At 38.7% G+C, this 57,671-nt stretch carries 51 protein-coding genes (2 of these 51 running past the window's edge); 26 read left to right on the top strand and 25 right to left on the bottom strand.

Translation table 11 applies throughout. From position 1 onward, the window contains the following. Positions 1-360 carry the 3' end of a glutaminase gene (locus ACT53H_RS05580; RefSeq protein ID WP_348896060.1) on the top strand. It extends 963 nt beyond the left edge of the window, so 360 of the gene's 1,323 nt are visible here — the last part of the coding sequence; its start codon lies beyond the left edge, outside the window; the stop codon is at positions 358-360. Here the strand turns inward: ACT53H_RS05580 and ACT53H_RS05575 are convergent. Beyond that, complete coding sequence (locus ACT53H_RS05575; protein ID WP_476008824.1) at positions 327-1,115, bottom strand: AraC family transcriptional regulator; 789 nt, start codon at positions 1,113-1,115, stop codon at positions 327-329. The two genes, ACT53H_RS05580 and ACT53H_RS05575, sit on opposite strands and share 34 nt — an antisense overlap. Positions 1,116-1,220: 105 nt before the next feature. Here ACT53H_RS05575 and ACT53H_RS05570 point away from each other — a divergent pair, with 105 nt between their 5' ends. Then, a complete protein-coding gene (locus tag ACT53H_RS05570; RefSeq protein ID WP_296519275.1) occupies positions 1,221-2,441 on the top strand; it encodes an MFS transporter in 1,221 nt (406 codons plus the stop codon). Positions 2,442-2,507: 66 nt separating this feature from the next. Here the strand turns inward: ACT53H_RS05570 and ACT53H_RS05565 are convergent, their stop codons facing one another. Further along, positions 2,508-3,653 (bottom strand): aldose epimerase family protein, encoded by a 1,146-nt coding sequence (locus ACT53H_RS05565; RefSeq protein WP_476008823.1) that lies wholly within the window; start codon positions 3,651-3,653, stop codon positions 2,508-2,510. A 192-nt stretch (positions 3,654-3,845) separates the two neighbouring features. Here ACT53H_RS05565 and ACT53H_RS05560 point away from each other — a divergent pair, with 192 nt between their 5' ends. Next, a complete protein-coding gene (locus ACT53H_RS05560) occupies positions 3,846-4,292 on the top strand; it encodes a hypothetical protein (RefSeq protein ID WP_174739652.1) in 447 nt (148 codons plus the stop codon). 12 nt (positions 4,293-4,304) lie between these two features. Here the strand turns inward: ACT53H_RS05560 and ACT53H_RS05555 are convergent, their stop codons facing one another. Next, complete coding sequence (locus ACT53H_RS05555) at positions 4,305-5,180, bottom strand: LysR substrate-binding domain-containing protein (protein WP_081399678.1); 876 nt, start codon at positions 5,178-5,180, stop codon at positions 4,305-4,307. A gap of 184 nt (positions 5,181-5,364) precedes the next feature. Between ACT53H_RS05555 and ACT53H_RS05550 the strand changes: the two genes are divergently transcribed. From ACT53H_RS05550 to ACT53H_RS05535, 4 genes are all read left to right on the top strand, one after another. Then, on the top strand, positions 5,365-6,114 hold the full coding sequence (locus ACT53H_RS05550; protein ID WP_004794009.1) for an SDR family NAD(P)-dependent oxidoreductase: 750 nt from the start codon (positions 5,365-5,367) through the stop codon (positions 6,112-6,114). 77 nt (positions 6,115-6,191) lie between these two features. Beyond that, positions 6,192-7,493 (top strand): MFS transporter, encoded by a 1,302-nt coding sequence (locus ACT53H_RS05545; protein WP_174727761.1) that lies wholly within the window; start codon positions 6,192-6,194, stop codon positions 7,491-7,493. A gap of 19 nt (positions 7,494-7,512) precedes the next feature. Next, on the top strand, positions 7,513-8,358 hold the full coding sequence (locus ACT53H_RS05540) for a transketolase (protein WP_476008905.1): 846 nt from the start codon (positions 7,513-7,515) through the stop codon (positions 8,356-8,358). 10 nt (positions 8,359-8,368) lie between these two features. Further along, complete coding sequence (locus tag ACT53H_RS05535; RefSeq protein ID WP_476008822.1) at positions 8,369-9,373, top strand: transketolase family protein; 1,005 nt, start codon at positions 8,369-8,371, stop codon at positions 9,371-9,373. A gap of 80 nt (positions 9,374-9,453) precedes the next feature. Here the strand turns inward: ACT53H_RS05535 and metH are convergent, their stop codons facing one another. Beyond that, positions 9,454-13,140, bottom strand: coding sequence for a methionine synthase (gene metH, locus ACT53H_RS05530; RefSeq protein ID WP_476008821.1), 3,687 nt, complete (start codon positions 13,138-13,140; stop codon positions 9,454-9,456). A gap of 463 nt (positions 13,141-13,603) precedes the next feature. Between metH and ACT53H_RS05525 the strand changes: the two genes are divergently transcribed. Both ACT53H_RS05525 and ACT53H_RS05520 read left to right on the top strand, forming a co-directional pair. Continuing rightward, positions 13,604-15,235: an inorganic phosphate transporter gene (locus ACT53H_RS05525; RefSeq protein WP_004794004.1), complete on the top strand. Its 1,632-nt coding sequence runs from the start codon at positions 13,604-13,606 to the stop codon at positions 15,233-15,235. 164 nt (positions 15,236-15,399) lie between these two features. Beyond that, complete coding sequence (locus ACT53H_RS05520) at positions 15,400-16,734, top strand: D-serine ammonia-lyase (RefSeq protein WP_476008820.1); 1,335 nt, start codon at positions 15,400-15,402, stop codon at positions 16,732-16,734. Between the two features lie 46 nt (positions 16,735-16,780). Here the strand turns inward: ACT53H_RS05520 and ACT53H_RS05515 are convergent, their stop codons facing one another. From ACT53H_RS05515 to ACT53H_RS05495, 5 genes are all read right to left on the bottom strand, one after another. Further along, positions 16,781-18,328 (bottom strand): hypothetical protein, encoded by a 1,548-nt coding sequence (locus tag ACT53H_RS05515; RefSeq protein ID WP_174741456.1) that lies wholly within the window; start codon positions 18,326-18,328, stop codon positions 16,781-16,783. A gap of 555 nt (positions 18,329-18,883) precedes the next feature. Beyond that, the gene (locus tag ACT53H_RS05510; protein ID WP_004793999.1) at positions 18,884-19,048 is read right to left on the bottom strand and encodes a hypothetical protein; all 165 of its coding nucleotides are present in this window, start codon (positions 19,046-19,048) and stop codon (positions 18,884-18,886) included. A gap of 109 nt (positions 19,049-19,157) precedes the next feature. After that, the gene (locus ACT53H_RS05505; protein WP_476008819.1) at positions 19,158-20,162 is read right to left on the bottom strand and encodes an SUMF1/EgtB/PvdO family nonheme iron enzyme; all 1,005 of its coding nucleotides are present in this window, start codon (positions 20,160-20,162) and stop codon (positions 19,158-19,160) included. Further along, positions 20,159-21,835: an arylsulfatase gene (locus ACT53H_RS05500; protein WP_476008818.1), complete on the bottom strand. Its 1,677-nt coding sequence runs from the start codon at positions 21,833-21,835 to the stop codon at positions 20,159-20,161. Before ACT53H_RS05500 ends, ACT53H_RS05505 begins: the two co-directional genes overlap by 4 nt. A 170-nt stretch (positions 21,836-22,005) precedes the next feature. Beyond that, the gene (locus ACT53H_RS05495; RefSeq protein WP_013198625.1) at positions 22,006-22,623 is read right to left on the bottom strand and encodes a rhomboid family intramembrane serine protease; all 618 of its coding nucleotides are present in this window, start codon (positions 22,621-22,623) and stop codon (positions 22,006-22,008) included. Positions 22,624-22,780: 157 nt separating this feature from the next. On the opposite strand from ACT53H_RS05495, the gene nfuA reads away from it, so the two are divergent. Together nfuA and ACT53H_RS05485 are read left to right on the top strand one after the other, a co-directional pair. Next, positions 22,781-23,419, top strand: a complete 639-nt coding sequence (gene nfuA, locus ACT53H_RS05490; RefSeq protein WP_004793993.1) for a Fe-S biogenesis protein NfuA — start codon at positions 22,781-22,783, stop codon at positions 23,417-23,419. Positions 23,420-23,588: 169 nt separating this feature from the next. Next, the gene (locus ACT53H_RS05485; RefSeq protein WP_174742162.1) at positions 23,589-25,853 is read left to right on the top strand and encodes a TonB-dependent siderophore receptor; all 2,265 of its coding nucleotides are present in this window, start codon (positions 23,589-23,591) and stop codon (positions 25,851-25,853) included. Positions 25,854-25,876: 23 nt separating this feature from the next. Here the strand turns inward: ACT53H_RS05485 and ACT53H_RS05480 are convergent, their stop codons facing one another. Beyond that, positions 25,877-26,884 (bottom strand): hypothetical protein, encoded by a 1,008-nt coding sequence (locus ACT53H_RS05480; RefSeq protein WP_476008817.1) that lies wholly within the window; start codon positions 26,882-26,884, stop codon positions 25,877-25,879. Positions 26,885-26,910: 26 nt separating this feature from the next. Next, positions 26,911-27,936: an alpha/beta fold hydrolase gene (locus tag ACT53H_RS05475; RefSeq protein WP_476008816.1), complete on the bottom strand. Its 1,026-nt coding sequence runs from the start codon at positions 27,934-27,936 to the stop codon at positions 26,911-26,913. A gap of 285 nt (positions 27,937-28,221) precedes the next feature. Here ACT53H_RS05475 and ACT53H_RS05470 point away from each other — a divergent pair, with 285 nt between their 5' ends. Further along, positions 28,222-28,836 (top strand): carbonic anhydrase, encoded by a 615-nt coding sequence (locus tag ACT53H_RS05470; RefSeq protein ID WP_004793989.1) that lies wholly within the window; start codon positions 28,222-28,224, stop codon positions 28,834-28,836. Positions 28,837-28,871: 35 nt separating this feature from the next. Here ACT53H_RS05470 and ACT53H_RS05465 read toward each other — a convergent pair whose 3' ends face one another. Next, complete coding sequence (locus tag ACT53H_RS05465) at positions 28,872-29,495, bottom strand: arylesterase (RefSeq protein ID WP_004793988.1); 624 nt, start codon at positions 29,493-29,495, stop codon at positions 28,872-28,874. Positions 29,496-29,539: 44 nt separating this feature from the next. Between ACT53H_RS05465 and ACT53H_RS05460 the strand changes: the two genes are divergently transcribed. Together ACT53H_RS05460 and ACT53H_RS05455 are read left to right on the top strand one after the other, a co-directional pair. Next, complete coding sequence (locus ACT53H_RS05460) at positions 29,540-30,232, top strand: ABC transporter ATP-binding protein (RefSeq protein ID WP_107881114.1); 693 nt, start codon at positions 29,540-29,542, stop codon at positions 30,230-30,232. Between the two features lie 3 nt (positions 30,233-30,235). Continuing rightward, complete coding sequence (locus tag ACT53H_RS05455) at positions 30,236-32,695, top strand: ABC transporter permease (RefSeq protein WP_476008815.1); 2,460 nt, start codon at positions 30,236-30,238, stop codon at positions 32,693-32,695. Position 32,696: 1 nt separating this feature from the next. Here ACT53H_RS05455 and ACT53H_RS05450 read toward each other — a convergent pair whose 3' ends face one another. Then, a complete protein-coding gene (locus ACT53H_RS05450) occupies positions 32,697-33,506 on the bottom strand; it encodes a rhomboid family intramembrane serine protease (RefSeq protein WP_107881116.1) in 810 nt (269 codons plus the stop codon). Between the two features lie 76 nt (positions 33,507-33,582). Between ACT53H_RS05450 and mtgA the strand changes: the two genes are divergently transcribed. Both mtgA and ppk1 read left to right on the top strand, forming a co-directional pair. Beyond that, positions 33,583-34,260: a monofunctional biosynthetic peptidoglycan transglycosylase gene (mtgA, locus tag ACT53H_RS05445; protein WP_004793982.1), complete on the top strand. Its 678-nt coding sequence runs from the start codon at positions 33,583-33,585 to the stop codon at positions 34,258-34,260. Between the two features lie 105 nt (positions 34,261-34,365). After that, positions 34,366-36,447, top strand: coding sequence for a polyphosphate kinase 1 (gene ppk1 / locus ACT53H_RS05440; RefSeq protein ID WP_004793981.1), 2,082 nt, complete (start codon positions 34,366-34,368; stop codon positions 36,445-36,447). Positions 36,448-36,491: 44 nt separating this feature from the next. On the opposite strand, the gene ACT53H_RS05435 is transcribed toward ppk1, so the two are convergent. Then, a complete protein-coding gene (locus ACT53H_RS05435; RefSeq protein WP_151963413.1) occupies positions 36,492-36,635 on the bottom strand; it encodes a hypothetical protein in 144 nt (47 codons plus the stop codon). 57 nt (positions 36,636-36,692) lie between these two features. On the opposite strand from ACT53H_RS05435, the gene ACT53H_RS05430 reads away from it, so the two are divergent. Beyond that, positions 36,693-37,283, top strand: a complete 591-nt coding sequence (locus ACT53H_RS05430) for an SPOR domain-containing protein (RefSeq protein ID WP_476008904.1) — start codon at positions 36,693-36,695, stop codon at positions 37,281-37,283. A 29-nt stretch (positions 37,284-37,312) separates the two neighbouring features. Here the strand turns inward: ACT53H_RS05430 and oxyR are convergent, their stop codons facing one another. From oxyR to rubA, 4 genes are all read right to left on the bottom strand, one after another. After that, positions 37,313-38,221: a LysR family transcriptional regulator OxyR gene (gene oxyR, locus ACT53H_RS05425; protein ID WP_004793979.1), complete on the bottom strand. Its 909-nt coding sequence runs from the start codon at positions 38,219-38,221 to the stop codon at positions 37,313-37,315. A 6-nt stretch (positions 38,222-38,227) separates the two neighbouring features. Beyond that, a complete protein-coding gene (estB, locus tag ACT53H_RS05420) occupies positions 38,228-39,172 on the bottom strand; it encodes an esterase EstB (protein ID WP_216069874.1) in 945 nt (314 codons plus the stop codon). 53 nt (positions 39,173-39,225) lie between these two features. Then, positions 39,226-40,407: a rubredoxin reductase RubB gene (rubB, locus tag ACT53H_RS05415; RefSeq protein ID WP_174728558.1), complete on the bottom strand. Its 1,182-nt coding sequence runs from the start codon at positions 40,405-40,407 to the stop codon at positions 39,226-39,228. Between the two features lie 94 nt (positions 40,408-40,501). Continuing rightward, entirely contained in the window at positions 40,502-40,666 is a 165-nt protein-coding gene (gene rubA, locus ACT53H_RS05410; RefSeq protein WP_000760495.1) for a rubredoxin RubA, read from the bottom strand. Between the two features lie 435 nt (positions 40,667-41,101). Between rubA and ACT53H_RS05405 the strand changes: the two genes are divergently transcribed. Continuing rightward, positions 41,102-41,542 (top strand): SRPBCC family protein, encoded by a 441-nt coding sequence (locus ACT53H_RS05405; RefSeq protein WP_005303353.1) that lies wholly within the window; start codon positions 41,102-41,104, stop codon positions 41,540-41,542. Positions 41,543-41,594: 52 nt separating this feature from the next. Here ACT53H_RS05405 and ACT53H_RS05400 read toward each other — a convergent pair whose 3' ends face one another. Then, positions 41,595-42,083 carry a YqiA/YcfP family alpha/beta fold hydrolase gene (locus ACT53H_RS05400; RefSeq protein WP_004793973.1) on the bottom strand — a complete coding sequence of 163 codons (489 nt, stop codon included), beginning with the start codon at positions 42,081-42,083 and terminating at the stop codon, positions 41,595-41,597. 258 nt (positions 42,084-42,341) lie between these two features. Here ACT53H_RS05400 and lysS point away from each other — a divergent pair, with 258 nt between their 5' ends. The 5 genes from lysS to cysN all read left to right on the top strand — a co-directional run bounded on the left by lysS (position 42,342) and on the right by cysN (position 48,434). Then, positions 42,342-43,871: a lysine--tRNA ligase gene (lysS, locus tag ACT53H_RS05395; RefSeq protein WP_476008814.1), complete on the top strand. Its 1,530-nt coding sequence runs from the start codon at positions 42,342-42,344 to the stop codon at positions 43,869-43,871. A gap of 186 nt (positions 43,872-44,057) precedes the next feature. Beyond that, positions 44,058-45,503: a capsule assembly Wzi family protein gene (locus tag ACT53H_RS05390; protein WP_476008813.1), complete on the top strand. Its 1,446-nt coding sequence runs from the start codon at positions 44,058-44,060 to the stop codon at positions 45,501-45,503. 254 nt (positions 45,504-45,757) lie between these two features. Next, entirely contained in the window at positions 45,758-45,889 is a 132-nt protein-coding gene (locus ACT53H_RS05385) for a hypothetical protein (protein ID WP_081309848.1), read from the top strand. Then, positions 45,882-46,790, top strand: coding sequence for a sulfate adenylyltransferase subunit CysD (cysD, locus tag ACT53H_RS05380; RefSeq protein ID WP_000140408.1), 909 nt, complete (start codon positions 45,882-45,884; stop codon positions 46,788-46,790). The genes ACT53H_RS05385 and cysD overlap by 8 nt, the downstream gene beginning before the upstream one ends. Positions 46,791-46,820: 30 nt before the next feature. Further along, a complete protein-coding gene (gene cysN / locus ACT53H_RS05375; RefSeq protein ID WP_476008812.1) occupies positions 46,821-48,434 on the top strand; it encodes a sulfate adenylyltransferase subunit CysN in 1,614 nt (537 codons plus the stop codon). A 52-nt stretch (positions 48,435-48,486) separates the two neighbouring features. Here the strand turns inward: cysN and ACT53H_RS05370 are convergent, their stop codons facing one another. After that, positions 48,487-49,035 carry a DUF2239 family protein gene (locus ACT53H_RS05370; protein ID WP_476008811.1) on the bottom strand — a complete coding sequence of 183 codons (549 nt, stop codon included), beginning with the start codon at positions 49,033-49,035 and terminating at the stop codon, positions 48,487-48,489. Between the two features lie 222 nt (positions 49,036-49,257). Here ACT53H_RS05370 and ACT53H_RS05365 point away from each other — a divergent pair, with 222 nt between their 5' ends. Further along, complete coding sequence (locus ACT53H_RS05365) at positions 49,258-49,770, top strand: hypothetical protein (RefSeq protein ID WP_004793963.1); 513 nt, start codon at positions 49,258-49,260, stop codon at positions 49,768-49,770. 41 nt (positions 49,771-49,811) lie between these two features. Here ACT53H_RS05365 and ACT53H_RS05360 read toward each other — a convergent pair whose 3' ends face one another. From ACT53H_RS05360 to ACT53H_RS05350, 3 genes are all read right to left on the bottom strand, one after another. Beyond that, positions 49,812-51,149, bottom strand: coding sequence for a CitMHS family transporter (locus ACT53H_RS05360; protein WP_004793962.1), 1,338 nt, complete (start codon positions 51,147-51,149; stop codon positions 49,812-49,814). 569 nt (positions 51,150-51,718) lie between these two features. Further along, positions 51,719-53,044 (bottom strand): polyamine export protein PaeA, encoded by a 1,326-nt coding sequence (gene paeA, locus ACT53H_RS05355; RefSeq protein WP_004793961.1) that lies wholly within the window; start codon positions 53,042-53,044, stop codon positions 51,719-51,721. Between the two features lie 112 nt (positions 53,045-53,156). Then, positions 53,157-54,146: a LysR family transcriptional regulator gene (locus ACT53H_RS05350; RefSeq protein WP_004703082.1), complete on the bottom strand. Its 990-nt coding sequence runs from the start codon at positions 54,144-54,146 to the stop codon at positions 53,157-53,159. A 587-nt stretch (positions 54,147-54,733) separates the two neighbouring features. On the opposite strand from ACT53H_RS05350, the gene ACT53H_RS05345 reads away from it, so the two are divergent. After that, on the top strand, positions 54,734-56,338 hold the full coding sequence (locus tag ACT53H_RS05345; RefSeq protein WP_004793960.1) for an isocitrate lyase: 1,605 nt from the start codon (positions 54,734-54,736) through the stop codon (positions 56,336-56,338). A gap of 58 nt (positions 56,339-56,396) precedes the next feature. Here ACT53H_RS05345 and ACT53H_RS05340 read toward each other — a convergent pair whose 3' ends face one another. After that, positions 56,397-56,867 (bottom strand): copper resistance protein NlpE, encoded by a 471-nt coding sequence (locus tag ACT53H_RS05340; protein WP_005303368.1) that lies wholly within the window; start codon positions 56,865-56,867, stop codon positions 56,397-56,399. A 187-nt stretch (positions 56,868-57,054) separates the two neighbouring features. Further along, a complete protein-coding gene (locus tag ACT53H_RS05335) occupies positions 57,055-57,378 on the bottom strand; it encodes a hypothetical protein (protein WP_174728281.1) in 324 nt (107 codons plus the stop codon). 202 nt (positions 57,379-57,580) lie between these two features. Between ACT53H_RS05335 and ACT53H_RS05330 the strand changes: the two genes are divergently transcribed. Continuing rightward, a protein-coding gene (locus ACT53H_RS05330) for an urease accessory protein UreD (protein WP_476008810.1) crosses the window boundary here: on the top strand, positions 57,581-57,671 show its 5' portion. Its footprint extends 785 nt past the window's final position; only the first 91 of its 876 coding nucleotides appear in the window; the start codon lies at positions 57,581-57,583; its stop codon lies off the right edge, out of view.

Genomic DNA, 57,671 nt, shown 5'->3' with positions numbered 1-57,671 from the left:
AAAGACGCATCATTAAGTGTGTATGTGCTTCGAGGTGTATTGAAATTTACCGAAGCTGAAATGTTGTTGCGCATTTTACAAGATGAGACAACTGATCAAAGCACAATCGTTATTGATTTAACTCAGATTTCACTGATCCACGATGTGGGTAAACGTATGTTCTTAGAAGGTGTAGATCGTCTGATTGATGATGGCCATACCCTTGTTTTAGTGGACCCTGAACAACGATTAGATCATGCCAGAACAGCGAAAGATCGTGAGTTGCATGTCTACCACGATTTTGATGATTTGCTCGAAAAGCATGAGATCCGCACTAAAAAAAAGACTTATAGCGACATCGCGGCACTTCTAAATTGCTGAGGTGTTTTTCCTAGGTGTCGCTTAAACATCGCACTGAACGCGCTGGGGTTTGTGTACCCCAGCGACTCTGAAACTTGAGCAATAGATTCACCATTCGCAATTTTACTTAACGCAAGTGCAATATGCATTTGCTGGACCCATGCCCGATACGATAGCCCTGTTTCTTTTTGGAACATGCGCATTAGGGTTCTAGAACTCGCACCAATCTCGTCAGCCCAATCTGTTAAGTCTTTTGAATGGTCAGGAGTATGTAATAACTCTTGGCAAATTTTTAATAACCGTTTGTCTTTCGGCCAAGGAATCTGGATAGGCAATAAATTGGCACGATGAATTTCTTCAAAAATCAAAATTTGTAAAGAACGGGAAAGTTCTTGAGATGTCGCTGTATTTGGCGTGTTTTCTCGCTCAATTTCATTTAAACGAATCAAAAGCTCATGCAACAAGTTGCTTACCCGAATAATAAAGCAATGCTGACCCATTAGAGCGGCTGCATTTACTTCAACCAACGCCGTATTTAACTTCACGTGACTTAGTGAAATCACACTGTGCTCGACATGAGCAGGAATCCATAAGGCACACATCGGCGGCACAATCCAGACATTGTTCGGTGTAAACACCTGAATATTTCCTGTGGATGCATACAAAAACTGCGCACGTGTATGGGTATGGGTAGGAGTGATTTCTCGATAAGAATGCTCAGAAGATAGCCCAATCACAAGTTCAGACAAATCAGACTGAATAAGAGAATCGGACATAAAATATCCTAAAAATTGTCACTTATACAATGATTATTGGAAGATAACTTTATAAGCGACAATTTACAATAAGCATCTTACTTAGAATATTGGAGTTTTTCAGGTATGACGTCTTCAATACAATTGAAAGATGGTATTGCCAATACCGTTGCAAATGATCAGCCTCAAGGAATGATTATTAAAATTGTAGGCGCTGTGGCGGTCGCACATTTACTGAATGATTTGATTCAAGCAGTGCTACCCGCTATTTATCCAATGCTAAAAGCAAACTTTTCGCTGAGTTTTGCTCAAGTTGGCCTGATCTCATTTGTATATCAAATTACAGGTTCGTTGCTTCAGCCTTGGATTGGACTTTATACCGATAAACATCCAAAACCGTATCTTCTCCCACTCGGAATGATGGTCACATTCTGCGGCATTATCTTGTTAGCATTTTCACCAAGCTTTGCAGTGTTGTTATGTGCATCTGCACTTATTGGAGTAGGCTCTGCAACTTTTCACCCTGAAGCTTCACGGGTGGCACGAATGGCATCGGGTGGACGCTTTGGTACAGCCCAGTCGACTTTTCAGGTGGGTGGAAACACAGGTACTGCCATTGGCCCATTGTTGGCAGCTTTACTGATTGTACCGTTTGGGCAGCATGCAGTTGCGGGCTTAGTGATATTTGCACTTTTAGCGATTTGGGTTTTATTTGGCGTAAGCCGTTGGACGGTGAGTCATGCTAAAAATCAGGTAGCTACACGTGCAAACCAAGCACAAAGTAAATTGCATGGCCGTAAGCTGATCATTGCTTTGAGCACAATTAGTTTATTGATGTTTGCTAAATTTACCTACATTGCCAGCATTAGTAACTACTTTACTTTTTATCTTATTCAAAAGTTCCATATCAGCATCCAGACTGCTCAATTGCATTTATTTGCCTTTTTAGCAGCTGTTGCTTTAGGTACATTTGCTGGTGGCCCAATTGGAGACAAAATTGGCCGTAAAGCTGTAATTTGGGTTTCATTTGTTGGTATGGCGCCGTTTGCATTAATGATGCCGTATGCAAATTTATTTTGGACAACAGTTTTCTCAATTATTGCAGGTTTGGTGTTGTCGTCTGCTTTTGCTGCCATGGTGGTTTACGCACAAGAAGCTGTTCCAGGCCGTGTGGGTATGATTGCCGGTTTAATGTTTGGACTCATGTTCGGGGTAAGTGGTATTGCCGCAGCAGGGTTAGGGCATTTAGCAGATGTTAACGGTATTGAGTGGGTATTTGGATTATGTTCATTCTTGCCATTACTTGGATTTGCAACCGCATTTTTACCAAACACAAAAGTTAAATAAATGAAAAGACTCTCAGTCATATTCAACTGAGAGTCTTTTTTAAATAACGTGAGTTCCAATTAAAAACTATTTTTGAATACCAAACTTAAATACGGTGACACTGTTATAAGTTTGATTTGGGTTCAAACGTGTAGACGGGAAAGTCGGTTGATTCGGGCTATCTGGAAAGTGCTGCGTTTCTAATGCCAGCGCGTCTGCCTGTCGATAAAGCACACCATTTGCACCAACAATATTTCCTAATAAATGATTCGCTGTATACATTTGAACACTTGGTTCAGTGGTTAAAACCTGCATTGTTCGTTTAGATTTTGGGTCAAAAACATGAGCAGCAAGATTTAATTTCCCTTGAGACTTTTGATTAATTATCCAAGTTTGGTCATAGCCATATCCATACGCCAATTGCTGATTATTCGCTCGAATATCTTTCACAATCGCCTTAGGCGTCCGAAAATCAAAAGGTGTACCTGCAACCGAAGCTATTTCACCTGTTGGTAAAGAGTTTTGATCGGTTACCAATATACGGTCTGCATTGAGTTGTACCACATGATCTAGTACACCATAAGGGTTATTGCCAGCGCCTGACAAATTGAAATAACTGTGGTTGGTTAGATTGACGACTGTAGGCTGATCAGTTTTGGCCTTATATTCAATTTGGAATTCATTTCGATCTGAAAGACTGTAGATCACTTCTACATCTAATTTTCCGGGAAAACCTTGATCTCCATTTGGACTAGTTAACTTCAGAGAAGCTTTAACGGTTTCACCTTTAGAAACGAGGGGCTTAACTTGCCAAATACGTTTATCAAAACCCGGATTACCGCTATGCAATGAATTCGGTCCATTATTCTTTTCAAGATTATACGTTTTTCCATCTAAGCTAAATTTAGCATTACCAATACGGTTAGCATAACGACCAATTAATCCGCCAAAATGAATCCCTTCCTTGGTATCAGTGACTTCATAGCCTTTTAGATCATCAAAGCCCAAAACGATATTGTTTTTTTTACCTTGTGCATCGGGAGTCAAAATCTGTGTAATTACACCACCGAAACTGATAAATGATACGGAGATACCATTGTTATTACTCATGGTGTATAGATCAACTTTTTGACCGTCTTGAGTTGTACCATATGGCTTTACATTTAATGTTGCTGCATTTGCAAGTTGTGCAAAGCTATAAATCGTAACACCTAAAATTGCTAATTTTTTCATGCTTATACTCTATTTTTTAATAGTAAGACTGGATGAATATAAGATTGATTTTTCATCTTTTTAAAGAAGTTTTTATTATAGATAGTGTTAATAACAATGGAGCTGTTAATGCTAAATATTGAAAAAACTGGTTCAATTTACGCTTATAAAGAAATTAATCTTATGAGCAAAATTCGACGGTAAGTTATTTTTATGAATCATCCCGACTCGGTTTTAAAATTTTCACTTGGTCTAAATAGTCTCTCGTTTGATGTAGACAGCCAACACATTCACCTTGAGCAGGGCTTAGGTTTTGTTAATTCAAAAAGTATTCGTCATGGCATTGTTGATGAGCTTGCTATCGAAAAGATGATTTATCTTATTGAGGAAATCATCGAGTCTCAGCCACTTAGAAATTTAAATATAAGTAGTGTAGCTGTTACGTCTGATGCTGCTATGACACAACTCAGTGATTTATTTTTTAGTACTAGAAAGCAAATCAGCCGTATCGAGCTTGAGCATGGATTCAATGATTTTATTGAGCGTTTAAGCTACTACACAAGCCAAGTAGCTCCAGATCAGCTTTATGTTTTTACCTACTTTGTATTTGTTCGAGAGATGATGCATCACTTAAGAGTTGAGGAAATTCAAATCGTTTAAGAAATGACTTTCTCAATCTGCCAACTCATCATGAATCCAGTTTAAAAATAGCTCAATTTTAGGAATAAATTGATGTGTTCGCGGATACACCAAATGATGAGCAGAAATAGGAATTGATAGCTCATCTGCGAAAACTCTAACCAACTTTCCAGATTCTAAGTAATTTTGAGTGAGTAAATTACTTTCCAAAACAAATCCTAGTCCGTGTGTGGCTGCCTCAAGTGACATATAAGAGCGGTCAAAACTCAAAGTGTAGGGAAACTCAGGAATACTTAGACCCTGATGGGCAAACCATTGTGGCCAAGTAACCAAGGTTGAGCGCGATAAAATCAGTTCTTTTTTTAATAAATCTTGAGGTTTATTTACTGGACTACGTTCAAGTAGTTTGGGGGATGCAAGTACTTCTAGCTTTTCATTACGAATCGTTCTGATTTCTACGCCTGTCCAGTTGGGCAAACCATGACGGATATCAATGTCAATCTTGTCACGGGTAAAGTGCAAATTTTCATATGAACATGACAAGTTGACCTGAATCATTGGGAACTTTTCTTTAAATGATTCAAGGCGTGGCAATAACCAAAGCAAACCAAAACTTGGAGATGAATGAATGTATAAACTGTCTTTCGGGCTTTTATCGGCAGCTTTTTCAGTGGCTAACATCAGGTTATGCAAAATGGTCGTGACATCTTGAAAATAGCGTTCGCCAGAAGGAGTCAGCGTCACACCACGGGCACCACGAATAAATAAACTCTGCCCAATCATTTCTTCAAGCTTAGCAATTTGGTGACTCACTGCTGATGGCGTGAGATTTAAATTCTCGGCTGCCTTGGCAACATTGCCGAAACGGGCGGTTTGTTCAAAAGCCTGTAATGTTTTAATTGAAGGCATCTGATTGAAATTGTTTTCACTGCTATCCATGAAATGATCCGTTTTTATCCCTAAAAGTTATTTAAAAATAGCATAGGCATGAATTTTTTTCATGCCTTGTTGAATTCGAGCTGATTGCTGGTCTTGGTAAAAAAAGAGATTCTAAGTCAGAACTCAGGATATAAAGCGTAAAAGAGGATTGAACATGTTACTACAAGGAAAAGTGGCATTAATTACCGGTGCAGCATCAGAACGTGGAATTGGGCGAGCAACTGCAGAAATCTTTGCACAACAAGGTGCTAAAGTCATTATTGTTGATTTAGATCTTACTCAAAGCCAAAACGCGGCAAAGGCAATTGGTGAAGGACATTTAGGTCTTGCTGCAAATGTTGCAAATGAAGAACAGGTCAAAGCAGCTGTTGAACAAGCACTACAGCACTACGGCAAGATTGATATTTTAATTAACAATGCAGGGATTACTCAGCCAGTTAAAACACTCGATATTCAGCGCAATGACTATGACCGTATTTTAGATGTTAGCCTGCGCGGAACACTGATTATGTCTCAAGCTGTTATTCCATCCATGAAAGCAAATGGTGGTGGAAGCATTGTGTGCTTATCTTCAGTTTCAGCGCAACGCGGCGGTGGTATTTTTGGCGGGCCACATTATAGCGCTGCCAAAGCAGGGGTATTAGGTCTGGCAAAAGCGATGGCTCGTGAGTTTGGTCCCGACCAAATTCGTGTAAATTCACTTACTCCGGGTCTAATCCATACTGATATTACTGGCGGTTTAATGAATGATGACCGCCGTCACGACATTCTTGCTGGTATTCCACTAGGGCGTTTAGGCAAAGCGCAAGACGTTGCAAATGCAGCATTATTTTTGGCAAGTGATCTGTCAGCTTACTTAACTGGCGTAACACTCGATGTAAATGGTGGCATGCTGATTCATTAAGGCTTGTCATTTAAAAACTAAAAATAGAATGATGGTCACAAGAGGATACTGTGGCCAAATGTAAAGGGATTCGCATGATGGATACAGTATTTTCATCTGAAGTAGATACGGTGGTTCGTAAATCTGCCTATCGAAAAATTGCATTTCGGCTCATGCCATTTTTAATGCTTTGTTATTTTTGTGCCTATTTAGATCGAGTAAATGTGGGTTTTGCCAAGCTCCAGATGATGAGCGATTTACAGTTTAGTGAAGCTGTATATGGGTTAGGCGCAGGGATTTTCTTTATTGGTTATTTTCTTTGTGAAGTACCAAGCAACATCGTACTCCATAAGGTAGGGGCAAGACGTTGGATTGCCCGTATCATGATTACTTGGGGCATTTTGTCAGGTTGTTTTGCCTTTGTTCAAACCGAATGGCAATTTTACACCTTACGTTTTCTGCTCGGTGTTGCTGAAGCTGGTTTGGCTCCGGGCTTGTTGCTTTACCTCACTTATTGGTTCCCGTCTTACCGCCGTGCACGTATGACAGTTCTTTGGTTTATCGCGATTCCAATTTCGGGAATGATTGGTGGGCCACTTTCAGGCTTAATCATGGACCGAATGAGCGGTGTACATGGTTGGTTTGGCTGGCAGTGGATGTTTCTTATTGAAGCCATTCCTACTGTACTTGTTGGCCTATTGGTACTCGCTGTTTTAAAAGATTCAGTTCAAGACGCCAACTGGTTAACCCAAGATGAAAAAAACTTGGTGAAGCAAGAGCTTGCTCAAGATAACCAGCACAAAGAAGGTCATGCGAGCGTTAAAGAGTTTGTCGCAGATAAACGCTTATGGTTACTGGCAGGCATTTACTTTTGTGTAGTGATGGGCCAATACGCTATTACCTTTTGGCTACCAACTCTTATTCGCAACTCAGGCATTAGTGACAACTGGCATATCGGTTTGCTCACCAGCCTGCCTTATATGTGTGCCATTGTGGTCATGATTTTGGCAGGGCGTAGCGGTGATCATTTTCAAGAGCGCCGCTGGCACTTAATTATTCCAATGTGTGCAGGTGCTATAGCACTCACATTTGCGACCTTATTCGCTTCAAATCTAACGCTCTCTTTAATTTGCCTTTGCATCGCAGCCTCAGGTGTGCTGACGGCATCCTCTTTATTCTGGATGTTACCGACCAACTTTTTGGGTGGTGTTTCCGCAGCGGCAGGTATTGCAGCCGTCAATAGCTTCGCCAACCTCGCAGGCTTCTGCTCGCCTTATTTAATTGGTTGGGTCACCACCAACACAGGTTCAAATGCAATCGGCATGTTCTTAATCACAGCAGTATTAATTTTCGGTGCCAGTCTGGTTCTGCGTGTTCCGGCAAAACTGGTCAATCGTTAATAAGGAATAGTAAATGACAATATTAAATATTGATAAATCAGGCCAAATTGCAGAGTTGCAACAACATGCCTACCACATTCGCCAGCATGCTTTACGTATGGGGCAAGTACAAGGCCAAGGCTATGTTGGACAAGCTTTGGGTGCAGCAGATCTACTGGCAGTATCTTATTTCCATGCTATGAAATATCAGCCAGAAAACCCTGAATGGGAAGGTCGTGACCGTTTTTATCTCTCTATTGGGCACTATGCAATTGCACTCTATGCAGCCTTAATTGAAGCAAAAATTATTCCGCTTGAAGAACTTGAAACTTATGGAGCAGATGACAGTCGTCTACCGATGTCGGGCATGGCTTCATATACACCAGGTATGGAAATTACAGGTGGTTCATTGGGGCATGGTCTTGGAATTGCAGTCGGCGCATGTTTAGGACTGAAACAGAAAAAGTCGGATGCTTTTGTATATAACTTACTTTCCGATGGAGAGCTAAATGAAGGCTCAACATGGGAAGCTGTAATGTCTGCTTCTCATTGGAAACTAGATAACTTGATTGCGATTATTGATGTGAATAATCAGCAGGCAGATGGGCACTCCAGCGAAATTTTAGCGTTTGAGCCCATTGTAGACCGTTGGCAGTCATTTGGTTGGTACACCCAACGCGTAGATGGCAATGACGTGGAAGCTTTACTTAAGGCATTCGACCAAGCACGAAACCATGAGGGAACATGCCCACGTGTCATTATTTGTGACACCAAGATGGGTAAGGGCGTGTCGTTCTTGGAAAGCCGCGAAAAAACTCACTTCATTCGTGTTGATGAACATGAATGGGATGACGCTTTAAATATTTTGACCCACTACGGACAGTAAGGAATACACCATGAGCCAGTTAGCCAATCCTCCTAAGAAAAAACTAACCACTTCGGCAATGATTGCTTCTATTGCTGCCGCGGGACAACCGACCAAACCTGCACCATTCGGACATGCACTGAATGCCTTGGCAAACGAGCGTGACGATATTGTGGGGTTGTCAGCAGATTTATCCAAATACACTGACCTACATATTTTTGCTAAAGAAAATCCAGACAAATTTTTCCAAATGGGCATGGCAGAACAACTTTTAATGAGCGCAGCAGCAGGACTCGCTCGTGAAGGATTTGTTCCTTTTGCGACCACCTATGCCGTGTTTGCATCACGCCGTGCCTATGACTTTATTTGTATGGCGATTGCAGAAGATAACCTCAATGTCAAAATTGTGGCAGCACTTCCGGGGTTAACTACGGGCTACGGCCCAAGCCATCAGGCAACGGATGATATTGCGATTTTTCGCGCTATGCCGAACTTGATGGTTATCGATCCATGTGACGCCTTGGAAATCGAACAAGCGATTCCTCAAATTGCTGCTCATAATGGCCCTGTATATATGCGTCTATTGCGTGGGCAGGTTCCATTAGTACTCGATAAATACAACTACCAGTTTAAATTGAGTAAGGCACAGGTGATTAAACCGGGTAAAGACTTACTCATCATTTCCACTGGTTTATTGACCATGCGTGCGCTTGAGGCAGCCGAAGAGCTTGAAAAAGAGGGCATTGAGGTTTCAGTGTTGCATGTACCGACCATTAAACCTTTAGATGAACAAACCATTTTGGATGAAGTCGCCAAAGGTGGCCGACCTGTTTTAACTGCCGAAAATCACTCAGTCATTGGCGGCTTAGGCGAAGCTGTCGGGTCCTTACTCCTAAGAAATGGACAACATCTCCGTTTTGACATGATTGGTTTACCAGATGCATTTTTAGATGCAGGAGCATTACCCACTTTGCATGATCGCTATGGTATTTCAACTGAAGCAGTTAAAGAGAAGATTAAGGCACATTTGAAGTAAAAAGATTAAATTTTCAAATTGAAAAGGGCGTGATGGAATTTCCTTCACGCCCTCTTTTTTAAACAGGGTTATTTAATAACTTAAGCAATCGAATCATCTAAATTCGGCCCTAACCAGCGTTTTGCCTCATCAAGTGTCCAACCTTTACGTTTTGCATAATCTTCAAGTTGGTCTTGAGAGATTTTACCTACGTTAAAGTATTCACTTTGTGGATGAGAATAATAGAAACCACTTACAGAAGATGGTGGCATCATTGCAAAGTGTTCAGTCAGTTTAGTACCGATTTTGTTGGTAGAGTCTAACCAGTCGAACAACACTGCTTTTTCAGAGTGCTCTGGGCAAGCAGGGTAACCTGGTGCAGGGCGAATACCGACATATTTCTCTTTAATCAGTTCTTCATTGGTGAGCTGTTCATCCGCTTTATAGCCCCAGAACTCTTTACGAATGCGTTCGTGTAAATGTTCAGCAAAAGCTTCGGCAAAACGGTCGGCTAGTGATTGAACTAAAATTGCAGAGTAGTCATCACCTTTGGCTTTGTATTCATTTGCCAGTTCTTCTGCACCAAAAATCGATACAGTGAATCCGCCTAAGTAATCTTGTTGCTCACGGTCAGTACGAATGTAATCTGCCAAAGACAAGTTTGGTTTACCTGTGACTTTGTCAGATTGTTGACGTAAGTGTTCAAAAGTATGCGTAACATTTTGACCCGCTTCATCAAATACGCTGACGGTGTCCGCATCAGTGCGCTGAGCGGGGAACATACCAAATACAGCACGTGCATCAAAAAGGTTGTTGTCGATAATATCTTTCAACATTGCTTGAGCTTGGTTGTACAAATCTGTTGCAGCTTCACCAACCACTTCATCTTCTAAAATTTTCGGGAACTTACCTGCCAAGCTCCAAGAAATGAAGAATGGTGTCCAGTCAAAATATTCTACAAGTGTTGCAAGTGGGTAATTGGTTAAGACCTGTGTTCCCAAAAGATTTGGTTTTGCCGGAACATAACTCTCATCAATTTTAAAGCCATTTTGAACAGACTCTGCATAAGTTAGCTTGGCAGCTTTAGGCTGTTTGTTGGCTAAGCGCTCACGAATTTTGAGATATTCAGCACGGTGCTCTGCAATAAAGTTTCCACGCATTTCTTTTGAAAGCAGGGTAGTTGCAACACCCACCGCACGTGATGCATCGGCAACATAAATCACCGCATCGTTTTGGTACTGAGGATCAATTTTTACTGCTGTATGTGCTTTTGAAGTTGTTGCACCACCAATCAATAAAGGAATGTTAAAACCTTTACGTTGCATCTCTTTTGCAACAAATACCATTTCATCTAAAGATGGGGTAATCAGACCTGATAACCCGATGATGTCACATTTTTCATCAATTGCAGTTTGTAAGATTTTCTCGCAAGGCACCATCACGCCAAGGTCAACAATGTCGTAACCATTACAGCCCAGTACAACACCCACAATATTTTTACCAATATCGTGCACGTCGCCCTTAACCGTTGCCATCAGGACTTTACCTTTAGATTGGCTACCTGTTTTTTCAGCTTCAATGTACGGGTTGAGCCAAGCCACAGCTTGCTTCATAACACGTGCAGATTTCACAACCTGTGGTAAGAACATTTTGCCTGAACCGAACAAGTCACCAACAACGTTCATACCGTCCATCAAAGCGCCTTCGATTACATCTAAAGGACGTTTGGCTTTTAGACGGGCTTCTTCGGTATCTTCATCGATGTATGTGGTAATACCTTTGACTAATGCATATTCAAGACGTTTTTCTACAGGTTCGTTACGCCATTCAAGGTTTTCTGCTTCGCGTTGAGCACCACTATGTCCACGGAACTTTTCAGCCACTTCAAGTAGTTTTTCGGTCGCAAGTTGACCAGATTCACCTTGGTTCTGGTTTAAAACAACATCTTCAACTGCATCTTTGAGTTCTTTTGGAATATCGTCATAAATGGCCATTTGACCGGCATTTACAATCCCCATGGTCATGCCTTGTTTGATGGCATGGTACAAGAACACAGAGTGAATCGCTTCACGAACAGGCTCATTTCCACGGAACGAGAATGAAACGTTCGATACACCACCAGAAATCATGGCGTGAGGCAAGTTCTGTTTAATCCAACCTGTGGCTTCAATAAAATCGACGCCATAGTTATTGTGTTCTTCAATACCAGTTGCCACCGCAAACACGTTCGGGTCAAAAATAATATCTTCAGCAGGGAAGCCTACATCGTTAACCAAAACGTCATAAGAACGTTTACAGATTTCGCGTTTACGCTCAGCAGTGTCGGCCTGACCAGTTTCGTCAAAGGCCATCACAATAATTGCAGCACCATATTGTCGACACAGGCGAGCTTTTTCGACAAACTCGTCATAACCTTCTTTTAACGAAATCGAGTTAACAACCGGTTTACCTTGTACACATTTTAAGCCAGCTTCAATGATTTCCCATTTTGATGAGTCAATCATGATAGGCACACGTGAAATATCTGGCTCAGAGGCTACAAGGTTTAAGAAATGTACCATCGCATTTTGCGAATCGAGCATCCCTTCATCCATGTTAATGTCGATAATCTGAGCGCCAGCTTCCACTTGTTGCTGTGCAACTTCCAAAGCTTCTGCAAAGTTTTCTTCACGAATTAAGCGTAAGAATTTTTTTGAACCAGTAACGTTAGTACGTTCACCCACGTTAACGAACAATGAGTCATCATAAATATTAAATGGTTCTAAACCACTTAAGCGGCAAGCTGGCTTAGTTTCAGGAATTTGACGTGGTGCAATGTCTTTTACAGCATTGGCAATAGCACGAATATGGTCTGGTGTCGTACCACAGCAACCGCCGGTAATATTGATCAAACCACTTTCTGCAAATTCTTTTAAGAAGGCCGCAGTTTGTTCAGGTGTTTCATCATATTCACCAAATGCGTTTGGTAAGCCAGCATTTGGATGAGCAGAAATAAAAGTATCAGCAACATCAGACACGGTTTTAACGTGAGGACGCATAGCATCTGCACCAAGTGCACAGTTAAAACCAATTGAAAGTAAGTCACCATGGCGTACAGAGTTCCAGAACGCTTCGGCAGTTTGACCTGTTAAGGTACGGCCTGAGGCATCGGTAATGGTCCCTGAAATCATGAGTGGTAATTCATGACCAATTTGCTTAAAGACTTCTTTCACCGCAAAAATTGCAGCTTTACAGTTTAATGTATCAAAAACGGTTTCAATCAGAATGATATCTGCACCGCCTTCAATCAGCGCATGAGTTGCCTCAATATAGTTTTCTTTTAGTTCATCAAAAGTAATGTTACGAAAGGCAGGGTCATTTACATTCGGTGAAATTGAACAGGTACGCGATGTTGGACCGAGTACACCTGCCACAAAACGCGGTTTATCTGGAGTTGAATATTTTTCACAAGCTGCTTTAGCTAAACGTGCTGCTTCACGGTTAATCTCTGGAACAAGATCTTCCATGTGGTAGTCAGACATGGAAACACGTGTGCCGTTAAAGCTGTTTGTTTCAATAATGTCTGCGCCTGCATCAAGATAAGCTTCATGAATACCTTGAATGATTTCGGGTTGAGTCAGCACAAGAAGGTCATTGTTACCTTTTAGGTCATGTGCCCAATCGGCAAAACGCTCACCACGGTAGTCGGCTTCTTCTAGTTTATGGCGTTGAATCATGGTACCCATCGCACCATCAATAATCAGAATGCGTTTGGCAAGAAGCGCTTTTAGGGTGGCAAGCGTGGACATATAAAACCCCGATATTGTACAAATTTAAAAATGCGGCGCTATTGTAACAGAATAGTTGCGCATTTGATGAGCTATAACGACCCGTCATTCACTTGTAATAGATTCATTAAAAAACGGCTTTTATGACAAATGAAGACTGTTTTTTCATCAAATATTCATAAAATGATCATGATATTGAAATATTTCATCTCCAATATTCCGTTTTATGACAATTGTTCTGTTTAAAAAACAAGCATTCGAGTGATTTTTTATATATTTTTGCTTTAAAAATAGTCATAAATAAGGAAGATGTAAATTGATTTAAATTATTGTATTTTAATAAAAAAATAAATTTTATAGAGGAAAGGTGCATCAAATGAGGTCAAAATATGAAAAATTGACTTCATCAGGCGCTGCTTTGTCATATAATTGTCATAATTTAATTTAAGAATACAGAGGATTTTTTTATCCTCTTACCGTCTGCATGAATTCTAATCTACCCCCTGTTTCGGATTCAAAACTTGCGGCAAACCTGCAAGTCAAATCGACGAATGTGCATGTCCCGACACCTAAGTTTTTTATGCCGGTGTTTCTGACGATTATTGTTGCAACACTTATTTATATTGGATTTCAGGTGAGTGCTGATTTAGCACATGTACCACCTTTGAGTCTTTATTCGGTTATCCTTTTATCTACTGCACTCTTGATTGCTTTAGGCTTTGAGTTTGTAAATGGCTTCCACGATACTGCAAATGCAGTAGCAACAGTGATTTACACCAATGCTTTACCTGCACCAGTTGCAGTCATGTGGGCAGGTTTTTGTAATTTTCTTGGGGTAATGGTTGCAAGCGGCGCAGTCGCTTACGGCATTATTGCATTGTTGCCTGTTGAACTGATTATGAACATGGGTAGCGGTGCAGGTTTCGCAATGGTTTTTGCGCTCCTTATTGCTGCAATTCTCTGGAACTTAGGTACTTGGTTCTTGGGTATTCCTGCTTCTAGTTCTCATACCTTGATTGGTTCAATCTTGGGTGTGGGCATTATGAACCATCTGTTGAGTGCATCGACTGGCGTAACCACCAGTGGTGTTGATATGGATCAGGTGATTAAAGTCGGTAAGGCATTATTATTTTCGCCTTTAATTGGTTTTGCTTTTGCAGCGATTGTTTTCTTGTTGGTTAAAACTGTTTTTAAACGCCAATTAGAATTATTCCAACCGCCAGAAGGTAATAAACCACCACCAGCAATCATTCGTGCAATTTTAATCTTTACCTGTACAGGTGTAAGTTTTGCACATGGTTCTAATGACGGTCAAAAAGGTATGGGTCTCATCATGCTGATTTTGGTTGGTCTGGTGCCGTTGGCTTATTCATTAAATAAAAACCTTGATACACAACAAGTTCAATCATTCCATCAGCTTTCTTCTCAAACTGCCGTATTTTTGAATCAAAATCAGCCAGAATTAACCGATGAAAAAGCGCGTGTTATTCTGACTAAATATATTCAAACTAAAGAGCAAACTCCAGAAGTAGTGCCTGCATTGGCAAGCATGACTGACCACTTGGGTGAGCGAGTTTCTAGCTATAACAACTTAAAAGACATTCCAGAAGCTGCAATTAGCGAAATTCGTAATGACATGTATTTAAGTACAACCTCGTTTAAGCGTTTGGATAAAGCGAATGCATTACCAAAAATGGATCAGTCACAAGAAAAACTTGTGAAAGAATACCGTAGTAGCTTAGATTCATTCTTACAATACATTCCAACTTGGGTGAAAGTAGCAGTTGCTTTGGCACTTGGCTTAGGCACCATGGTAGGTTGGAAACGTATTGTTGTGACTGTAGGTGAGCGTATTGGTAAGCATCATATGACTTATGGTCAGGGGATGTCTGCTGAGCTTGTAGCAATGAGTACAATTGCTGCTGCTGATGGTTTAGGTATGCCTGTTTCAACAACACACGTTTTAAATAGTGCTGTTGCAGGTACCATGGTCGCGAATAGATCAGGCTTAAACTTCAATACAGTTAAAACAATTTTATCTGCATGGGTATTTACACTTCCTGCAACAATCTGTTTATCAGGCGGTTTGTACTGGTTATTCTTACAGTTTGTATAAAAGCATTTAAAACATTAAAGCCACTGTACACAGTGGCTTTTTTATTTGTTTCTTTTTTAAGTTCAGTCTATTTTCATGTACATTCAATTATAAATTAACAAGTCGTTATAGAGCATTAAGCAGCTTTAAAAGCTGGGCTTAAAACTTTGATATCAGGATAGATTATGGATGCTGTTAAAATAGATCAGCTAAAACAACAATTCCCACTTATTGAGACACTGCAAGCCTATCAAGAGATATTTTGGTTTACACCTCATCGCTATCCTTTAATAGAAGCTTTAGAAAAAGTTGGACTCACAGCAGACGATGTAAGTGACGCGGAAGCAAGGCTAGCGCGTTTTGCGCCTTATTTAGCAAAAGTGTTTCCTGAAACTCAAGCACAACATGGAAAAATTGAATCAGATATCGTAGAAATTGCTCATATGCAACAAGCACTTTCTTCAACACAAAAAGTGCAAATGAGTGGAGCATTCTGGCTAAAAAAAGATAGTCATTTACCTATTTCTGGTTCAATTAAAGCGCGTGGTGGTATTTATGAAGTCTTGGCTCACGCTGAAAAATTGGCTATTGAGGCAGGGCTTCTCAAGTTTGAAGACGATTACACTAAACTCGACCAAGACGCATTTCGAACGTTTTTTTCTAAGTATCAAATTGCAGTAGGTTCTACAGGTAACTTAGGGCTTTCTATTGGCATTATGAGCGCCAAACTGGGTTTTAGAGTCACAGTCCACATGTCGGCTGATGCGAGACAGTGGAAGAAAGACAAACTACGTTCACTAGGCGTCAATGTTGTGGAATATGCCAGTGACTATGGCGTAGCGGTTGAAGAGGGAAGAAAAGCCGCAGAGCAAGACCCACACTGTTTTTTCATTGATGATGAAAACTCAAAAACATTATTTTTAGGCTATGCAGTTGCAGGAATACGCCTAAAACAGCAATTTAAGCAAAAACAGATTAAAGTTGATGCTGAGCATCCCTTATTTGTTTATTTGCCGTGTGGCGTCGGTGGTGGCCCAGGTGGCGTGAGTTTTGGGTTAAAACTGGCTTTTGGTGAGCACGTACATTGTATTTTTGCTGAATCCACACATTCGCCTTGCATGTTACTTGGTGTCCACACAGGCTTGCATGATCAGATTTCAGTAAATGACATTGGCCTCGATAACGTAACCGCCGCAGATGGACTTGCAGTAGGGCGTGCTTCAGGTTTTGTTGGGCGTGCTATGCAACAGTTAATTGATGGCTATTACACCATTCACGATGAACGTTTGTATGAACTCATAGCACTTCTAAATCAAACTGAAAATATTCAGCTTGAGCCTTCAGCAGTGGCAGGAATGATGGGGCCATATTATGTTCAGACGAGTCCTGATTATTTGGCTTTACATCAACTATCAGCTGATAAATTAAAACAGGCAAATCATGTGGTATGGGCGACAGGAGGCGGTATGGTTCCACCTGATGAAATGCAAAAATATCTATCACACTTTCAAAATAAATAGAAAAACTCAGAAAAAAGCCCAATTCTAGAATTGGGCTTTAATCAAATTATTTTCTAGATGATTTTCCAAAAGGTAGTTTTTCGGTTGCAAAGCCATAGATCGCAGCAAAAGGCAGGGCAGTTCTTGCTAAATAAGCAACACGCCATAAGCCGCCGTGATTAGCACCTTCCATCATGAGTTCAAGCGGATGGTCTAGTTCAGTTTCAGGATTTGCCACAGAAGACTCATTTCTTAAGTCATGAATCCAGAGTGCCGCCATAATGGCATTGGTCGTTTCAGGGCTAAATGCTTCTACATCAAAAAGCTCTGCACCATTAAAAGCTGCTTTCAATAATGGATTTTTAGTCACAGAGTGAGTCGTTGTAGATGGAGCAATATTAATACTTACGTGTTGCCCTTGATGACGGGCCAAAATAGCACGCCATTGTTGAATGCGTTTTGCCAAAGCATAGTTTGGGCCTTGTTCAACCACTAGACAGTCGGCAATACCATAAGTTTTTCCATTTTCACAATCAATCAGGTCTTGATATGGCGCTTGGAAAAAACGATTTAAGGAAAGTGTAGAAACACCTTTCACCGCCATTTTTTGTAGTTTTGTGCGTGATTTAAATTTTTGTTGTGCAGCTTTTGCTACTTCTTTAGGAACTGCATAAACATCGGTTGGCGTACACATAAACATAAGGCTCGTATCAGACTTATGCTCGCTCACATATTGCATAATGCTATCCATTGCCATGGATACACGAACATGCTTTTCACCATCTAAATAGGCGATTGCGGCCAAATCTAACTTTTGTGGAAACTGAACTAGCCACTGTGCAATTTCTGGTAATTGAGTCAATAAATTTGCACCCAATTTATCTCTTAATTCAGAAACTTTTGCTGATGAATCAACTTGTTCAACGCTTGGAGCAATCAGAGTTGCGTTTCCTTTTTGAATCGTATGTAAAATTTTGCCCCAGACACGTGGGTTTGGTAAGTCGACAGCAATAATATTCGCTTTCCATTTGGCTAACCAAGGTAGAGGACCAGCTTCTGAAGCCGCACCAAACAACACCATGGTACGGTCAGATAAATCAAACCATTCTGGGTGTGCAGTAGCTTCACGCAAAGCTTTTGCATGACTTGGTTCAATAATACCGGCCTCTTCCCAACTTTGAATTTGGTCTAGTAAGCTTTGTCCACTGAGCTTTTGCCCTTTGTAAGGAACATACCATTCTGGAGCTGCATCACTTTCACCTTTAAGTTTTACTGTATGAAGGGGTGTAGATGAAGCAATATGAACTGCATCTTTTAAAAGATAATGTTTACTATCACGGTAATAGTCAAAAATATGGTGAGCTTTATGCAAACCTTGCTTAGCAATAGTAATTGGGTTGCTACTATTTGAAATTCCTTGCTTAACAAGCGCTTTAAAATAAATAGGGTAGTTTTTTCGCCAGTTTTTTTCATTCAACACTTGTTGCGCGGTTTTATTATCTACAACAGATAAAGCCTCTGACAAAATCTCTTGGCCTGTAAGAGACGTGCTTTGTTTTTTGGTTGAGGCGTGTACTGGAAATTGTAGACCTTCGACTTGACTTGTGCTGGACATAAAATATCTCGTTATACGACTGGGTTAATATACAGATGTATACATTATCTATGCCAATGAAAGGAAACGAGTGGCAATAACTGACAAAATAATATTGATTATTTATGTGATGAAACATGAAAGAGCGATTTATTATGATAAATCCATCTCATTTTGGCCTTAATTTTTTTCACATTTTTAGAACATTTTTATAGACTTACGTTACATAAATGATTATTTTGTATTAAGCAAATACATCAGTTTTAACCTGAAGGTAAAATGTTCAAAATGTATCAATAATACAGATGCAGAAATGATTAAAAACTAGACTTTTTTCTTAAAGGATAAGAGAAGTCAGACGGAATAAGAAAGAATTGGGGTGAAACTAGATAGAAGACAACGTAAGATTGTCTTTTAAAAATCTTGGGGATATGGTGATTTTTTTACACCATAATTTTCTAGTTTCATCCCATCTATTTTTGGGTTGGAACCCACTATTTTTGTACTCAGTTTATCATTTAATCAAACTCTATTTCTTTAACGTAACTTCAAAATTACTTTAAGAATGGAGTGATTCTAACAGCGTCCTTTTTTAGCTTGTCCTGGTGGGCAAAAGTCTCCCGGATGATTGTGATAAGGTGAATCTGGATCAATCACAATACTACCTTCAGGTGTATGGACTGCACAGGCTGATAGTGACATTGTGAAAATTGCTGCTGCACAAAGAAGTAAAGTTTTCATCTTGTTCTCACTTTTTTATCATTCTCACTTGTACTATAAAAACATTTTGATTATTTTTCGATCTAATTTTGGTTAAAAAACATCTTTAATAAATCTAATTAAGAAGAAATTAAGGAGACCGTAAAATAGTTCGAAATCCAACATGCGTTGCAGCTAAATCAAAATCCTGAGGGTAGCGGCTACTGCTACGATAACGGGAACAATAATTTTGTGCACAAAGAAAAGATCCGCCTTTAATTACATACTCAGTACTCGCAATTTGTTGTTGTTTTAAATCAGAATAATTTCCCATATGTTGGTCATGGGCACCTTGATACGGTGAAGATGTCCATTCCCATACATTTCCAATCGTATCAAATAGTTTGAAATCGTTTGGCGCAAAACATCCAACGGGTGCCACATCTTTAAAGTGATCTTGATTTAGGTTTTGAAAAGGGAATTCACCTTGCCAGTAATTTGCTTGTGGATGTTGGTGTTCATCGGTAGGCGCTTGATGTAAGGGCGTATCAGTTTTTGAATTGGCTTTAGCTGCATATTCCCATTCTAGTTCTGTTGGTAAATCATGTCCGAGCCAGACTGCATAATGTTCAGCATCGTTTTTACTTACATATCGCACAGGTTCATTCGGAGTAGCTACTGCACCATTACTGCCATTGGGGGTTTTCCATGTATACCCTGATTTTAGCTGCCACCATTGCTGTGGATGATGAGGATCTGGTGAGAAAACAGCAGCCTGCTTTTGTTTTTCGGCATCGGTAATGTAGCCCGTTGCTTTTACGAAACTTGCAAATTGAGCAACGGTAACTTCAGTCTGATCAATCCAGAATCCTTTGACTTCTCGTTGTTTTTTTCCAAAATTAAGTTCATCGGGATAGGCTTTCTCAGAACCAAAATTAAAATTCCCATCGGCAATTAAAACCATTCCAGCTGTAGGCAGTTTGAGCCAACCTTGAGGTAGTCCAGAGTAGTTTTTACACTTTTCAATAGAACCTAGGTCAGCTAAAGACGTCGGCTGTTGATGCGAGGGTGCTGATTCAGAAACTTTTGAAGATTGGCTACAGCCTGTCATAAAAGACAGGCTGATTGCGGTAACTAAAAATAGTTTTAATCTCATTTGGCGTTATATTCCTGCACACCATTTTTCTCAGTATATTTTTGATAAACCGATAATAGTTCTTGCACTTTTGCTGGGTAAAGCTGTGCAACATTGTGATTTTCTCCACGATCAGTGGCAATGTTATACAACTCCCAAGTGCCTGTGCCTAACTCAGGGCGTCCTTGAACTGCAATTTTCCATTCACCTTGTTTTGCATATTTGCTGCCATGTAATTCATCGGCAAAACTAAAATTTGCAGGGCGAATGGTAGTGGTTTTATTTTCAAGTAAAGGCTTCCATGAAATCCCTGATGGCGTATTAATGGTTCGACCATTGTATTGGCCTTGAGGTACTGGAATATGAGCATATTCTAATAGGGTTGGGAAAACATCGAGTACAGATGCAAAGCTATTATTGGTTTCTTCTGCTTTTTTCTGGTTCGGTAATTTCACAATAGCAGGGGCAGTTGTTGCACCTTCACCAGCTGTATCTTTCCATAAGTGGAAAGGTGCCGCGCTGACCTCGGCCCAACGTGGTCCAATATAGTGATATGAAGTTGGTGTTCCCACATTTGCTACAGAGTTATCAAAACCAGATTCACTGCCATATCCGCCACGTACAAAACCTTCTGCGCCATTGTCAGAAACAAAGAAAATTAAAGTATTGTCATAAAGATTATTTTGTTTGAGATATTGAATAATACGGCCTACATTAGCATCGAGGTTTTCGACCATACCTGCATAGATTTCCATTTTACGGGCTTCGAGTGCCTTTTGCTCGGCTGTTAACTCATCCCATTTTCCATATTTTTGTGGGGCATTTTGTGTTGCAATGGGTTCCGCTGCCTCAAAGTTTGCAGGGATAATTCCAAGCTGTTTTTGCTTAGCAATACGTGCGTTACGTATAGCATCGTAACCGACATCATAAATTCCGCGATATTTTTCACGGTATTCAGCAGGTGCTTGAATTGGCCAGTGGGGCGCCGTATAGGCAGCATAAGCAAAGAACGGTTTGCCACTATTTTTGCCTGAGTCTAAGTAGCTTAGTAATTTATCGGTAAAATAATTTGTCGAGAAAAAGTCATCAGGCAAAGTTGAAACAGGAATAACCTGACCATCTTCTGTATAAGTTGAATTTCGTTTAAACGCACTTGGCGCTTGCTTAAAGTGGTGATCTAGACCTTGTAATAGGGTAAATGAATGATCGAAACCTTTTGCATATGCATTGGTTTCTGGAGTTAGCCCTAAATGCCATTTACCACTAATGTACGTGCGGTAACCATTATCTTTAAGTACTTGTGCGATAGATAGCGAGCGTTCATTTAAATAGCCTTCGTAGCCTGGTTGTCCTTTCAAATGTTCTGGTGTGAGTTCAGCCATTGCTCCAATACCAGCTAAATGATGATCAGTACCAGAAATGAGTTGAGAGCGTGTCGGAGAACAGGTCGGGGCAGTATGATAATCCGTTAAAAGGCGGCCTTCTTGAGCCAAACTATCAATATTAGGGGTATGAATTTCACCACCGAAAGTCCCTAAATCTGAATAGCCTAAGTCATCAGCCATAATAAATAAGATATTCGGTTGCTTAGGTGTGGTTGCTACATTTTCTTGATTATCGTTGTCATTACATCCAGCTAAAGATAAGCTAAATAAAGCAATGGAAAGGCTAGATAAAATTGCTTTGTACTTCATTGTATCATCTGAATTATTAAAAGAATTGGCATGAGTTTAATCAGATGGTTTTTGCAATCAAAACAACGAATTGATCAAAGAAAATCAGAAAAAAGACTGAGAATTTATAGTGATAAATTAATGAGAAAAAAAGAAAAGCCCACAACGGGCCTTTCTTTAATTTATTTTGTTTAGAAAGGAAGGCGAGTAAGTTGGTCTAAGAAATGCGGAATAACTTTTGGTTCAAGTAAAATTGTTACGATGATTCCGTAAGCCGCACCCCATAAATGAGCACTATGATTAATATGGCTATTACCACGTTTACCAGCCCAAATACTGTATGCCACATATAAAATTGCAAAAATAATAGCGGGTACAGGAATGAAAAATACGAAAATCAGCTTCCACGGCTGGAATAGGATATAAGCAAATAACACTGCCGAAACAGCACCTGAGGCTCCTAGGCTAGCCCAATTCGCATCATTTTTATGCTGTAAATAGCTCGGTAAAATCGCGAAGATTAAGCCACCTAAATAGAACAACACAAAACCCATGTCATAGAAATATTGGCGATAAAAACTTTCAATAATACTGCCAAAGAAAAACAGGGTAATCATGTTGAAAAGTAGATGTGTTCCATCGGCATGGATAAAGCCATGAGTAATGAAGCGATCAATCTGTCCACGTTGCATTGCAGGTGGCCAAAAAATCAGCCGGTTCATCACGTTTTGGTTGCTAAAAGCAATTAAAGAGATAATGACCGTAATAATAATAAGAGTAACTGTATGGTTAAATGGCAAATGCAACATAAGAAATATTTAAAAAATGATCAATACTGGCTCAATAATGCCATTAAAAACTTAAGTTGAAACCCTGTTGTGTATAAATCCGACAAATTTAGTTGATTTTTTTTAAATCCACCTCATCTTCGGTTAATATAAAGGCATCAGCTTGAGGAATATTGTTATGTCGACTGAGAACACCAACACTGCTGTTGCAGAAGAAATTCCAAACCTTTTGATTACACCATCTGCACAAGAGTATTTGCACGATTTATTAACGAAGCAAAATACTCCGGGAATTGGCGTTCGAGTTTTTGTTGAACATCCGGGTACGCCACGTGCAGAATGTTGTATGGCATATAGTGCACCAGAAGAAGTGATCCCAACGGATTATAAACAGGACTATCCTGATTTTCCTGCGTATATTGATGCGCCATCTATTCCTTATCTTTTAGATGCTGTAATCGATTACAACAAGGACCGTTTTGGTGGTCAGCTTACCTTCCGTGCTCCAAATTCTAAAGTTCCACGTGTTGGTCCAGATGCTTCGATTGAAGAACGTATTACTTACATTCTTCAAGCAGAAATTAACCCAGGTCTTGCAGGGCATGGCGGAAATTGTAGCTTGGTAGAAGTACAAGATGACCCAGAACATGGTTTAACTGCTGTATTAAAATTTGGTGGTGGTTGCCAAGGCTGTTCGGCAATTGACGTTACCTTGAAACAGGGCGTTGAAACTACTTTAAGAGAGCAGATTCCTGAGCTTCAACGTGTGGTCGACCAAACAGACCATACACAAGCTGAAGGTGCTTATTTCAAATAATCAAATTGTTTGAAAAGTGACATAAAAAAGCCTCGCCATGAGGTTTTTTTATTATTCAATATAAATAATGATAATTATTATCAATATCATTTGTAATTTTATTTAGATTTGTTACAATGCCGAACTTAAAATGAGAGATGTTTAATAAATCAATATATTGGGAATACTTATGTCGAAGCGTATTATCCAGTCAGTGCTTTCTGTTTCAGTACTGGCAAGTATGATGTCTATGGCTTATGCTGCACAAAATGAGCAAGAACAAGCTGAACAAGCATTAGAAAAGCCTGCTGAACCTGTGAAATTGGAAACAATTTTCGTAACTGCTGAAGAGCAAGTGAAGCAATCGCTCGGTGTGTCGGTTATTACCAAAGAAGATTTAGAAAAACTACCAGTTCGTAATGATATTTCTGACTATGTACGCCGTATGCCGGGTGTTAATTTAACAGGCAACAGTGCAACGGGGCAGCGTGGTAATAATAGACAAATTGATATTCGTGGAATGGGGCCAGAAAATACACTCATTTTGGTGGATGGAAAACCAATTAACTCTCGTAATTCAGTTCGTTATGGCTGGAAAGGAGAGCGTGATACACGAGGTGATTCAAACTGGGTGCCCGCAGAAGCAATCGAATCTATTGAAGTTTTACGTGGACCTGCTGCAGCTCGCTATGGCTCGGGGGCAGCAGGTGGTGTGGTTAACATCGTTACTAAAAAAGTGACGAATGAAACCCATGGCTCAGTAGAGTTTTATACTTCACAACCTGAAGATTCTAAAGAAGGTGCATCAAATCGTGTTGGCTTTAACGTAAGTGGGCCATTGATTAAAGACGTTTTGTCTTATCGTTTATATGGTAATTACAATAAAACAGAAGCTGACGATGTCGATATTAATAAATCAATAGGCAGTACTGCAGCTGGCCGTGAAGGCGTTAAAAATAAAGATATTTCAGGCCGTTTAGCTTGGCAAGCAACAGATCAACAAACTGTCTTGCTCGATGTCTCTTCTAGTAAACAAGGTAATATTTATTCTGGTGATTCTCAGTTAAATGCAAATGCTGAAGCAGATGCGATTCTTTCGGAACTTATTGGTAAAGAAACCAATACCATGTACCGTGATAGTTATGCATTGACGCATGAAGGGGATTGGTCTTGGGGTAAGAGTAAATTAGTTGCTCAATATGATAAAACTCATAATAAACGTTTGCCTGAAGGCCTTGCTGGAAGTGTAGAAGGAAAAATTAATAATCTTGATAATAAAGCTACTTCACGTTTAGAAACTCTTCGTTTAAATGGTGAAGCCAATATTCCTTTTGAATATTATGTACCACACGTGTTAACACTCGGGACTGAATGGGTTGAAGACAGATTTAAAGATAATGTTTCGACAACTCAAGGTACAGACAGTAGTGGTTCAGGTTACGGCGATCAATTAGCTAAAGGCAATCGTAGTAAAATGGAATCACGTATTGCTTCTGCATATATCGAAGATAACTTAAAACTTACTGATAGCACCGATGCTGTATTAGGTTTACGTTTCGATGATCACAGTAAATCTGGTTCTAACTGGAGCCCAAGCTTAAACATTACTCAAAGACTCAATGATTATTTCACTTTAAAAGGTGGGGTAGCAAAAGCGTATAAAGCACCAAATATGTATCAAAATGCCGAAGGGTACTTACTCAGTACGAACGGCAATGGTTGTCCATCTAATATTGAGTCACGTTGTTTATTGCAAGGTAATGGTGATTTAAAACCAGAAACTTCGGTAAACAAAGAGCTTGGTATCCAGTTCCAAAAAGATATCGTGAATGCGAGCTTAACGTGGTTCCGTAACGATTATAAAGATAAGATTGTGGCTGGTACAAACGTTGTTGGAACAGTGGATGGCTCAAGTACCAACGCAAATACAGGCGCTGTGACCAACACCAAGTGGAATATCTTACGTTGGGAAAATACGCCTAAAGCATTAATTCAAGGTTTTGAAGGAAGTTTAGGCTTAGACTTTGGCGACATTCGCTGGACCAATAACTTTACTTACATGATGGACTCGAAAGATAAGCAAACGGGTAACCCATTATCTTTGGTTCCAAACTATACGATTAACTCAATTTTCGATTATGACATCACAGATCAGTTAGATGTGAATTTTGTCTTCACTCAATATGGCCGCCAAAAGTCGCGTCAGTTTGCTGAAAATAGAATTGAATCGGGCATTGGTTCAGGTGGAACAAATTCTGCGATTAAGCCAAGTACTGTAAAAAGCTATAGTACTGCTGGAATTAATGTTGGTTATAAAATTTCAGATAATATAAGTACGCGTGTTGGCGTAAGTAACTTGTTTGATAAACAAATTTTAAGAGACAGCAATTCGATCAGCCAAACCTACAATGAGCCAGGTCGAGCTTATTACGCTTCTTTAAAATATTCTTTCTAATCAAGACAAATAACAAAGGCGCTTTAAGCGCCTTTGTTATTTATAATATTTAATGCTTTTTCAGAATAATAAAATTTCTCTAGGTAAACACGAGCACGGCGTCTTAAATGCCCCGTTGTAACTAATTGCTGTAATACAGGCACAAGTAACTGAGTGAGTTCATGTTGAATTAAACTTTCATTAATATTGAGATCACGAAGTAGCAAGTCAAAATTACGTTCCTGATTTCGAACATACCACGTATAAACACCATCATGGACTTGTTGTTTCAGGTAAGAAGTTTGGCGAATGTGATCCCAAATCTCGTGTCCTAAACCTACAGTTTTTGATAAATCTTGAACTTCTATATAGTTTTTTAAAACAGAAAGTGGCATAGATTTAACTTTATGCCAAATATTTGCCTGAAAATGATAGAGCTTATCATTGTCAAAATGTTGGTTTAAAACGCGCTCACTCATTTGACTCAATTTTAAAATATTCTTTTGCAAATAATGATTAATCGTGTCGTCTAGATTTGAATCAGTCACTGTTTCTAGAACAGATTTCCCCATTTTCATAAAACGGCCTACACCCGGCACACGTTTTGACATAGATTCATCTAAGTAATCATGCATTGTTTGTTGAATCAATTGAGTCAAGAGTGCTGAAAATGCAGGATTATTCACAATCGTTTTAATGATTTTTTTACGATGCTGTTCTTTACTTGCAACGTATTGCGCAATTCCATCAATTGTTAAAACAGGAATAACATCTTCAATTGTTGTATTTTCATTGGCTGGATGAATAAGTGCAAAGCGAATATGTTCTGCAATTTGTTCAAGCAGAAAATCAGAAGCAGGAGTTTCTAAAATCTGCTTTTGAATCAGTTGCTGGATTTGTTCAAAGGTCCAGAGGTGCTGTAGTTGCCGACTACCCAACCAATGATAAAATTGCTCAAATTCTTGTTGAATAATTTGGGGCTGAGCAAATTCCTCATCTAAAAAATCAAGATGAGCTTCAATGAGTTTTTCTATAAGCGGTTGGGTAGACATAAGGTCTCACAAGTCCGAAGTTTTATTTAGGGTGTAGTCGTTTTTGAAGACTGATTTGTTTCTACTTTAAGTAAAAACGGTACATATTGTTGAATAACCAGCTGCTCGGCTTCCAATATTGGCATATGGCCGACATTCTCTAAAATAACCGGAGGTTGGGCATTCTTTAAAAGTCGTTTTAGTTCACTTGCTACTTCTACGTTAATAATCTTATCTTGCTTACCCCATAAAATCAGTGTTGGTGCATCGATTGTCTTGGTGAGCACTGCAAATGAATCTGGCGTATAGACTTTATTGAGTGCAATCAGTTGATCAACCAGTTTTTGCGTTTGAGGCGCCTGATTAATCATCAGCTTTTCTTGAGCTTGAAGGAACTCTTTAGGAATAAATGGAGGATTAAACATGGTTTGCTTTAACAAATAGTTAAAGTCACCTTTTTTAGATACTAAAAGTTGTTTTAAGTAGGCTGGATCTTTTAGGTAAATTGTATTTGCAGAACGGAAAATACCGCCACTATCAACCAAGAATAGACTTTTAGTTTCAAATGGATATTGTCCAGCATAGAGTAGGGCAATCGAACCACCAAGTGAGTGGCCAGCAATGTGAATTGGGCCTTTTAAATTGGCAGCTTCAACAAATCGACGTAACTTTTCGGCAAGATTAGGTACTGAGTAGTCGAAATCCTGTGCAACTAAGGTTTCACCACTACCCGGTAAGTCTGGAATAATAACGTGGTAATTTGCTGTGAGATAACGCGCAACTCGGTTCCAGTTATCACGACTCCCTCCTAATCCATGAATAAGGAGCAACGTCGGTTTAGCAGTAGAACCACCTTCACTATATGACCATGTAACCTCGCCAACTTTTAAACTTTTACTTTGTAAACCTGCCCAACTGCGCTCTTGCTGTAAAATATTCTGAAAGTTTATATCCATCGTATCAGCTGCTTGCGTCTGAAAAACACCTGTTATTGTTATAAGGCTACAAGCCAAGGCAAGTGCCATAGCTGTTTTCTTTATGGTTGTTTTGGTTGATACAAACAGCGTCGTCATAAGATTTCATCCTTGAGGCATAAGCGAGTTTGAAAATTATTGAAAAACTTTGCCAATGAGTCATTTGCCAAATGATCAAAAGGAGAAAAATTATAGTCAATCCGAGAACCAAAGTATGTCTATTTTTTCGCTAAACAGTAAGGAATTTGCGATAAACATTACATTCAAATAGAGATCGTATTTTTAAATTTTTTCATGGAAAATGATTTAATTTTTTGTCAGTGACATTCAAATTTTGACACATTAAAATGATTTCCAACCTTGAAAAAACAATGGAAATATAAAATGCCTACCGCGCAAGAAGTTTTAGATCGTCTGAAAGCTGGTAATCAACGATTTGTAAATGGAAATAGTTCCCTTGCAAAAACCTTATCGCATCATGAACGCGCTGAAATGGCAAAGGATCAAAATCCGTTTGCGATTGTATTAGGTTGTTCAGATTCACGTGTTCCAGCAGAAATGGTATTTGATCAAGGTCTTGGTGACTTATTCGTAATTCGTGTTGCTGGTAATGTGGTTGCTCCTTCACAAGTCGGTAGTGTTGAGTTCGCGGCAGAACGCTATGACTGTCCAGTTGTTGTTGTGTTGGGACATAGTCATTGTGGTGCTATTCAAGCAACAATTGATACGTTAATGAATCCTGATCACCCACCATCATCTAACTTAATGTCGATTGTGAACCGTGTTCGTCCGTCAGTTGAAATTTTAATGCAAACTGATTTAAAAAATGATTTGAAAAAACTTTCATGTCATGCGGTACGTTCAAACGTTTTTGCTTCGGTCAATCAATTACGTCATGGTTCGGCTGTGTTAGAGAGCCTGATTGCGAAAGGTGAGTTGATTGTTGTTGGTGCAGAATATTCGCTAGAAACTGGTGAAGTAACCTTCTTTGATTTCTGATTATATTAATAATAATGCTTAAAACTAAAAGGTGCCTACAGGGCACCTTTTATATATGGATAAGCTAAATTAAGTAATTTTGACTGTGCTTGAGCATTGGGATGAATCAAGTCATTTTGCATAAGCTGTTTTTGACCTGCGACTCCATCAAGAAAAAATGGTAGTAATTTCACCTGATATTTTTGGCTTGCAACTTTATAGTTATTTTCAAAAGCTTTGCTATATGCAGCCCCATAATTTGGCGGAATTTTCATGCCAAAAAGAATAACTTGGGCTTTTTGTTTCTGACTTAATTGAATGAGCTGATCCAGATTTTTTTGAATCATTTGAGGCGGTTGACCACGCAAGCCATCATTTCCACCTAATTCAATCACGACCACATTTGGCTTATAGGTCTGTAATAGCTTAGGTAACCGGGCTAAAGCGCCGCTGGTTGTTTCTCCACTAACACTTGCATTGACCACTTTGTGTTGTTTGGGATACTGTTGGTCTAAGCGTTTTTGCAGTAATTGTACCCAACCTTGTTTGGGATCAATTCCGTAACCGGCACTAATACTATCTCCTAAAATTAAAATAGTTTTCGCCGATACAAGCATAGGCAGCATACTTAATGAGATGAGCATGATGCTTTTAGAACCAATCAAAAAAGATTTATACATTTGTACTTCGACCCTGATTCTGAATACATAGGACTTTTTACATCATGCCACAACCCATCATTGCTGCCCATCAAGTTACACAAACTATTCAGATTAACCAAAATCAGTTTACGATTTTAAAAGATATCGATTTAAAGATTTTTGAAGGGGAGCAGGTGGCAATTACTGGGCGTTCTGGCTCAGGTAAATCGACCTTACTAGGAATTTTGGCAACTTTAGATCAACCGTCTGAAGGTGAAGTTTGGCTGTGTGGGCAAGCTGTTCATCAGTTAACAGAAGAACAACGTGCCCAAATCAGAATGCAGCATATTGGTTTCGTATTTCAGTCTTTTCAACTTTTACCTCAGTTGAGTGCGCTTGAAAATGTGATGTTGCCTTTACGGTTACGTAAAGATTTTGATTATAAAACCGCAGAGAAAAAAGCTTTAGATTGGTTGCATCGAGTAGGGCTTAGTCGTCAAGTTGAACAAACACCTAAAGTCTTATCTGGAGGGGAGCAACAACGCGTGGCGATTGCACGAGCTCTTATTGCAGAACCACAAATTATTTTTGCGGATGAACCGACAGGAAATTTAGATGGTCAGACAGCACAAGAAATTGAAAGTTTGCTTTTTGATTTAAACCGAGAGTTAGGTACGACTCTGATCTTAGTGACCCATGATCGTAATTTGGCCGCTCTTTGTCAGCGTCATGTTGAGTTAGATGATGGCCGACTAAAGACAGTACAGGGTGGTTAAATTATGCGTAATCTTCTAAAACCACTTTTGCTACAAAGTTTTCGTACGGGTGGATTATATCTGCTGATTATTGCTTTATCGCTTGCGATTAGTGCAACCACAGCCCTGAAATTTAGTAATGACCAAGTGAAGAATGCAGTCAGTCTGCAAGCCTCGCAAATGCTGGGTGCAGATTTAGTTCTGTCGAATAACGAGCCTATCGAACAGCTGTGGAAAAAAAGAGCAGAACAGCTTGGTTTAAAGCAAACTAATGTCACTCTATTTAGTTCTATGGCTCATACACAAGATCAGTTTGTCATGGTCAATGTAAAAGCGATAGAACCTGCATTTCCACTCAGAGGACAGCTTGAAATTGCGCCAAAAACTCAAGCGATTCAATCTGGTGAAGTCTGGCTAAGTCAAAGAGCGGCGGACTTATTAAAAGTAAAAAGGGGAGATATTGTTTCTATTGCTGACGGAACCTTCCGTTTTAGCGGCGTGATTGTGCGTGATTCAAATCAAGAGCTCGGTTTTTCAGGTTTTTCACCTACCGTTATTATTCATCAAGCCGATATTGCTAAAACTCATGCAATTCAAACTGGCAGTAGAATCGATTATCGACTGTTAATGTCTGGTCAACCTGAACAAGTTCAGGCATTTTCAAAGCAATTTAAGCAACAGCATCAACCTTCTAAAGAACCAGATGAAACGGCAGGTTTGCGTTTACGTGATGCGAGTGAATCAAATAGTCGGTTATTACGTCCACTTGAAAACCTAGATACCTTTTTGCAATTAGCCAATATTTTAACGATTTTGTTGTGTGGAATTGCCATCGCTTTAACGAGTCAAAGATATGTTCAGCAAAACCAAGATCATATTGCACTTCTTAGATGCTTAGGCGCTAGTAAGTTCCAAATTTTATGGGCCTATATTGGATTGCTTTGCATTGTCAGTGCGATTTCAATTGTGATGGGCAGTCTATTAGGTTTAGTCATGGGGTATGGTCTGCTGCAACTTATGCTGCAATTGATTCCTCAATTAGAGTTAAGTTTTTCGCTAATACCGCTTTTACTTGGACCTTTACCAATCGCTATTTTTACCAGTGTAATTGTGCTGCTTGGTTTTATTTTGCCAAGCATTTGGGAGCTTTTAAATACACCTCCAATTCGGGTGATTCGCGAAGAAGCCAAATCTCGAAAATCATTATTCTTTATGTTTTTTGCTGGCATTAGCAGTCTGATTGTTTTTAGTTTGGTATTGAGTGAAAACTTGATGCTCAGCATTATGGTTTTGGCTGCGATTATTGTTCTTTGTATTTTGCTGTATACCGTTGTTTGGCTCGTGCTTCGTAGTTTAAAAAAGATGAAAAATCGTTTGTCTTTTTATATTCGATCGCCCTCGCAAAGTGCCTTACAAATTACTGCACTGGCTTTAGGCTTAAGCCTCATTACTGTATTAAGCGTATTAAGAACAGATTTATTACAGCGTTGGCAGCAACAGCTTCCTGAAGGAACCCCGAATCAATTTGTATATGGTTTACCTCCATTCGATTTAAAACCTTTTGAGCAGCAATTAAAGCTACATGGTTGGCAAAGCACGCCGCTCTATCCAAATATCCGAGGGCGACTGGTAGCAAAGAATGATGTACCTTTTTCAGAAGAAGCCATAAAACAAAATAACTCTTTGCGCCGTGAGTTAAATCTGACGCAATCGAATCAATTACCGAATGACAATGCAATTACAAAAGGACAAATCCAGTTTAATGGCGTGGGGCAAGTTTCAGTCGAAAGTAAAACTGCCGAAAGTTTGGGAATCCAAATTGGAGACAAGCTGACCTTTAGCCTGCCTGAAGGTACATTACAAGCCAAAGTTGTGAATTTCCGGAGTGTAGAGTGGGAAAGCTTTAGCCCTAACTTTTTCTTTATTTTTTCCCCTAAAACCTTAGATGAAAATGCTGGAAGTTATTTAGGTAGTTTCTATGTACCTAAGCAAGATCAACCTAAAATGATCAATATTATTCAGCAGTTCTCAAATACAGTATTTATTGATGTTGATCGAATTTTAGATGAAGTAAAACGCTTAATGAATGTCTTGGTCAAAATAGTGACTGTACTGGCAGCGTTAGTTGGTTTTTCAGGCGTATTAGTACTGATTGCATGTTTAAACCTATTAATGGATGAAAGGCGCCGTGAGGTTGCTTTACTACGCTCATTTGGTCTATCTAAAAATAAAATGAAGCAAATGCTCAGTTTTGAGATTGGGTTTCTTGGTCTGTTAGCAGGCATAGTTGCCTGCTGTTTTGCGGAGGTGATTAGTGCGATTGCTAGTCATAAAATGAATATGGCAATACAGTGGCATTTTGAAATATGGCTGATTTTACCTCTTGGCATGATGCTGATTTGTGCGTTGATAGGTCGTTATCGACTCGGTTATCTTTGCAACTTACCACCTTTACAAAGCTTAAGAGAATTAAATCAGCTGTAACTTAAGGAATAATGCCAGGATTTTGGATGATGATTTCATGCCATAGCGGAAGTAAAGGTGAGTTGAGTTGTACACAGTACATATAAAAACCACCCGTAATGATTACTGCGCCTAATAAGCCTAAAATCTTGAGCACACTTTTAAACTTACTGACGTAGCTTAAGTACCACATCAGTGCAAGGAATGCTCCAATAACCATGCCGCCAATATGTGCGGCATTATTAATACCAGTTGCGACAAAACCAAAAATAAGGTTGATTGCCATAATCATTAATAATGCTTTTTTATCGAGTATGTAGGCTTGATGTGGAAGTGGTGGAAATAAGGAAAGTACGGTTAACGCAGCACCTAATCCCATTACGGCGCCTGAAGCACCTGCACTGACATGAGGAAGTAAGCTCTGGTCAAAATGTTGCAGTAATTCATGTCCATTTTGAATGGTCATATAGCTACTGAGCAGACTGCCGAATAAACCAGCAAGTAAATACATGCCTATAAAATAGAAGCGACCAAATAGTGACTCGGCAACATTACCGAAAATATATAAGGCCCACATGTTGAGCATGAGATGGACTAAACCAAAATGAAAAAACATGCTGGTAAATAGACGTTCAGGCTGCCCAGAAAAAGTAAGTGGTGTAAAATCAGCTCCCCAATGAATAGCATCTTTCATGGCTGGATCGCTAATATCGACGCCAGATAGAATTTGCCAGACAAACAAACCTACATTGATTGCGATGAGCAGGGCAGTCAGCCACCAAGTTTGTACATTGAGTTTACGATTAATGTGCGGAGGCTGATATTGAGTCATGCTATGCTTTTGTTATATATGAACATGCTTTACAGCTTAACATGAAAAAAGTTGAATACAGGAGATCAGGACGAACATGAAAGCTTTTATTGTTCGCGTGTTGTTAATTTTTATTGGGGCGATTCTCCTTATTCAACTTTGGATTTTTTCGAGTTTGGTCTGGTGGCGGACACATGAAGTGGATACCACCATGTTTATGCGAATTGATTATTGGTCTGATACATCTGAGCCAATTGTCCATCAGTGGCTGGACTATGATGATATCAGCGACAATTTTAAACATGCAATTTTAGCGGGCGAAGATGCAAAGTTTATCCATCATCATGGCTTTGACTGGCAAGGTATCCGTTTTGCCCTTGAGCGAAATAATGAAGAGGGTGAAGTGGTTGCGGGTGGTTCTACTGTGTCTCAACAGCTTGCAAAGAACTTGTTTTTATACAACAAACGTTCATTTATTCGTAAAGGCCAAGAAACGGTCGCGACTTGGATGATGGAGCGGATGTGGTCAAAACGCCGAATTCTTGAGGTGTATATGAACTCAGTTGAATTTGGCAAAAATTTGTATGGTGTTGAAGCAGCCGCTCATCATTATTATGGTAAAAGTGCTAAAAGCTTAACGCGTGAACAAGCCGCTTTCTTAGCTGCGTTATTGCCTGATCCGAAATATTATCAAGATCATCGTAACGATCATAAACTACAATATAGAAAACGCGTTATTTTACGTTATATGAATAGCACCCAGATTCCTGAATAAAGCTGTTTTAAAGATGTGTAAATTTTTTAGTTTTTACCAAATTGTCATATTTTTGCAGCATACTGGTTTATAGAGATTTTGGCTGGATAGAGAATAGAGTTAGACATGAATACAGCGATTACAGCAACAACGACCCCAATAGAATATAGTTATAATGACCGTTATATAAATCGTGAATTGTCTATTCTTGACTTCCATTTGCGTGTATTGGAGCAAGCGGTAGACCCTTTACATCCATTGCTTGAGCGAATGAATTTCTTGCTCATTTTCTCGCGTAATCTCGATGAGTTCTTTGAAATTCGTGTTGCTGGGGTAATGGAACAATTTTCTCTGGGCAACGAAAGTCGGAGCCCAGATGGTCTTACCCCAAGACAGGTTTTACAAAAAATCTCTGAAACTGCTCATGCTGCGATTGAGCGTCAATATCGAATTTTAAATGAAGAAATCTTACCTAAGTTACGTGAAGAAGATATTTGCTTCCTACGTCGTGGTGAGTTAACTCCAGCTCAATCTGCTTGGGTAAAAAAATATTTTCAAGAACAAGTCGCACCTGTATTAACCCCAATTAGTCTAGATCCAGCACATCCGTTTCCTCGACTTGTTAATAAAAGCTTGAACTTCATTATTACGCTTGAAGGTAAAGATGCTTTTGGTCGTCAAATTGATTTAGCTGTTGTACCTGCACCTCGTTCATTACCTCGCGTTGTACGTCTACCAGACGAATTAACCGGTGGAAAAGAACATCATGTGATGTTGTCGGCAATTATCCATGAACATGTGTCTGATTTATTCCCAGGAATGACAGCAACTGGATGCTACCAATTCCGTGTTACACGTAATGCAGACTTGGCACTGAATGAAGATGTTGAAGACTTAGCTAAAGCATTAAAAGGTGAATTAAGTTCTCGACGTTTTGGTCGTGCAGTTCGCTTGGAAGTAACCCATAACTGCCCACAGCATATTTATGAGTACTTACTGGAAGAGTTCGATTTAACTGATGAGCAATTATATAAAGTTGATGGTCCAGTAAACTTAGCTCGTCTAGTTTCAAACTTTAAACGTCCTCATTTACGTTATGACTCGCATACGCCGGTTGTGCCTAAAGTGTTTAAAAAGACCGAGAGCATTTTCTCAGCAATGCAGAAGCAAGATATTTTACTGCATCATCCGTTTGAATCTTTTGCTCCTGTGATTCAGCTACTTCGTGAAGCTGCTCGCGATCCGCAAGTATTAGCAATTAAGCAGACGTTATATCGTAGTGGTGCTGATTCTGAGATTGTACAAATTTTGGCAGAAGCGGCGCGTAATGGAAAAGAAGTTATTGCCGTTATTGAATTACGTGCTCGCTTTGATGAAGAATCAAATATTGAAGTAGCAAACGTTTTACAAGAAGCAGGGGCAGTCGTTGTTTACGGTATTGTAGGTTATAAAACTCACGCCAAAATGATTATGGTGGTTCGCCGTGAAAATAATAAATTGGTGCGTTATGTTCATTTAGGAACGGGTAACTACCATGCGATGAATGCCCGAATTTATACCGATTATGGTCTCATGACTACAGATAAAGATCTGTGTGAAGACGTACATCGTATATTCCAAGAGTTGACCGGCATGGGGAAAATGGCGAAATTGAAAAAGCTATTACATGCACCGTTTACCCTACATGCTCAGCTTATTAACTTTATTGATGAAGAAATTGCCAATGCTAAAGCAGGCCGTAAAGCTCAGATCATTGTTAAAGTAAATGCATTAACCGAAGTCCAGTTAATCAATAAATTGTATGAAGCTTCTCAGGCGGGTGTTCAAATTGACCTGATTATCCGTTCGATTTGCTGCTTACGTCCAGGTTTGCCGAACCTGTCGGAGAATATTCGGGTGCGTTCAATTGTAGGACGTTTCCTTGAGCATACTCGTGTTTATTACTTCAGTAATAATGGCGATGCACGTATTTACTGTTCAAGTGCAGACTGGATGGACCGCAATTTATTTAATCGTGTAGAAGCGTGTTTCCCTGTTGAAGACCCTGCATTGAAAAAACGTATTTATCAACAAGGTTTGGTAAATTACTTACAAGATAATCAACAGGCTTGGTTGCTTCAAGGTGATGGTACGTGGATTCGTGCTGAGCCAGCAGAGGGTGAAAAATTGCATAATGCTCAAAGAGCATTATTGGAAATCATTAAATAATGAACTTTCAAGACTAAATAAAAGCCGACATTTTGTCGGCTTTTTTAATTGACTGAAATTCCAAGTAATTTAGTTAGTTTTTCTAAATGGTTGCTGGATAAACGATAATAATTTGAAGTACTGCAATATGTTTCGAAAATATGTGATTTTTTACATAAAACATTGAATTTTAAAAATATACAAATCACGAGAAATCTACTTTAATACGCCGCATTAAATATACTTAACTTTGGTAAATGAATAAGATGCAATGCTTTATTAGAAGTTTACTTATTAAAATACTTTTGGGGATAATACCAGTGACCGCTTACGCAGATCAGAAGTGTTATGGAGATATCATCGTATTTCAAAGATTTGATGATCAAGCGATATATCCTTATTTTGTAAATCCTTCTAATGATAAAGCTAACAAAAATGGAGAGAAAAATAAAAAAATAATCATCCAAAAGAGAAAATCAAAACAAGATGAGTTTTTAGCCCAAAAGAAAGTTGAAGATGTCCACACCAAGAAAATAGAAGAAAAGAAAAATTTTGACAGTAAAAAGCAACTTGATGCAGCTGTCGCTAAAGAAATCTTGGAAAATGGTGAAAAGAAATGGATGGTACAAGTTGCGCTAGCATCTAATCAAAATAAAGCAAATACGGTTCAGTCGCAGTTAGAAGCAAAAGGGTACAAGGTTGTAACCAGTGCAACGACTAAAGGCATACGGGTCATGGTAGACCCTGCAAATGACTATGCCATTGCACAAATTATTAGAGAAAAAATTATTGCTGATAATAGTTTGAATATGCCATCTGCTTGGGTGTTTAAGTGGGCATCCTTAACACCGCAATAAAATAAAAAGGAGTCCGAAGACTCCTTTTTTTATTCATGTATTCTTGTGGTAATTTTCTGCATAATTTGCAGTAATACATCGAACTCACTTTGCAATGGTGTACTTTTACGAGTCACTAAAGCTAAAGTACGGCTCGGTGCATCTTCAATTGGTTTTGCAGTAATCTGATCATTAAACTTGATCATACTATTTTCAATTGCAATTTCTGGTAAAAGCGTAAAGCCTAAATCAGAAGAAACCATTTCAACTAACGTTGGTAACGAGCTTGCTTTTAAACGGTTGTCGTTTTTACGCTCACCGATAGGGCATGCACTTAAAACGTGGTCACGTAAACAGTGACCTTCTTCAAGCAAAATTAATCTTGATAAATCAAGATCATCTAGAGAGTTTGCTTGAAGAGCATTTGTATCTTGCTTACTACATACAAGGTACAAGTTTTCTTTCGAAATTTCAGCGACTTTTAGGCCTCTAGTGTCAAACGGTAGAGCAAGAACGATCATGTCTAGATTACCGTGTTCTAAACGCTCTACAATTTTTTCACTTTGTGCTTCATGCAAATGCAGCTGAATTTTAGGCAACTGCTGATGCACTTCATCAAGTAACCGTGTCAGGATAAAAGGTGCAATTGTTGGAATAACACCCAAATGCAAATCACCCGTTAACGGCTCACTCATTTCACGGCTCAAACGCATTAAATCTTGAGCATCTGCTAGTAGTACACGGGCGCGAGCAACGACTTGTTCACCTAAAGGTGTTAAACGCACATTCTGGCGATCACGTTCTACCAAAACGCCACCTAATAACCGTTCAAGCTCCATGATGCCGCCTGATAAAGTCGATTGAGTGACAAAAGAGCGGCGTGCTGCTTCAGTAAAATGCAAAGTTTCCGACAACGTAACTAAATATGATAGCTGTCTTAATGAGGGTAATGCAGCCATAGTGTCCTAGTCTGATGATTTAAAATGATGCGCAAATAAACCGCTAAGCTGTGGAATAAAATGTGCAGGGATATCATGCCCCATTCCATCAATTAATTCAAACTTAGCACCGGAAATTGCTTTTGCTACAGCCTTACCGTGGCTAGGCGGAAGTAAGCGATCGCGAGAGCCATGTAGGACTAAAGCAGGTTGCTTAATTTCACGGTCGAGTTGTAGTAAAGAGCCTGTACATAATATTGCTAAAAACTGTTGAAGTACACCAGCAGGATAGTAGCTACGTTGATAAAGCCTACGTGCTGTTTGTATTGCTTCAATTTGGTTGATATAACCAGGTGAACCAATCAATTGAAATAGTTTTAAACTATGATTAACAATACCTTCTTCGTCACGTGTCTCGGGTTTACCAATTAAACTCAAAAGTTGTTTCGGAAAAGGAGGTGGTAAAAAAGGCTGGTTATTGCTTGTAAACATAAGCCCTAACTTCTCAACCTTTTCTGGATATTTTGCCGCAAGAATTTGAGCAATCATCCCACCCATTGATGCGCCAATTACATGTGCTTTGTTCACGCCTAAACGATCAATCAACATAGATACATCATCTGCCATATCATGCAGCGTATAAGGTGCACCCTGATTAGCTAGTCCCAGTGCAAAGCGGCCCATCAATTTGACAGTATTTAAGCGTTTACCTTCGTGGCGTACTTTTGAAGAAAGGCCAATATCACGGTTATCAAAACGAATAACACGGAATCCTTGATCAATCAGCGATTTACAGAAAAAATCTGGCCAAAAAAGCATCTGGGCGCCAAGACCCATAATCAGCAAAATGGTTGGATGCTCTGGCTTTCCACCGACCTCTACATGCAACTCAATTCCATTGCCTAAGTTGACTTTGGTTTCTTGCATGAAAGATGTGTACGGTGAAATGTTAAACTGTAAGGCGCTATTCATGTTATTCATTCCTTAAAGGAATACTCTCTAACTGAGTATTCCTGATACAAACCTTATGCTTGGGCTGGAATAAGATCTGGAACAAGCTTTGTTAAAGTTAAGCGTTGTTTACCTGCGGTTACACCTAACAATACAAAACCACGCAATGTTCCTTCATTGTCAATTGCTTTGGCAAGCATACCATCGTCGAACTCTTCTGTTTCCCAGTTCACTTCTACATCAACCGGCGCTGGCAAAACTGTAAGTGGAGCAGCTGGCGTTTTTACTGCAACTGGCATAGCAGGGTAGTGCACAGCTGTTTGTTGTCCACTGAGTGTTTTTGCGAGAGCACGAGCCTGTTGCATAATCGGCATTACATATGGCAGTAAAGTACCGTTTACCTCTGCACAATCCCCAATTGCGTAGATGTCTGCTTGATTTGTTTCCAATAAGCCATTGGTAATAATTCCACGGCTGGTTTGAATATCCGCACTTTTAGCAAGTGAAATATTTGGCTGTAAACCAATTGCAGAAAGAACAAGGTCCGCAACCAATGTTTGTCCGTTTGCGAGTGTTATTGCATAGTCTTCGCCATTATTAATTTTACTTACTTTTTCAACCGTGGTTCCAAGTGCAAATTTTACTCCAGCTTCCTCAAGATTTTGTTGGAAAGCAGAGGCAATATGTCCTGGAAGTAAACGGCCTAATGGTTGAGGAGCCAAATCAATCACAGTAATGTCATATTCACTATGCAGTAAGTCATTGGCAAATTCACAACCAATTAAACCAGCACCTAAAATAACAACACGTTTATCTTTACGCTGAGCTAGATTTTCACGAAAAGCGCGGTAATCAATCAATGAGTTCACGACATGAATGTCATCGCTACCATCACCTGCAATTGCAAGGCGAATTGGGTTAGCACCTACGGCTAAAATCAGTTTTGAATAGGGTTGCTGGGAAGTTACACCATCCTTTTCTAAAACAAGTTCATGGCGTTCAGCTAAAATCTCTTTTACAAAAGTAAAAGACTCAATACGCATATTGAGTTGAGTACTCATTTTAGCAGCATCACCTAAAGGAATTTGTTCTGGTGCTTTTTTACCTGCAAATGCATTTGATAATGTTGGCTTTGCATAGTTCACTGCATCATCCGCACAAATCATCACAAGTTCTTGCTCTGGGCTAAGCTTACGGAACTCACGTGCCAAGGTATAACCCGCCATGCCTGATCCGATAATGACGATAGGATGCATTTTTTTCTCCAGAGTTAGAATTATTTATTTAATACAGTGATTGGTAATATTCGTAAAAAAGACCATGTCTATCATGGCCTTTTACTTTGCATTCTTAGATTTCGATCATTTCGAAGTCAGCTTTTGAAACGCCGCAATCAGGGCAAGTCCAGTCATCAGGAATATCTTCCCATTTTGTTCCAGCTGCAATGCCGTCTTGTGGCCAACCTTCCGCTTCGTCATAAATCCATCCACAAACGATACATTGATATTTTTTCATGAGACTCTCCGCACTGATAAGTTTGCTCAAAGCTGCCTTTCAGTAAAACTATTCCATCTATTAATAATGTAACTACGATCCGGTCAATAATAACCAATGTGCCTTTGATCGGATATCAAATTTTTACGCAGTTCTACATTCAAAGTAAAGTAAATAACGGAGTTTAATCATTCGTAAGCAAAGATGAATGGCAGGTTAGGACAAATAAGTGGTTATTTAGGCAAAACTTCGCCATAAATTAATAATAACTAATGCATTCTTACAATTAATTTTATTTGTGAAAATATCATGAAATAAAGATTACCTCATCAGTTAAAAGATTCACTTCATACGAAAGCTAAATAACAACAAACTACGATGCTACAGAATGTCATTATTAAAACCGAAAATTAAAATTTACTGTCATTAAGACGGTATAAATCAGGGAAGTGAAATATGGAAAATTTAGTATATGAAGTGGAAATTGATGCTCCTATAGAAAAAGTGTGGGACATACTTTGGAATAGTGAGACATATAACGCTTGGACGAAATTCTTTGCGCCAGATTCTTCTATGCGTACCGACTGGCAAGTAGGTGGAAAAACTTATTTTCTTGATGGTGAAGGAAATGGGATGGTTTCTACCATTGAACAAATGCAAAAACCGGAAATATTGATTTTTAAACATTTAGGCATGATTAAGGAGGGTAAAGAAGATTTAGAAAGTGAAGAAGTTAAAGGTTGGAGTGGTTCTCAAGAAAAATATTTTCTAAACCAAAAAGATAATATAACCACTTTGAAAGTTGAATTGGCCACCTTGCCCGAATATATGGGTATGTTGAAAAGTGGCTTCGTTCAAGGTTTTGATGTGGTTAAAAAAATGGCAGAAGCAAAATAAAGCTTCTTTACATCAGATATAAACCAGTTTTTTATAATCAAGCGATATAAATCTAGGCCAAATATTTTTTATAAATTTTTATAATCAGATCATTAATTCGAGAAGGATAGGCCAAGCGATGATGTCCACCTTCAAACGTTTCAATATTCATGTAGGGTGCAAGTTTTTCTTGAACCTGATACATATCAAGTTGCTCATCTCCTAATTCTAAATAGGCCATTTTAGGATTAGAGAGCATGAGTTCATCTTCAGAAAGCTGAGGGTAGTCTGCCCGAAAATTAGGGGTGAGACTTGGATTTGCCACTATCACCGCTAATTTATGTTGAGCAGCAGTTTTTAGGGCCCAATAGCCTCCAATGCTATGACCTACCAATAAATCGGGTTTGATCGTCTGAATAGCCTGATGGTAAAAATACTCAACAGATGCATAACTTAAGTTACGATAATCGACGTCAATACAAAATTTTTCAGGATGTAAAATGGCATGGAACTTTGTCGATTCCCGGGAAGAATCCAAGCCATGTAAAAATAGAATTTTCATTATTTACGACACAATCTCATTGATAAAATAAAAGGCAAATCGGGCCTTTTGAATATCGAGGTTATTTGGATTTTTTTATATTTTACTAAATGCTTTAAAAAATGATCTTAGCGATTGGTCTAAGTCACTTTGTCTTTAAAAAGTAGTGTTTTGTTCTATAAAATTGTCTTTTTTCATTTTTGTTTGATTGAAATCATTCGAAAAACTCCCGCAATCTGTTAGGATATAGCACTTAATTTTTACTTAATCGAGGCAGAGATGACGCAACAAAACGCTCAATCGACTTCTGAACCAACTATTTCCGAAAACGATTTAATTGCACAGCGTCATGCCAAATTAAAGCAAATCCAAGATGTTGCGAAGGAAACTGGAAAGAGTCCTTGGCCGAATACGTTTAAGCGTGAACACTACGCAGCTGATCTACAAGAACAATTTAAAGATCAGTCGAAAGAACAAATTGAAAGCGCTGAGCATGTCTATGTAAAAGTGGCTGGCCGTGTCATGTTAAACCGTGGTTCTTTCATGGTTATTCAAGATATGACAGGTCGTATTCAGCTATATGTTGACCGTAAAGGTTTACCAAAAGATATTCTTGAGACTATTAAAGGTTTAGACCTTGGTGACATTATTGCTGCCGAAGGTTATATCGGACGTTCAGGAAAAGGTGACTTATATGTTCACCTTGAAGGTTTTGAACTTCTTACAAAATCTCTTCGTCCGCTACCAGATAAATTCCATGGCTTAAATGACACAGAAGTTAAGTACCGTAAACGTTACCTAGACTTAATTGTGAATGAAGAAACACGTAAAACTTTTGAAATCCGTGCCAAAGTCGTTGCTGGTATTCGAGCATTCTTAAACAATGAACGTTTCATGGAAGTTGAAACGCCAATGATGCATGTGATTCCGGGTGGTGCGTCTGCGCGTCCATTTGAAACACATCATAATGCTTTGGATATGCCTTTATTCTTACGTATTGCACCTGAGCTTTATTTAAAACGTTTGGTTGTTGGTGGTTTCGAGCGTGTGTTTGAAATTAACCGTAACTTCCGTAATGAAGGGGTGTCAACGCGTCACAACCCTGAATTTACGATGATCGAGTTTTATCAAGCTTATGCTGATTATAAAGACTTGATGCAATTAACTGAAAACATGCTTGAAAAGTTGGCTTTGGATATTTTGGGTACAACTGATGTCCCTTACCAAGGTGAAGTGTTTAGCTTCAAAGGGCCATTCAAGAAAATCTCTATGTTTGATGCGATTTTAGAGAATAACCCACAATTTACGCCTGAAAATGTTGGTGATCGTGAGTTCCTTGCTCAATTTATTCGCGAAGAATTAAAAGAACAAGTTAAGCCAAGTTTTGGTTTAGGTAAGCTTCAAACCATTGTATTTGAAGAAACTGTTGAAACCAAACTTCGTCAGCCTACATTTATTACTGAATATCCAGCTGAAACTTCTCCACTTGCTCGTCGTAATGATGACAATGCACATATTACTGATCGTTTTGAGTTTTTCATCGGTGGTCGTGAATTGGCAAATGGTTTCAGCGAGTTAAACGATCCAATTGATCAAGCTGAACGTTTCCAAGCTCAGGTTGCTGAAAAAGACGCTGGTGATGATGAAGCAATGCATTACGATGCAGAATTCGTTGAAGCGCTTGAGTATGGTTTACCACCTACCGCAGGTGAAGGTATTGGTATTGACCGTTTGGTTATGTTATTTGCAGATGCTCCAAGTATTCGTGATGTAATTTTATTCCCTCATATGCGCCGTAAAGAAGGTTAATCTTCTAAAGGCAAAAAAGGCAGTATTTATACTGCCTTTTTTTATTACTTTTATATCTCAAAAACTTACCTATCTACACTAATCTTAAAATAGCGTTAAAAAATGTAATTGCACAGTTTAACAATTGCAAAGTTGTGATAAAAAATTTAAGGTGTTGCTCATAAATAACTTTGAGAATTGGCTGGCATGTTTCTAAGAAAAACACTTTCGATTGCAATATTGGCAACTGCTTCATCCGCTATTTTTGCACAAGGTTTAGTGCTAAATAATGAGGACTTACGTACAGACTTAAATTGGTTAAATCAACAAGGTGTTATCAAGATTAGCACCTCAACTTGGCCGTTAAGTGGTGATGAAATCCAGAGAGCACTCTCTCAAGCACAAGTGACGCATCCAGCTCAACAAAAAGTTATTAATTCAGTTCTTGATGCATTAAAAGCAGATAACAATACGGTTAAAGTGGGCGCTTTTGCTGAGACCGATAGCAAAAATATTCCGCAAGCATTCGGTGATAACCAAAAAGCTCAATATCAAGGTTCTTTAGAGTTTAATGCTGGTGGTGAAAACTGGGATGCAAAAATCCGAGTAAATGCAGAAAAAGATCCACAAATTGATAATGGGCAAGATGTGAATGTTGAAGGCTCATATGTCGCTGGTAAACTTTGGAATCAGTGGATAGTTGCTGGTCAAATTCCAACATGGTGGGGTCCTGGCCATGATGGTAGCTTAATTCGTGGTGATGCTAGCCGCCCAGTTTATGGCGTAACAGCACAACGTGCTGTGCAAAATGCGTTTGATACAAAATGGTTATCTTGGATTGGACCTTGGCAATACCAAGCTTTTGCTGGTCAATTAGATGACTATAAAGCAGTACCTGATGCTAAATTAATTGGATTGCGTGTAACTGCACAACCATTGCCATATATTGAGTTGGGTGCATCGCGTGCTATTCAATGGGGTGGTGATGGACGTCCTGAAAGTTTTAGTTCTTTATGGGATGCATTTGTTGGCAATAAAGATAATGGTGGAACTGGTGAACCAGATCCATCAAACCAAATTGCTGGTTTCGATGGTCGCTTATTATTACAACCGCTATTCCAGGTTCCAGTTAGCATATATGGACAATATGTAGGTGAAGATGAAGCGGGGGGGTTACCTTCTAAGAAAATGTACTTAGCAGGTGTCGACTATTCATCTAGCTACAATAACTTGCCTTATCAACTTTATGCAGAATGGGCAGATACACGTACTAATGGTGATGTAAGAGGTATCTCTTATGCTCATTCAACTTATAAAGATGGTTATTACCAACATGGTTACCCATTAGGTCATGCGATGGGTGGTGATGGACAAATGTACTCAGTGGGTGGAGATATCCGCTTTGATGTCATGAACCGTTTAAGTGGTCGTGCTATGGTGGTTAAGGTTAACCAATCTAACCAGACAATCAATAAAGCATTCCCTAAAGACGATGAAATTAAAGCGCTTGATTTAACTTGGACACATTTCATCAAACCTGATCTTCCGTTAAAAATTAATGGTTGGGTAAGTGATTCTGATCTAGAAGGTAATGACGCAGGTGCATCTATTGGGATTGAAATTCCATTAGAACGTAAAATGTTCGGTTTCTAAGAATAGATCATATTTTAGAAAAGAGAAGCGATCAAAGCTTCTCTTTTTTTATGGTTTTTAGAGAAATCTAAAGGCTAGAACATAATTTGCTTAAGTTCGCTACACAAGCTACGATTGCAAAGTTGTGCAAGTGAATCAGCATATTATATGTATATGATGAAATCGAATATCAATATGAAAAAACAAGCAAAAGAAATCGGTTTTAAATCACTATAATGCATAACTAATGCTATAAGCCATATATAGGTTTATGGTTGGATTATCTATCACGAAAAATTGGAGTTGTTATGGCACTCGTTCCTCCACATGGTCTTCTAGGTGGTGGTTTAATACTACTTCTAGATTTTATGAGCAAAATGGATAGAGAAGGACGTGTTCATGACTGAATCAAGACTCACACATCTCAAGCAACTTGAAGCTGAAAGTATTCATATTATCCGTGAAGTTGCTGCTGAATTTGAAAATCCAGTCATGCTTTACTCAATTGGTAAAGATTCTGCGGTAATGCTTCACCTTGCGTTAAAAGCATTTTATCCAGCGAAACTTCCATTTCCTTTATTGCATGTAGATACAGGTTGGAAGTTTAAAGACATGATCGCGTTTCGCGATAATATGGCAAAAACGCATGGCTTTGATTTAATCGTTCATCAGAACAAAGAAGGTCGTGAAGCTGGAATTAATCCATTCGATCATGGTAGTTCAAAATATACAGATATTATGAAAACCCAAGCTTTAAAACAGGCTTTGGATAAATATCAATTTGATGCTGCTTTTGGTGGTGCACGTCGTGATGAAGAAAAATCACGCGCGAAAGAACGTGTTTATTCATTCCGTGATAGTAAGCACCGTTGGGACCCGAAAAACCAACGTCCTGAACTTTGGAATCTTTACAATGGTAAAGTGAACAAAGGTGAAAGTATTCGTGTATTCCCTTTATCTAACTGGACTGAGTTGGATATCTGGCAATATATCTATTTAGAAAATATTCAAATCGTTCCTCTTTATTTCTCTGCTGTTCGTCCAGTAGTAGAGCGTAGCGGTACATTAATCATGGTTGATGATGAACGTATGCGTTTAAAAGAAGGTGAAGTTCCACAGATGAAGTCTGTACGTTTCCGTACGCTTGGCTGTTATCCATTAACTGGTGCAGTTGAGTCTGAAGCAGATACGTTACCTGAAATTATCCAAGAGATGCTTTTAGCCACGAGTTCTGAGCGTCAAGGTCGTATGATTGACCATGATGAAGCGGGCTCAATGGAAAAGAAAAAGCAAGAAGGCTATTTCTAAGACAATTTCTAAATTTGTGGAGTTTGAGCAATGTCTCATCAATCAGAATTAATCAGTCAAGATATCTTGGCCTATTTAAAGCAACATGAACAAAAAGACCTTCTGCGTTTTTTGACTTGCGGTAACGTAGATGATGGTAAAAGTACACTTATTGGACGTTTACTCTACGATTCAAAATTGATTTATGAAGATCAATTGCAAGCTGTAACGCGCGATAGTAAAAAAGTAGGAACCACAGGTGATGCACCAGACTTGGCATTACTTGTAGATGGTTTACAAGCTGAGCGTGAGCAAGGTATTACCATTGATGTGGCTTACCGCTATTTCTCAACTGAAAAGCGTAAGTTTATTATTGCGGATACCCCAGGACATGAGCAATATACCCGTAACATGGCAACTGGTGCATCAACTGCTGATCTTGCAATTATCTTGATTGATGCGCGTTATGGTGTGCAAACTCAAACTCGTCGCCATACGTTTATTGCTAGTTTACTTGGTATTAAAAATATCGTTGTTGCTATCAATAAAATGGACTTGGTTGAGTACTCTCCTGAACGCTTCACTGAAATTCAGATTGAATATGATGCTTTCGTAAGTCAGTTAGGTGATCGTCGTCCAGCCAATATTCAGTTTGTACCGATTTCTGCTTTAAATGGCGATAACGTAGTAAATGTTTCTGAGCATACAGCTTGGTACAAGGGTCAAACCTTGATGAGCATTCTTGAATCTGTGGAAATTAGTCGTGAATCAAACAAACACGAATTCCGTTTCCCAGTTCAATATGTGAACCGTCCAAACCTCGATTTCCGTGGTTTCGCTGGTACTGTTGCTTTGGGTGAAATCAATGTTGGTGATGAAATTGTTGCATTACCATCAGGTAAGCGCTCAACAGTTAAAGAAATCGTAACATTCGATGGAAATCTAGACCAAGCTGTTGCAGGTCAAGCGGTTACATTAACGTTGAATGATGAAATTGATATTAGCCGTGGTAATGTTCTAGTACGTGCAGGTGAACAACCATTAATTTCTCGTAGTGTTCGTGCTTCAGTAGTATGGATGAATGAACATCCACTGGTGAAAGGTAAGCTGTACAACGTTAAAATTGGTACACAGACTGTTCCTGCCAAAGTAATGAACATTCACTATCGTGTGAATGTAAATACGCTTGAGCATACTCAGGTTGAAGAGCTTGAGTTAAATGCAATTGCTGACGTTGTTGTTGAATTTGATGCTCCAGTCGTATTTGATCAATATCAAGATTCACGATACACAGGTTCATTTATTTTCATTGATCGTTTAAGCAATGTAACGGTTGGTGCGGGTATGGTTGAGTCTGCGGTAGAGTGGACTGCACATAGCAATCCTGTTACTGCTGAAGATCGTGCTGCACGTTTAGGTCAAAAACCTGCGGTGATTGGGATTTCTGCACAGTTAATCGAGAAAGCTCAAGTTTTAGAAAGTTTATTGATCCAACAAGGTGTAGTTGCGATTGCAAAAGCTAACTTAACTGCTGAGCAAATTACTTTATTGCGTGAGACAGGTGTTGTGGTTATCACTACGGCTGTGGATGGCACAGATACAGAAGTTACTGCTGAAACCGTTGAAGAAGCAGTTGAAAAAGTTGTGGAATTAGTCCGTCTTTAATAGACTGAATTAATTTTGAAAAAACCCGCGTAAGCGGGTTTTTTTATTGGGTTCAGAAAATATTTTGAGTTTTTAAAGTTAAATATTCCCTTAAATCTTTAGGATAGCTCTGAATCATCTTTAAAAATATATCTCGATCGCCTTGATATAAGGCGCGTGTTGCTTCTTCGTAATTTGGCATATTACCCGACATGGCAGACATAAAACGGTCGATGGCTTGTTTGGCCAGCATAATATTGCCTTCAGAACTTGGGTTATTTAACTCTTTATCAATTAACTTACGAATTACTGCTGATGCACTCGCACTTTGTTGATCTAACCATTCCCAATGTTTTTTCTGTAAAGTGATTTCACGCGAAATTACTCCGAGTTTAGGCCGTCCAACTTTTTTAATTTCTTCCGGTTCAGCATAACGTTGTTGAAATTCTTGTTCCGAACCAGAAAGATCAAGATCAATTTGTTGACCTGTTTGATCATTAAAAATCAGAATATTTTCCGTTGTTTTCGGAAGATCTTTAAGTTTTTTTGCAAGTTCAATTAGGGAGTCACTCGCAATAAGCGTGCTTCCAGTGAAAGCAGTATAGGTGATTTTAGTATTCATTTTAGCCGTATATTTTTATCTGGGTAAAATAATATTATCAGGGTAAAATTAATTCGGCAAATAATTAAAATTATAACCAAAGAATTATTTGATTTTATGAGTGTAGTCTATGAAGTTAGGACTATAAAAATAGTCAATATAATAGGCTATTTAAAATTTTATTCTGCTTTGATATCGCTTTTATGAGACAATGTTTTTTTATTTTTGTGTATTAGGACTCCCATGATTGAGCAATCTCCTGAATCTTTAAGCGATATCGAAATTTTAGACATTTTACAGTCTATGAAAAAAGATAAGCTGGATACGGAAGCAAATGAGATTATCCGTAATGGGGGGAAAGCTGGGCGTCAAGAAGCACATAAACAGGCTTTAGTTGCATTGAATGCAAACTTTGAAGAAAAGTTTGTAGAAGCTGCTACGCTGGCATTAGGCTTGAATTCAGGTCAGGCGAAAAAGATTCGCTATAAAAAAGATCGTATCCGTATTTTTAAAGCACGTGGTATTGATTATTTAGCTATTGATGGTGCAGAAACTGCTCAGGTTTTAGCCCAAGTTGCTCAAGCGATTAGTCGTGAAGATGCGATCGTGACTGAAGGTCTACACAATATTTTTCCATTTTGGAAAGAAGGTTGGCCAATGGTTCAGTTTGATAATGCTTATAAAATTTTAGAAGAAGACATTACATTGCATTTTCAAATTGTGTTAGATCACTTAATTGAATATGTACAGAAATAAAAAAAGCCCCGATTGGGGCTTTTTTTATTGTGGAAGAATAATTAAAGCGTGCTAAAGAGTGGGAAAACACCAATCACTAAAGCAGTTCCCATTAATACCATACACGTTATGAATGCCCACTTTAAAGTGAACTTTTGATGGTCGGCAAAATCGACTTTAGCAAGACCACATAACAAATAGGTTGATGGAACAAGAGGTGATAGCAAGTGTACAGGTTGACCTACGATCGAAGCGCGAGCAATCGCTTCTGCACTAATACCATAATGTGAAGCAGCTTCAGCAAGAATAGGTAAAACGCCATAGAAGAAAGCATCATTCGACATAAAGAAAGTCAAAGGCATACTCACTAAGGCTGTGATCGGTGCAAGGTATGGACCCATGCTTGGAGGAATCATTGCGACGAATTCTTTAGACATCGCCTCAACCATACCTGTGCCAGATAAGATACCTGTGAAAATACCTGCTGCGAAAATTAAGCCCACAACAGCTAAGACACTATCTGCATGCATTGCAATACGTTTTTTCTGCATATCAACATCTGGGTAGTTAATAAGCATTGCGATACAGAACGCTATCATGAACAACACAGACATAGGCAAAATGCCTTTGATCAAAGCAATCATAAGAAGGATTGTGAGCACCATATTTACTTTGCGTAAATGTGGGCGAGTCGCTTCAGGATCTTTCGATACGGTAATGTTGTCACCATGGTGAGTTTCAAGTTCAATAACGCCTAAACGTTTTTGCTCGTAACGACCATATAGGTACGCCAAGAAGAATAACCAACCAATACTAATGACCATCGGGATAATCATTGGTACGAAAATGTGGCTTGGGTCAACTTGTAGGGCGCTTGCAGCACGAGCTGTAGGGCCGCCCCATGGTGTTAGATTCATTACACCACTACATAACAGCATAAGTGCAGTCATGATGAGAGTATTCATTCCTAAGCGTTGATAAAGTGGCAGCATTGCAGCTACACAGATCATATAGGTTGTTGAACCATCGCCATCTAAAGAAACCATTGTGGTTAAGAACACAGTTCCTAGTGTGATTTTTAGAGGATCACCTTTAACCTTTTTTAAAATCCATTTAACCGGTGGATCGAAAAGACCTGCATCGATCATTAAGGCAAAATATAAAATTGCGAATAAAAGCATTACGCCAGTTGGCGCTAATTTTTTGATGCCATCCAGCATCATCTCGCTGAGACCTTTGAGTTCAATGTGACTTAAACTTTCAAAGTAGTGACCTAGGCCCCAAGCAACAAGTGAAAAAATAAATGGGATGAGAATTAAAGCAATAATAGGGCTTAAACGTTTGGACATGATTAAGTACATGAAGCACAAAATCATGCCAACACCAAGTAATGTCAGCATACAATCAATCCTTTGCCTATAGTTTTACTGAACAAGTTTATTCAAAACTCTGACCTTGGTTATTCTTATTAATTTTTATTAAAAAGACAAATAATATATTTAGTTTATTTGGTTAATATATATTCAGTTGGAGAGGTATATTTAAGCGAAATACTGAACATATATATTAAGATTATAGTAAGCATATAATAAATATTATTCATTATATTAGATTATAAAGGTTTTATAAAAATAAAAATTATATGATATTTTTTAAAATTATATATGGTTTGATGGGGGAAATGAGAAGAAGAACCATTTAAATACTTGCTTTGAACTAAGTTGCATAAGTTCTGAGGTAATGTAAATCGGGACTTAACTGCTTAGTGATAATTGAGATATATAGATTATTCTATTATTTTTCAGTATTTAAGATTTAATATAAATGATGATTTAAATAATATTGCTTTTAGATTAAAAGAGCAACTTGAATTTATGAATCTAAAATAATTATTACACATATTTGAAATATTTATTTAGATTAAAAAAATACCCCACATAAAATTGTGAGGTATTTAAATTAATATAAATTAGTTGTCATCAATTGATGAATGTACTTCTGTTTGTTCTAAAATTCGAGTTACAAGAAGTTGGTCAATTTTAAAATGATCGACATCGACTACTTCAAACTTGTATCCACCGAATTCTACAAAATCTGCTGGACGTGGAATTTTGCGCAGGCGGTACATCATAAAGCCTGCTAAAGTTTCATAATTTTCTTCATCAGGCATTTCGTCAATTTCAAGTGCGTGTCTTAAGTCATCAATCGGTGTGCTGCCATCAATTAACCATGAGTTATTGTCACGTTTAATGATTTGTTGTTCTTCATCAATTGGTGTTACCCAGTCGCCCATAACCGTAATCATAATATCGCTTAAAGTAATAACACCTACGACAAGCGCATATTCGTTTATCACAACCGCAAACTTTTCTTTTGTAGAACGGAAACGATCAAGTAATTCCGATAGGGTTAGGGTGTCAGGAATCATCAAGACAGTACGAATGGTTGATTCATTCAATTGAGTTGGGGATTGGTTATTTAAAATGCGAACAAGAAAGTCTTTAGCATCGACGTAACCAATGACTTGATCAATATTTTCATTACAGACCAAAAACTTTGAATATGGATACTCTGCTAATTTTTGGCGAATGCTATCTTCGTGTTCATTTAAAGTGAAATAAACAACATTTTCACGTGTGGTCATGCTCGAAGGTACGTTACGTTCTTCTAATTCAAAAACATTCTCGATAAAGTGATGTTCTTGTTTCTGAAGTACGCCCGCTTGAGCACCTGCATCCATGACTGCTGAAATATCATCAAAAGTAATATTGTCTTCTCGTGTTGTATTCACTTTAAACAAACGGAATAGCAGGTTGGCAATTGCGTTAATTCCCCAAGCTAAAGGTTTGCAAATCTTAATAAAAACTTGAATTGGGTTAATAACACTAATTGCAATTTTTTCAGGTGCAATCATAGCCAAACGTTTTGGCATAAGGTCGGCAAATAAAATAAAAAGTGAGGTCACTAGGGTGAAGGAAAGGGCAAAACCGATCGTTTGTGTCCAAGGGCCTGTGTAAAAGCGGTCTACTAAAGTGACGAAATAAGGACGAAAAGCAGCTTCACCCAAAATACCGCCTAAAATCGCAACTGCATTTAGACCAATTTGAGAGGCTGCAAAAAAGTCAGCAGATTGTTCTTGTAAATCTAGTACTTGTTGGGCGCGTTCTTCACCCGCTTCGGCTAGAATTTTTAGCTTAACTTTTCTGGCACCTGCTAGTGCAATTTCAGTTAAAGATAAAAAGCCTGCTCCGATGATAAGCAGTACGATGATAATGATATTTTGAAAGAGACTCACAAATCACCTGAGGTTCATCATTATTATGACTATGTTTTAACATAAAAAAGCGCTGAGGTAATCAGATTGATTGCTCAGCGCTTGAAGATAGGACAATTAAATTAAAATTTATTTAATAGTGAGAAAATTGTGAATTGTTGGTTAGAAATTCACGGTTTTCTTCTTCAATCATTTGACGAGCAACAAATAAGATAAGTTGGCGCAGCCAGCGATGAGCAGGGTGATGATGTAACAACGGGCACCAAGCCATTTTAAGTTCGAACTCTGGAATATAAAAAGGAGGATCCTTTATAACCAGTTTAGGGTTCTGTGTTTGTAGGCGTGCCATGCGGGTTGGTAATGTAGCAATAAGATCTACATTTTGAGCAAGTAATGCAGGCATTTGGTAGTGGCGAGTAAATACAGAAATTTTACGACGTTGACCAATACGTTCTAATGCCTGATCAATCCAACCTAAACCACCTTGTTTATCTGGGTTTACCCCAAAACCTACACCCATACCTGTTTTAGAAACCCAGATGTGTTGTGCATCTAAATAGCTTTTTAAATTTAAATGCGTCACAGCAGGATGTTTGTCGTTCAGAATACAACTGAAACTATCACGCCAAACTAAAACCTGATGGAAACTTTGCGGTATTTCATTAAATCTATTAATTGCAAGATCAACTTTACCTTGTTCCATATCTCTATAAGACACATCACTCGGTGTAAGAAAATCAAGAACAACGTTTGGAGCTTCAGAGCGGAGCGCTTTGACAAGACGAGGAACTAAAGTTGCCTCAGCATAGTCAGATGTCATAATGCGGAAAACGCGATTACTTGTATAAGGGCGGAATTCGGTACGGGGTTCCAAAATCATGGAGAGATCAGAAAGAGCATCACGAATACGAGGCTGTAATTCAAGTGCACGTTCTGTTGGTGTCATCCCTTCAGATGAGCGGATAAGAAGAGGGTCATTAAATAAATTACGCAAACGACGTAAAATATTACTCATTGCAGGCTGAGTTACCCCAAGCTGTTCGGCTGCGCGTGTAACATTTTTTTCACGAAGAAGTACATCAAGATATATTAATAGATTAAGATCTACTCGCTCCAGATTCATAAAAAAAATACCGAAAATAAAACCCTGAAATTGTTTCAAATTATGCCATATCTAATAACTATTGTGTGAAAAAATGATGAGAAAAACGACATTTTTTGTAGGAATTAAGTAGGAGTGAGAGGTGCTTCAAAGGCTCGATTTTATTGTCTTTGCAACGTTTTTAAGTATGAAGGTGATAAATAGAATATATTTATATATAACTCATTACTTTCTAGCATGTAAATTGACTTTTTACATTGGCGAAAATAGCCTAATTTACAATTGACTTTTTAAATTAAAAATGGCTAGAAAAACTTCAAAAAATGTATAAAAATAAGACTTACTCGTTTTTTAGAATAAAATTCTATACTCCTTTAGAATAATTTTATTTTTATAAACAAAGTGTTAATGTTTTTGGTTTTATCTATAATATCGATTTATCGGTATATTTTTTAAATAAATACTGAAGATTAATAAAGGATATTGGATTAATTGATTGGCTAAGTCTAAGCTGTGTTCATGACGAAGCAGCTGGTGTCATAAGAAATTTAAGTACATGACTCTACGCTTCAATCGATGAAATCCTAAAATGAATACAGGACAATATCATGACTACATATCAAACAGCGATTGATGCAATCCGCGAACTAAAAGCAAAATTCGGTAGCACTTGGCGCGATATTAGCCCAGAAGATGCTGCACGTATGCAAATGCAAAACCAATTCAAAACTGGTTTAGATATTGCTAAATATACAGCTGCGATTATGCGTCGTGATATGGCTGCTTATGATGCTGACTCTAGCAAATATACTCAATCACTAGGTTGCTGGCACGGTTTTATCGCACAACAAAAAATGATTGCGAACAAAAAATACTTCGGTACTACTGAACGTCGCTATATCTATCTTTCTGGTTGGATGGTTGCTGCTCTTCGTTCAGAATTTGGTCCACTTCCTGACCAATCTATGCACGAAAAAACTTCAGTACCTGCATTAATCGAAGAAATCTACACTTTCTTACGTCAAGCTGACGCAAAAGAATTAAACGATTTATTCCGTGCGCTTAAAAAAGCGCAAGAAGCGGGTGATACTGCTAAAGCTGCTGAAATCACTGCTCAAATCGACGGCTTCCAAACTCACATCGTGCCAATTATTGCTGACATCGATGCTGGTTTCGGTAACGAAGAAGCGACTTACTTACTTGCTCGTAAAATGATCGAAGCTGGTGCTTGTGCGCTTCAAATCGAAAACCAAGTATCTGATGCTAAACAATGTGGTCACCAAGCTGGTAAAGTAACTGTTCCACATGAAGATTTCATCTCTAAAATCCATGCATTACGTTATGCATTCTTAGAAATGGGTCTTGATGACGGTATCATCGTTGCGCGTACTGACTCTGAAGGCGCTGACTTGACTCAAAAAATTCCAGTAGTTAAAGAGCCAGGTGATATTGCTTCTCAATATATCGGTTTCTTAGACACTGTTGAAATTGACATTGCTGATGCTCAAGAAGATGAAATCTTGATCAAACGTGATGGTAAATTACACCGTCCTAAGCGTTTACCTTCTGGTTTATATCAGTTCCGTGCTGACACACAAATTGACCGCGTTGTACTTGACTGTGTGACTAGCCTTCAAAATGGTGCTGACCTTCTTTGGATCGAAACTGCGACTCCAAACGTAGAAGAAATCGCACACATGGTTAACCGTGTTAAAGAAGTTGTTCCAAATGCTAAGCTTGTTTATAACAACAGCCCATCATTCAACTGGACTTTAAACTTCCGTCAACAAGCTTACGACCGTTGGGTTGCTGAAGGTAAAGACGTTTCTGCATATGACCGTGCTAAATTAATGAGCGCTGAATATGATAATACTGAATTAGCTGCTGATGCAGATGCTAAGATCCGTACATTCCAAGCAGATGCTTCTCGTGAAGCGGGTGTGTTCCATCACTTGATCACACTTCCGACTTACCATACTGCTGCTCTTTCTACACATGAGCTTGCACAAGGTTACTTCGGTTCTGAAGGTATGTTGGCTTATGTTGCTGGCGTACAACGTAAAGAAATCCGTGGTGGTATCGCTTGTGTTAAACACCAAGCAATGGCTGGTTCTGACATCGGTGATGATCACAAAGAAATCTTCTCTGGTGACAACGCTCTTAAAGCACATGATGATGCTAAGAACACAATGAACCAATTCGCAGCTCACTAAGAATTGATTTCAAAAAAAACCCGCTCATATGAGCGGGTTTTTTTTATATTAAAAATAATTATTTTTTCAAAACATAATGCTCAGCTAAAGAGCCTTCAATTTTTTTACCTTCCATGTCTAAAGCAGTTGCCGTATTTTCACCAATAAAGAATTTACGGTTTTGTCCTTTATCATCTAACGTAATGACTGAAGTATTATCTTTGTCAAAAGTAAATGTACCATGGGTTTCAAATGGTTTCTTATCACCTTTGCCAAGATAAGTTTCAGTCAATTCATAAGTTTTATCATCTTTTAACTCTAAATCAGTTTTGATGCCTTCACAGTCTGCACATGGAAGAGTGCCTTTATATGTGCCATTCCAATCTAGTGAGTTTTCAGCTGTATGAGCAGTATCTACTGCATTGTTATTCGCTTCAGTGGTTTGAGCTGGAGCAGAGGCTTGAGTTGTTGTATCGGCTTTATTTTCGTTTTTGCTACAAGCAACAAGAAGGGCACTTACAAGTGCAACTGATAATAATGTTTTTTTCATGATGAACTAAACCTCGGAAAATAAATAAAAAACCAAATAACAGGCTATGAAATATGAGAGCTTAATAAAAGTTTAAGTATGTAATTTAATTTTAACAAAAGGTAAAGTGAGTAAATTTTGGAATAATTATTAAAACAAAAATAAAAATGAGGTATTCACTAAAACGATTTAATGAATACCTTATAAATTACGGTTGCGCTGAAACTCCACCTAGAGAGTCACATGCTGATTTATAGAGTTGGTATTGTTGCTTTAAAACTTCTTCTAGCGGCATGTCGAATAACTCTTCACCATTTTTGTAGCTTTCTACGTATGAAGTTGCTTTTTCTTTGCTTACCGCTAAAGATTGCTGGTAATAAGAATTAATCGAGCTTGTTGCAAGCTGGCTTGTCTCAACATTTTTACATTCGAAATTGTGCAGGATTTTTTCTGCACGTTTGACCTCATTAGATTGGCCAAAAATACACCCAGTTAAAAAGACAAGTGGGGTTAACACGAAAAAAAGTTTCATGGAGAGCAAGTATGGAAGCAACGGTAGGCGCTATTGTATAAACAATTCCATAAGTTACTGTGGTTTTATGTTAGACATTGATGATTTTTTAACTCATTAAAATCAAAAAAATTGTATCTAATTTTATCGGTTGGCTTATTTTCATATTTGGTGCGTATTTTGCTTATAACTTTAAGCACTTATTTTGAACATATGAACCAGAATGAATCAGGTACAAACGTTTTCAAAAAACTCTTTAGCACCATTTTGGTATGCACGATTAGAGCTCGGATTTTGTTTTGAAAATTCACGCA

This window comes from Acinetobacter sp. DMC2 (genome assembly GCF_056314305.1).
The sequence above is the reverse complement of the archived record's forward strand: the minus strand, read 5'-3'. Positions and strand labels throughout refer to the sequence as shown.

Excerpts from the sequence above, each read along its gene's own strand:
- ACT53H_RS05575 (WP_476008824.1), bottom strand. The coding sequence starts at position 1,115 with ATGTCCGATTCTCTTATTCAGTCTGATTTGTCTGAACTTGTGATTGGG.
- ACT53H_RS05570 (WP_296519275.1), top strand. The coding sequence starts at position 1,221 with ATGACGTCTTCAATACAATTGAAAGATGGTATTGCCAATACCGTTGCA.
- ACT53H_RS05565 (WP_476008823.1), bottom strand. The coding sequence starts at position 3,653 with ATGAAAAAATTAGCAATTTTAGGTGTTACGATTTATAGCTTTGCACAA.
- ACT53H_RS05560 (WP_174739652.1), top strand. The coding sequence starts at position 3,846 with ATGAATCATCCCGACTCGGTTTTAAAATTTTCACTTGGTCTAAATAGT.
- ACT53H_RS05555 (WP_081399678.1), bottom strand. The coding sequence starts at position 5,180 with ATGCCTTCAATTAAAACATTACAGGCTTTTGAACAAACCGCCCGTTTC.
- ACT53H_RS05550 (WP_004794009.1), top strand. The coding sequence starts at position 5,365 with ATGTTACTACAAGGAAAAGTGGCATTAATTACCGGTGCAGCATCAGAA.
- ACT53H_RS05545 (WP_174727761.1), top strand. The coding sequence starts at position 6,192 with ATGGATACAGTATTTTCATCTGAAGTAGATACGGTGGTTCGTAAATCT.
- ACT53H_RS05535 (WP_476008822.1), top strand. The coding sequence starts at position 8,369 with ATGAGCCAGTTAGCCAATCCTCCTAAGAAAAAACTAACCACTTCGGCA.
- metH (WP_476008821.1), bottom strand. The coding sequence starts at position 13,140 with ATGTCCACGCTTGCCACCCTAAAAGCGCTTCTTGCCAAACGCATTCTG.
- ACT53H_RS05525 (WP_004794004.1), top strand. The coding sequence starts at position 13,604 with ATGAATTCTAATCTACCCCCTGTTTCGGATTCAAAACTTGCGGCAAAC.
- ACT53H_RS05520 (WP_476008820.1), top strand. The coding sequence starts at position 15,400 with ATGGATGCTGTTAAAATAGATCAGCTAAAACAACAATTCCCACTTATT.
- ACT53H_RS05515 (WP_174741456.1), bottom strand. The coding sequence starts at position 18,328 with ATGTCCAGCACAAGTCAAGTCGAAGGTCTACAATTTCCAGTACACGCC.
- ACT53H_RS05510 (WP_004793999.1), bottom strand. The coding sequence starts at position 19,048 with ATGAAAACTTTACTTCTTTGTGCAGCAGCAATTTTCACAATGTCACTA.
- ACT53H_RS05505 (WP_476008819.1), bottom strand. The coding sequence starts at position 20,162 with ATGAGATTAAAACTATTTTTAGTTACCGCAATCAGCCTGTCTTTTATG.
- ACT53H_RS05500 (WP_476008818.1), bottom strand. The coding sequence starts at position 21,835 with ATGAAGTACAAAGCAATTTTATCTAGCCTTTCCATTGCTTTATTTAGC.
- ACT53H_RS05495 (WP_013198625.1), bottom strand. The coding sequence starts at position 22,623 with ATGTTGCATTTGCCATTTAACCATACAGTTACTCTTATTATTATTACG.
- nfuA (WP_004793993.1), top strand. The coding sequence starts at position 22,781 with ATGTCGACTGAGAACACCAACACTGCTGTTGCAGAAGAAATTCCAAAC.
- ACT53H_RS05485 (WP_174742162.1), top strand. The coding sequence starts at position 23,589 with ATGTCGAAGCGTATTATCCAGTCAGTGCTTTCTGTTTCAGTACTGGCA.
- ACT53H_RS05480 (WP_476008817.1), bottom strand. The coding sequence starts at position 26,884 with ATGTCTACCCAACCGCTTATAGAAAAACTCATTGAAGCTCATCTTGAT.
- ACT53H_RS05475 (WP_476008816.1), bottom strand. The coding sequence starts at position 27,936 with ATGACGACGCTGTTTGTATCAACCAAAACAACCATAAAGAAAACAGCT.
- ACT53H_RS05470 (WP_004793989.1), top strand. The coding sequence starts at position 28,222 with ATGCCTACCGCGCAAGAAGTTTTAGATCGTCTGAAAGCTGGTAATCAA.
- ACT53H_RS05465 (WP_004793988.1), bottom strand. The coding sequence starts at position 29,495 with ATGTATAAATCTTTTTTGATTGGTTCTAAAAGCATCATGCTCATCTCA.
- ACT53H_RS05460 (WP_107881114.1), top strand. The coding sequence starts at position 29,540 with ATGCCACAACCCATCATTGCTGCCCATCAAGTTACACAAACTATTCAG.
- ACT53H_RS05455 (WP_476008815.1), top strand. The coding sequence starts at position 30,236 with ATGCGTAATCTTCTAAAACCACTTTTGCTACAAAGTTTTCGTACGGGT.
- ACT53H_RS05450 (WP_107881116.1), bottom strand. The coding sequence starts at position 33,506 with ATGACTCAATATCAGCCTCCGCACATTAATCGTAAACTCAATGTACAA.
- mtgA (WP_004793982.1), top strand. The coding sequence starts at position 33,583 with ATGAAAGCTTTTATTGTTCGCGTGTTGTTAATTTTTATTGGGGCGATT.
- ppk1 (WP_004793981.1), top strand. The coding sequence starts at position 34,366 with ATGAATACAGCGATTACAGCAACAACGACCCCAATAGAATATAGTTAT.
- ACT53H_RS05430 (WP_476008904.1), top strand. The coding sequence starts at position 36,693 with ATGCAATGCTTTATTAGAAGTTTACTTATTAAAATACTTTTGGGGATA.
- oxyR (WP_004793979.1), bottom strand. The coding sequence starts at position 38,221 with ATGGCTGCATTACCCTCATTAAGACAGCTATCATATTTAGTTACGTTG.
- estB (WP_216069874.1), bottom strand. The coding sequence starts at position 39,172 with ATGAATAGCGCCTTACAGTTTAACATTTCACCGTACACATCTTTCATG.
- rubB (WP_174728558.1), bottom strand. The coding sequence starts at position 40,407 with ATGCATCCTATCGTCATTATCGGATCAGGCATGGCGGGTTATACCTTG.
- rubA (WP_000760495.1), bottom strand. The coding sequence starts at position 40,666 with ATGAAAAAATATCAATGTATCGTTTGTGGATGGATTTATGACGAAGCG.
- ACT53H_RS05405 (WP_005303353.1), top strand. The coding sequence starts at position 41,102 with ATGGAAAATTTAGTATATGAAGTGGAAATTGATGCTCCTATAGAAAAA.
- ACT53H_RS05400 (WP_004793973.1), bottom strand. The coding sequence starts at position 42,083 with ATGAAAATTCTATTTTTACATGGCTTGGATTCTTCCCGGGAATCGACA.
- lysS (WP_476008814.1), top strand. The coding sequence starts at position 42,342 with ATGACGCAACAAAACGCTCAATCGACTTCTGAACCAACTATTTCCGAA.
- ACT53H_RS05390 (WP_476008813.1), top strand. The coding sequence starts at position 44,058 with ATGTTTCTAAGAAAAACACTTTCGATTGCAATATTGGCAACTGCTTCA.
- cysD (WP_000140408.1), top strand. The coding sequence starts at position 45,882 with ATGACTGAATCAAGACTCACACATCTCAAGCAACTTGAAGCTGAAAGT.
- cysN (WP_476008812.1), top strand. The coding sequence starts at position 46,821 with ATGTCTCATCAATCAGAATTAATCAGTCAAGATATCTTGGCCTATTTA.
- ACT53H_RS05370 (WP_476008811.1), bottom strand. The coding sequence starts at position 49,035 with ATGAATACTAAAATCACCTATACTGCTTTCACTGGAAGCACGCTTATT.
- ACT53H_RS05365 (WP_004793963.1), top strand. The coding sequence starts at position 49,258 with ATGATTGAGCAATCTCCTGAATCTTTAAGCGATATCGAAATTTTAGAC.
- ACT53H_RS05360 (WP_004793962.1), bottom strand. The coding sequence starts at position 51,149 with ATGCTGACATTACTTGGTGTTGGCATGATTTTGTGCTTCATGTACTTA.
- ACT53H_RS05350 (WP_004703082.1), bottom strand. The coding sequence starts at position 54,146 with ATGAATCTGGAGCGAGTAGATCTTAATCTATTAATATATCTTGATGTA.
- ACT53H_RS05345 (WP_004793960.1), top strand. The coding sequence starts at position 54,734 with ATGACTACATATCAAACAGCGATTGATGCAATCCGCGAACTAAAAGCA.
- ACT53H_RS05340 (WP_005303368.1), bottom strand. The coding sequence starts at position 56,867 with ATGAAAAAAACATTATTATCAGTTGCACTTGTAAGTGCCCTTCTTGTT.
- ACT53H_RS05335 (WP_174728281.1), bottom strand. The coding sequence starts at position 57,378 with ATGAAACTTTTTTTCGTGTTAACCCCACTTGTCTTTTTAACTGGGTGT.